Here is a 57,671-nt window from a genome sequence, read left to right as displayed (position 1 = left end):
TGCTCACGCAGCCCACTCCTTTTTACCACTACGACCTTGATCTGCTGGACCAGACGCTGGCCGCCCTGCAACAGGCAGCACGCCCGCGGGATTTTCAGGTACACTACGCGCTGAAAGCCAACGCCAATCTGCCCATTCTGACCCGCATCAAGGGCCATGGCCTGGGGGCCGACTGCGTAAGCGGCGGCGAAGTGCAGCGCGCCCTAGACGCTGGCTTTGCGCCGGGCCACGTGGTGTTTGCGGGCGTGGGCAAATCCGATGCGGAAATCAACCTGGCGCTGGCGGCTGACATCTGGTGCTTCAACGCCGAATCGGTAGAGGAACTGACGGTGCTTGATGGACTGGCCGCGGCGCAGGGTCGCACCGCCCGAGTAGCCCTGCGCGTGAACCCCAACGTAGACGCCCATACGCACCCGCACATCACCACGGGCCTCCAAGCCAACAAGTTCGGCATTGGGCTCCCCGAGTTGCCCGCCGTGGTAGCCCAGCTAGCCGCGCTACCGAATCTGGAGCTGGTAGGCCTGCACGCGCACATTGGCTCTCAGATTACGGACTTGTCGGTGTTTGCGGAGCTGAGCCACAAGCTCAACGAGTTGCAAAACTGGCTTGCCGACCAGGGCCACGCGCTTCCTCACCTCAACGTGGGCGGCGGCCTTGGCATCAACTACGAGCAGCCCGACGAGCAGCTCATTCCCGATTTTGAAGGCTATTTCGCCATGTTTGAGCAGCACCTACTTCGGCGGCCGGGCCAGCAGGTGCACGTAGAGCTAGGCCGCGCCGTGGTAGCGCAATGTGGCTCGCTCTTGAGCCGGGTGCTGTACGTGAAAAACAGCCAGCAAACCCAATTCGCCATTCTCGACGCGGGCATGACGGAGCTACTTCGTCCCGCCCTCTACGGCAGCTACCACCACATCCAGAATCTTAGCAACCCAACCGTCGAAACCCAGCTTTATGATGTAGTCGGGCCCATTTGCGAGTCGTCGGATACGTTCAGGAAAGGTGTGCCGCTGCCCGAAACCCGCCGCGGCGACTTAGTGGCCATTCGCTCGGCCGGAGCCTACGGCGAGGTGATGTCGTCTAGCTACAACCTACGGGAGAAGGCGGCCGCCGTGTATGTTCCTTGAGTGGGCTAGTGGTCTTGAACGTCCTGTTGCTGCGTAAGCACCCAGCTGTTATACAGTTGTACAACTTCCGGCAGGTCGTGTGCCTTGACATGGCCCGAGCGTAAGGCGGCGGCCAAGGTGGAATTGTCGGCAAAAAAGTCGGCGCTCATCTTGGGGAAGTCCCACCAAAACGTATTTTCCAAGGATTGTCCAGCACGTCCTATCAGATATATGCGGCATCTGCTCTTAGTGTTGGTACCTAACCCAACATTTGCTGAAAGCTCGTACTGCTCGTATAGATTAACGGTTCCAGTCTGAATCTGGCGTATCAACCGAATTATTTTGTCGGCAGTATAAGCCCCTGGGAACTGGTGAGCAACGCAGCGTACGGGCTGACCTTTATTAAAATACCCATACGCCCATAGTTGGGGAGGCCGAAACTTTTGCCGCTGCTTTTCCTGCGGTAGCCCAAACCGCACCCTAGTTTGCTGCTGCAGCATTAACGGCTCCTCCCGGTAGATGGTACCAACTAGACTATCGCCTTTAGCCGTGACGATATAGCCAGGTACGGCACGTTGCGCTATGCTAACCCCTGGCAGCGCACATAGCAACAAAGCCAGTAGACGCATCATGGGAATACATTACGTGACTCATAGATCTACGTCAGTACGTTTTGAACGTCATAACTAGGTAGTAGCAAGAATGGTTAGGCGAGGCTTTTTGCCTAGGGTGTAAGCTCGCCGCTCCGTCCGCTAGTCAACGCCGCCTTCTGTTGACCGGACGAGCGGCGGAAAACGACCTACTCAGGTTCTACTTCGACGCAAGTATGCTTCCGGTTGCGCGCCAGACAGCACGTAAAAAGCCCGCATCGATGAAGACGATGCGGGCTTTTTATAATTTGGTTTCCGCTGTGAGGCTAGGGAAGCGGATTGGGGTTTGAATCGTTATAAGAAGTAGGCAGGTCCGCGTAGTTGCGCAGGAAATCATCTGGCCGCGGGGTGGCATCGGTGGTGCCCGTAGAAACCACCCGGAACCGGTGTACCCGGCCTGAACGGTCTTGCGACAAGCGGTTGATGTAGTTGTACAAGCCCGCAGGAGTGTCGATGGGTGGTTGAGCGAATGAATTGTAGTGTAGAGCAATACCATCACTCTTGACCATCACCTCTTTCACATAGGTGGAGCAGTTCCGTTTAAATATATCGTAGGGATTTTGGTTTTGAACCGTGGCTTGCACCTGACCTTTAGCGTAGTCCAGCATCTTAAGGGCTGCGCTGTTGCTGATATCAATGTAATTCACCTTCAAATTCCAACGTGGCGAGCCTAGTTCTCCGCTCTGCTTTAGAATACGCACTAGGCTAGGGCCATCAAGCCGACCGTTCGACATCTTACTGACATTGATAAGATTACGAAGAATGATAGCTTTCCCTTGGCCGCTGTGCTGCGTGTAACGAGCATAGTGCTCCCCGTTGTACGACCACACAAGCACGGCTGCTGAGTGGCCGTAATTAAGCGGATTTCCCGTATCGAATAGATCGGGCCAGGTAAATACAATGATGGCGCTTTTACCGTCGCGGGCGTCTGCAACGCGGCCAGCGGTGTTGTCTTTTCCGCTTCCAGTATCCGTATTTCCAGCGTCTATCGGTTGCAGCTGGCTAGTCGTAGTCGTTTCTTCGGCTTGGCTAGCGACGGTTTCCGCTTCCTTTTTATCACAAGAAGAGGCTGCAAACATAGTGGCCAGAGCCAGCATGCTCGCTAATCTTTGAAGGGTCTTCATAAGATGGAATTTTTAGAAGATGAAAAGATGGGTCACAAGCACCGCGGTGTGCTGCTCAAAATTACGTTTCATGCTTAGGGCAGTAGCGAAGCACGAGGTAGACACCGCGTGGACCCTGAGTGGACATAAAGTAGACATCCTTGGTAATAGTCAAGTGCTTTGTCAAATCAGCCAAGTTCAATGGCCTCAATACCCTGGTTTATCGGCCAAAGCAAGAATTGACAGCCCTATCTCTGCTCTTGCTAATAGTATGCGGCAGCCACACATTTTCGGCTTCAAACTCAACCAAGCACGCTGGCAGCAGTTAAGTAGAAAGTATCACTAGTCTGCTCCATGAAAATCCTGCTCACCGGCGCCAACGGCTACATCGGCCAGCGGCTGCTCCCGTTGCTGGTAGAGGCCGGCCACCACGTCACCTGCCTCGTGCGCGACCCGCGCCGCTTCGAGCTGCCCGAGAGCTTGCTCAACCGCGTAACCGTGGTGCGGGGCGACCTGCTTAAGCCGGAGTCGTTGCGAGAACTGCCCACCGACCTTGATGCGGCCTACTACTTGGTGCATTCCATGAGTGGCGACAGCAAGGATTTTTTTCGGCTGGAGCAGCAGTCGGCGCACAATTTCAGCCGCTACCTCGATACCACCACGGCCCGGCAGCTCATCTATCTTTCCGGCATCGCCAACGACCGGGCCTTGAGCGTGCATCTTCGCTCGCGCAAGGGTGTAGAAAAGGTACTGCGCAAAGGCCAAGCGGCGCTTACGGTGTTGCGAGCCAGCATTATTATTGGCTCGGGCTCGGCCTCGTTTGAGATTATCCGGGACCTGGTAGAAAAGCTGCCCGTGATGGTAACGCCGCGCTGGCTGAACTCGCGCTGCCAGCCCATCGGTATCCGCGACGTGATGCACTACCTCACCGCCGTCTTGGGCAACGAAGCTTGCCTGGGTCGCTCCTTCGATATTGGGGGCCCCGATGTGCTGACGTACCGCGAGATGCTGCTGGAACTGGCCGCGGCGCGTGGCTACCGACGTTACATTGTTACCGTGCCGGTGCTCACGCCGCGGCTCTCGTCGTGGTGGCTGTTTCTAGTCACGCGCACTACGTTTTCCTTAGCCCAAAGCTTGGTCGAGAGCTTGCGCAACGACACCGTGGCCGACCCCGAACGCAGTATTGCGGCCGTGATATCGCACGAGTGCATGTCTTACCGGGCGGCCGTGCAGTTGGCTTTCCAGCGCATCGAGCAGAACGAGGTAGTGAGTAGCTGGAGCGACGCACTAAGCAGCGGCGTGATGCCCCGCAACTACATGGACCACATTCAGATTCCGCAGCACGGCCTGCTTACCGACCGCCAGACGCTGCGCTTCAGCCGCGACCCGCAGCAGGTGCTGCAAAATATCTGGAGCATTGGCGGCGAGCGGGGCTGGTACAAGGTAGACTGGCTCTGGCGCGTACGCGGCCTCATGGACAAAGTGGTAGGCGGCGTAGGTCTGCGCCGGGGCCGCCGCTCTCCCACCCAGCTACGCGCCGGCGACCCGCTCGACTTCTGGCGCGTGCTCGTAGCCGACCGCGCCAGCCGCCGCCTATTGCTTTACGCCGAAATGAAACTCCCCGGCGAAGCCTGGCTCCAGTTTCGCATCCTGCCCAACGACGATGGCACGCACACCTTGGAGCAACTGGCTTCTTTCCGGCCCCGTGGTTTGGCCGGGCGCTTATACTGGTATTCGTTGGTGCCGTTTCATTTCGTCATCTTCAAAGGCATGATCGAAAACATCGTGCATTACGACACTGCCGCTCCGCGACTAGCGAACCTCTCACAAGCCCATTAGCGCCGGTGACTAAACACGCAAGAAACTAGCTTCCACTTAGGCCTACGGTGATAAAGGCTTCGCAACAGAAAGGGGCACCAGCGTCCGCTGATGCCCCTTTCTGTATGCTACTCGAATACTACCCAGCTTCGCTAGGAGTAACAGTGCTTAGATAGAATTCAAGAACGTGAGCAATGCCTCTCGGTCGTTGCTACTCAGCTCGCGGAATTTCTTTCTAGACTCTCTGGCTTCACCATCGTGCCACATAATGGCTTCTGTCACGTTGCGGGCCCGGCCGTCGTGAAGCAAGTTGGTGTGTCCGTTTACTGCTTGCTGGAGGCTCAAGCCCCAGAGGGGAGCCGTGCGCCACTCGCTGCCAATGGCCCGGTAGTCGGGGCGGCCATCAGCCAATCCGGGGCCCATATCGTGCAGGAGTAAGTCGGTGAAGGGAGCGATGATCTGGTTGGATACCTCCGGCCGGCCAGGCAGGCTACCGGTCCGCATCACGGGCACGTGGCAGCTATTGCACTCTGCTTTCACGAAGAGAGAAGCGCCTAGCTGAGCCTGTGGGCTGGAATTGTTACGGAAGGCGGGTACGCCCATCGTCTGGGTGAAAACCGTCAACTCTCTCAGTTCCTGCTCACTCATGTTCAACGGCCCCGTTATCTGGGTCTCGCCTGGCTCGATGGGGAATACCGGCGTAGTAATGCCCATGTCGCCATTGGAGGCGCCGGCGTTCTGCTGGCGCAGGCTCGGCTGGTTGGCTTTCCAGCCAAAACGGCCCATGCGCCACATGCCCATCTCGGCATCCCATACCCGGTTCGTCCGGCCCGAAACCCCATTCTTGGTGTTGTTGCGGGCGAAGGCCTCAATGGTTTCTTCGGGTACGGCCTCTAGCAAGCCAAGGCCAGTCACCTGCGAGCCCGTGCGCGGCGATACCAACGTGTTGGAAGGCAAGTCCCGAGTGGTTTTCACGAATGTGTAAGTGGGCTTGCGCAGGCTGTAAGGGGTGCCGTCTTTAAGAGTTCCGCTTTCCTCGGTGTATGTCACCTTGAAATTGCCTTCGTCGCTGGCGCCACGCGTTTCGTCCTGGGCATCCACTCCGGGCACTACTTTCAGCGGCTGAATCTGGTCGCCAAAGCCGGGTACCGGCACCGGGGCCTCTCCCACTGGCCCTGGCAGACTCACGCGGAACAACAGCTGGGGAGTCAGAATACCCGTTGTGGCGTTTATACGCGGCGCAGCGGCCCGGCCACCGCCTATGTGGCAGCTTTCGCATCGGACATTGTTCCACAGCGGAGCCACTTCCTGTAGAGCAAACGTACGCTGGAACACGGCTTTGCCCGCAATGTGCTCGGTCAGGGCCGCGCCGCTCAGGTTGGCTGCTGGCTGAATGAGAGCTAAATTGCTGAAATCCTGGGTTGTGGTTGCGCCACCGGCCGCCGTGAAGTTGGCAAATGCTTGGGCCCAATCAATTTCGTCGGCATCGCCTTCCTTGTCTTGTTTGCCATCGGCGGTGCTAGCTGCTGTGTCGGTTCGGGGAGCTTCGAGTTCTGTATCGCAGGAAGACACAAAGCCTGCGAGTACAAAGCAAGCAGCCAGCTTGCCAAGGGTAAAGGTTTTTTTCATACGTGAGAGTCTAGGCTTTAGCCAGGTGTAGGGAGAGATCTTAACGGGGAGTAGAAAATTTTATGAATATTAATATATGATAGTTCTCGCCACAAGCTCAACCATAATGTTAATATGTATAATGTCGTGCTTAAGTTATACTTATTTAGCTTCATTTGTATAATACACGCCTATTAGTCAACCACATAACAATTAATAAGTAAACATTAGCGCTTGTAAAATAATCTTTCTAAAATTTTAGGAATATTTATATAAGTCTTTTGCTCAACTATAGTGGTAGCTAGCTTTACTATACTTCGTGGGAGCAGCGGCCTTAGCGGGGGCGGCAACCGCGTGGCACCGCTTTGTTTGCTAACGTATCTTGGCAGCATCAGCCAGTCTTATGGCGGCAGAATTCAACTCTCGCTCCATCTCAATGAAAGCACTCTTACTCTCCGCGCTACTCAGCGGCCTAGCATTGTTGCCAGCCTACGCGCAAACCTTCCAATGGAACCAACAGGCAGGCGGCACAGCTGCCGACGAAGGCCGTGGTGTAGCCGTCGATGCGCAGGGCAACGCCTATGTGGCGGGTTTGTTTCGGGGCACGGCCACCTTTGGGCCAGTTGGCATGGGCCAGGTTACGCTCAGCAGCACGCCACCCGCTTCGGGCACCTTGCCTTCTGCCGATGTATTTCTGGCTAAGTATGCTCCCTCGGGCGCCCTGCTGTGGGCTCGGCGCGGCGGTGGCGCCGGCAACGAGGAAGCTGGTGGCGTAGCCCTCGATCCGCAGGGCGGAGCTTACGTCATTGGTTCTTTTTCAGGTACTGCCACCTTCGAAACGGGCGGACCAAGCACTATGCCGGTGCTCACGAGTGCTGGTGCCGACGATATTTTCTTGGTGAAGTACGACCTTGCCGGCAGCCTGCTGTGGAGTTTGCGCATTGGCAGTGCCAGCACGTCGGCCGAAAGCGGCTATGCCGTGGCTACCGACTCGGTGGGCAACGCCTATATCACCGGCGAGTTTCGGGATACACCTACTATTGGCGGCGGTACGGCCACTATTACCAGCGCCGGCAACACCGATGTATTCATTGCCAAGTACAGCTCAGCTGGCGCCTTGCTATGGGCTCGCCGTGGTGGAGCAGCGGAGTCCGATGCGGGCCGGGCTATTGCAGTGGACCGAACCGGCGCGTGCATTGTGACTGGCTCGTTTCGGGAGGTGGCTACGTTTGAGGGCGCTGCGGGCAGCCAGCCCCTCACTATCCGGGCCGGCTCTACCTCAGCCGACGTGTTTGTGGTGAAATACGATGCCAACGGCACGCCGCTCTGGGGCCGCGTTGGTTACGGGCCCGGCTTAAAAATTGGGCGCGGCATCTGCACCGACCAGCGCAAGGACATCTACCTGATGACCTACTTCAACGACGCCCTAACGCTCACTAGCACGCCTACCGACTCTGTGCAGTTAACGACGAGTACCAACAACCGCGATGTGGTAGTAGTGAAGTACTCAGCCCAGGGCACCATTCAGTGGACGCGGCCAGCGGGTGGTCCGGGACTCGACACTGGCATCAACATCGCGGCCGACAACCAGAACAACGTGTACGCGCTCAGCTATTTTCAGCAAACCATCAGCTTCCCGGCTGGCATTCCGGGCGGGATGGCTCAAACGGCAACGTCGGCCGGCTCTTCTGATGCGGTAGTGGCATCTTACTCGGCGGCTGGGGCCTTGCGCTGGGTGCGGCGCATGGGAGGTCCTGGCGAGGACCTAGGATATAGTGTAGCACCCGACAACGCCGGCAACCTGCTCCTGACGGGCTATTTCATAGGTGGGCCTTTCACTGCCAATGGTAGCTTACCGCTGTTTACGCAGCCCAGTACCGTTCGCGACATTTTCGTGGCCCGGCTCCAAAACATCATCACCAGCACCAGTAGCGCCCGGCTAGCCGCCGACCTGAGTGCCTGGCCCAACCCCACCACCGATGTGCTCCAACTGCGTCTGGCTTCGCGCCGGCCGGCCACTGCTACCTTGCTCGATGCCCTGGGCCGGACGTTGCGCACGGTACCGCTCACTTCCGAAGGAAGCACCCAACGCGCCGAAGTGCACCTGACCAACCAGCCAGCCGGGCTCTACCTGGTACGCATCGATAGCGAAGGGGCTTCTGCCACGGTGCGCGTGACCAAACAGTAACTTGCTTGTCTCACTGGCGGAGTGAATTGCTGCACTGTGATGCAGGAGCTATTTCTTCTGGCCCGTCGCTGGCTTGGTTGGCGGCAGGCCGTATTTTGCGCCTATCTTTCCTATCTCTCGCCCACTCTTCTTCCGCTTCTTAGTTATGCGTAAACTCTACACCCTGCTGCTGGCTCTGCTGCTGCCTCTATGTGCGGCCCGTGCCAACAACCTCTCGATTTCCAACGTCCGGGTGGTACCCAACGCCACTGGCGGCACGGCCGACATTGTTTTCGACCTTCAGTGGGACAACTCTTGGCGCGATGGCACCAACTGGGATGCCGCCTGGGTGTTTGTGAAGTACCGGGCCGTGGGTTCCAACAACGGCTGGAGCCATGCTACTCTAGGCTTCAACCGTCCCCAAACGCCTGCCAATGCCGCCTGGAGCGACACCAGCGACGGCACGGGCGTGCTGCTGCACCGGGCCAGCACGGGCAGCGGAACGTTTACGATTACGGGGGCCCGCATCACGTGGTATGCTTCCAACCAAGGCATCTCCCTGAATGCTGGCACCAACTATGAGGTGAAGGTTTTCGGGACGGAGATGGTTTATATTCCCGAAGGCGCCTTCAACCTGAATACTGCCAGCCAAGCTGCTTTAGCCAACGAATTTCAGAGCGTGAATGGCTCTCTGAGTCAGATTACCAGTGAGGCCGCGCTGCCAGCCGGGGCCGTTCGGTGGGTGAACGAAACTGGCGGCGGGGGCAGCGGCAACGAAGTGACAGTGGGCGGCACGTCTTACGCCGGCTCGGCGGCGCTGCCTGTCACGTATCCCAAAGGCTTCGGGGCGCACTATTGCATGAAATACGAAGTGAGCCAGGGCCAGTACACCGACTTTCTGAACTGCCTCTCCCGCGCCCAGCAAAACCAGCGCGTAGCCACCAATATCACCGGCGACAGTCCGGCCAGCAGCAACGTATACGTGATGGCTAATGTGGCTACTGCGGCCGCGGCTGAGCGCAACACTATTACGTGCCCAACCAGCGGCATGGGCACCACGCAGCCCGTGGTGTTCAGCTGCGCCCGCCCCGACCGCGCCGCCAACTCCCTGATCTGGGCCGATGGGGCAGCCTATCTTGATTGGGCTGGCCTTGCTCCTATGACGGAATTGCAGTACGAGAAAATCTGCCGGGGTCCAGAAGCCGCTACGCCGGGCGAGTATGCCTGGGGAACCACGCGCATCACGGCGGCGCGCAATATTGTGGGAACTGAAGACGGCACGGAAACCACCGATGCTACAGCCAACTGCGTGTTCAGCAATGTTGCGTTTACGGGTGGTGATGGTGGTACGGGCCCCTTGCGTTGCGGCGTATTTGCGCGGGCCAACACCACCCGCGAGCAAAGCGGCGCCACCTACTACGGCGTGATGGAGATGAGCGCCAACTGCTGGGAGCGCTGCGTGACCATAGCCGCCCAAGATGGCGGGCAGAACACCAACATCGACCAGTTCAACGGCCGCCCCGGCGACGGTGCGTTAGCGGCCAACGGCGACCATAACCAAGTGGGCTGGCCCAACAGCACCGACGTGCTAGGCTCCAACTTCCGGGGCGGCAACTGGAGCCGGCCCGATACCTGGGCCGCCGTGTCCGATCGGCTTTATGGGGGCAACGCCATCAGTAGCCGGACGGGCCACCGCTCCATTCGGGGAGTGCGTACTTTTGGTGCCCTGGGAACTCCAAGCGCCCCTACTGGCTCGGGCACGGGCTTCAGCAACACGAAGTTCTGGGGTGGCGCCTACGATGGCTACGCCAGCTCGACGCCAGTACGGGTGCTGGCCGTGCGCAATGCCTGCGCTAGCTGCGCCCAGGCAACTGCCACCGTGCTGCCCCAACCTGTGAGTGAAGCGGCCGTGCTACGCCTGAGCGGCCGTCCGGCCCTGCTCGACGCCACCCTCACCCTACGCGACGCGCTAGGGCGCCAAGTGCGCCAGTTCAAGCATCTGCGGGGGCTGGAACTGCCCTTTAGCCGCGCCGGCCTGGTACCGGGTATATATTTCTACGAAGTCCAGCAAGCCGGCGAAATGGTAGTCAACCCTGGCCGGGTGGTGGTGGAGTAATCCGCTTCCAAGAAGTGCAGGCACGAGCCGGCGGAGCAGCAACCAGCTGGCTCTGCCGGCTCGTAGCATTTAGCCCAACCGCCGCCACAGCCACAACAAGCCGCTGAACAGCAGGCTTAGCAACAGCATGGAGACTATAGGCGCATAGAACCGAAAGCCCGGCCGCTCCACCCGAATGTCGCCGGGCAACCGGCCGAACCAACTGAACCAGGAGCCGCCACCAAGCCAAAGCAACAGGCCTAGTATCGCCAGCGCCAATCCAAGCAGTACCAGAAGCTTACCAAGTTGAGGAGTCATAGTAGATGTAGTTACAAGCTACTCTTCTTCGTACGTGCCTCATGGCAGCATGGCAACAACAGTTGAGCATCAATTAAATACTGCTGAAGAGTTTCAGCAGCGAGTGTGGCATTGCACGGCAACTCACCGGGCGCTACCCCTGCCCAAACACCGGCTCTACTCGTCCTTCTGGGGTCACTTGCAATGCCGCTTCGTACCGCGCGCCGGTCCGCGACGACACGAAACCGCGGATAACGCCCGTTTTGCCTTTGCGCAGCAGTTGGTTCATCTGGGCGTCGGTTAGGGTTTTGCCGCCCCATTCGAAAGGCACCCGGAACTGGCAGTCTTCGCGGAAGCGGGAGCAGCCCCAGGCCGTTTTACCGCGTAGCATCTGGCCCAGCCGGCACACTGGGCACGGAATCTGGCCGGGGTCGGAGGGCGTGGTCGGCTTACTTTCGGCGGCCCGGGCCAGTTCCAGGGTGCGCTGCGGCGTGAGGAGAATGGCGGCGTCGAATTTCTCGCCAGCATCCGTCAGGAAGCCTTTCATGACCTGAGTGCGGCCTTTTTTCAGCAAATCACCTACTTGCTTGTCAGTAAGCTTTTTGCCTTCGAATTCTGTGGGCAGCCGGAACTGGCAGTTCTCGCGGAACCGGGAGCAGCCAAAAGCCGACTTGCCGCGCAGTACGTGGCCCCCACCGCACACCGGGCACGGCCCAAGCGCCCCTGGCACGGCGGGCGTGGCGGCTACTTTTGGCGTACTGGCTTTGGTAGCGGCGCTGGCTTTCTGGCCCGTAAGGTCGGCCAGTTCGGGCTTGAAGACGCTGATGCCGCGGCCGGAGCCATCCTGCTTCACTTCTTGCACCATTTCCTGCACCAGGCCTTTCAACTCGCCCAGAAACTGATCGGCGGCGAGCTGCCCGCCTTCAATCTGGCGTAGTTTCCGCTCCCACTGCCCGGTTAGCTCCGCCGATTTGAGCGTGGGGTTGCGGATGAGGCCAATCAGCTCTACACCGGTGGCGGTGGGTACTATCTTCTTTTTGTCGCGCCGGATGTAGCCGCGCTTGAACAGCGTTTCGATGATGGCGGCGCGCGTGGAAGGCCGCCCAATGCCATTTTCCTTCATGGCCTGGCGCAGTTCCTCGTCATCGACGTTGCGGCCGGCAGTTTCCATGCCCCGCAGCAGCATGGCCTCCGAGTACTCGCGCGGCGGCTGGGTCATCTTGGCGTCGAGCCGGGGCTTGTGCGGGCCGCTTTCATCCTTCACGAAGGCTGGCAGCACAGTGTTTACCACGTCATCATCCTCGGTGTTTGTGGCTCGTTTTTCGTTGTTCGCTGGAGTCTGCGTGGCAGGGTCGCCGTACACGACGCGCCAACCGGGATTGAGGATTTGGCGGCCCCGCACGCGGAAGACACGGCCGGCGGCTTCGGCCGTTACGGTCGTATTCGAGACTTCGCAGTCGGGATAGAAGGCGGCCAGAAAGCGGCGCACGATGATGTCGTACACGCTTTGCTCGTAGTTGCCTAGCCCGCTGGACGTGGCGCCGGTCGGGATGATGGCGTGGTGGTCGGTGACTTTATTGTTGTTGAAAACCTTGGTGCTCTTGCGAATCTTGGCCGCTAGCAGCGGCGCCGTGAGGCCCGCGTAAGCCGTTAATCCTTGCAGAATGCCGGGAATCTTCGGGTACTGGTCGTCGGGCAAAAAGGTAGTGTCGACGCGCGGATAGCTCACCACTTTCTTCTCGTAGAGGCTCTGCACGGTTTTGAGCGTGTCTTCGGCGGAGAGGCCGAGCTGGTTGTTGCACTGCACCTGCAAGGAGGTCAGGTCGAACAGCGCGGGCGGCGTTTCGAGGCCCTTCTTGATTTCGACGTTGGTGACCGTGAGCAGCACGTCTTTCACGGCGGCCATTGCGGCGTCGGCTTCTTCCTGCGTTACAAAGTAGCCACGGGCTTTGAGGCGGGCTTTTTCGTCGGGCTCATCATCGTCGGCCTTGTCTTTTTTGGGCGGGGCCACGTGACTGAACATGGTGCCGCGGTATTCGGTGCGCAGCACCCAGTACGGCTCGGGCCGGAAGTTCTGAATTTCGTGGTACCGATCAACGAGCAGGGCCAAAGTCGGCGTCTGCACCCGCCCAATGCTAAGCACCTGGCGCTGGCCGGGCGCGTACTTGAGCGTGAACAAGCGCGTAGCATTCAAGCCCAGCAGCCAGTCGCCCACGGCGCGGCTTTTGCCGGCCTGGTAGAGCGAATCGAATTCCGCGCCGTCGCGCAGGTTCTGAAAACCCTGCCGAATGGCCTCCTCGGTGAGCGAAGAAATCCAGAGGCGCTTGAAAGGCTTGCGGTACTTGGCTTCCAGCAGCACCCAGCGCTGAATCACCTCCCCTTCCTGCCCAGCGTCGCCGCAGTTTATCACTTCCTCGGCGGTGGCGAGCAGGTTTTTGATGACGTTGAATTGCCGCACCACGCCATCGTCGCGGCGCATGAGCTTGATGCCGAAGTTGTCAGGCAGCATGGGCAGGTCGTGGATGCTCCAGCGTTTCCACTCGGGGCGGTAGTCTTCGGGCTCACGCAGCTGGCAGAAGTGCCCAAACGTCCAGGTTACTTGGTAGCCGTTGCCCTCAAAATAGCCATCCATTTTACGGTTGGCGCCCAGCACCTGGGCTATTTCGCGGGCCACGCTGGGCTTTTCGGCAATGCAGACTTTCAAAACGACTGATTCTCGCTGATGGGAAGGATGACGCTGACGAGTTGGCCAGCGAGGAATCAACAAAGATAACGGCGGAAAAGGTCGCCCGTAGCGGACCGAGCGCAACCTTGAACAGAGTCTCATCAACGAACCAGCACGCCCCGCAAGGAGTTGTGCTGGTTTGCTGCTTCACGAGTAAAACGCAGTTGATAGGCGCCACTTGCTAAAGCCTTCAAGGCCAGCCTATTCGTAGCTGCTAGGTAGTGGTTTTCTTACTCGATGGCGAGGCGGAGCAGGTAGTTGCCGCACGCGGACGTTTCGGGAAACAATGGTAGCCTGTTCTATGTCTTGCCTCGATAACGGCCTGGCGCTTCCTCAAGCACGTGGAACTACAATGGATAAGCGGTGACTGAGGTGCTGCTGCTCCTCGCAGCAGTCTAGATTCAAAAAGAGAAAAACACAAGCGCAACACTTCCTGCTGAACGATATGAATACAAAAATGCTCAAACGCAGCAGTAAAGCCGAAAAGTTGGTTAAAACATACGTTAGAAGCATATTCTAAGTGAATGCCCAAAATATGCACTCCAAAAATTCACAATTGATAAGGTTAACTTGAGCCCTTTCTATACTTTTAAATTGGAAAGTAAGCATTAGAGTACAATTTGTAGAAAAAGTGTTTCTACCTGCCACGTTTCATCTTGCCTCTCGTTTCTTCACACCATTTCACCTGTCATAGTTTATGAAGTACAATTCTTTACTCGCTCTCTTTTTGACATTGTTCTTGGCGTCCGAGGTGGCACAGAGCCAAAACGTAGCCTTTCCTGCCGGTTCGGGCGTCGTAAACGTGAAAGCTGCCCCGTACAACGCCGTAGGCAACGGCGTAGCCGATGACACGCAGGCGTTGCAACGTGCCATCACCGAAAATTTGGGCCGTACCATCTACCTGCCGGCCGGCACGTATTTGGTGAGCAACCGACTGGAGGCTAAGAGCACAGACGGCAAATGGAACTGCGGCCTGCGGCTGCAAGGGCAAGGCCAGAACGGCACGACCATCAAACTCAAGGACAACGCAGCTGGTTACGGTACGGCCGGCACGCCCAAAGCTGTGGTGTACACGGCTTCTTCCTTGTTTGTGGAGCAACCCTACGGTGGCGGTAAAGATTACCCCGGCTTGGGCGAGGGCAATGAGGCTTTCAGCAACTACGTCCAGAACTTGACCATTGATACGGGCACTGGTAACGCTGGCGCCGTGGGCCTCGACTATCTGGCCAACAACGTGGGGGCCGTGCGCAACGTCACCATCAAGGGCAGCGGCGTGACGGGCCTGAGTTTGCTGCGCAAGTGGCCCGGTCCCTGCCTAGTCAAAAACGTTACGATTCAAGGCTTTGAATACGGCATTCAAGCCGACCACTTCCAATACAGCATTACGCTGGAGCACCTCACGCTCAGCGGCCAAACCCGGGGCGGCATTCGCAACCTCGATAACTCCCTCTTCATCCGGGACCTGCGCAGCACCAATACGGTGCCGGCTTTGCTCAACGACGGCAGCAACAACTGCTTCGTGGTGCTGATTGATGGCACGTTGCAAGGAGGCGCGGCGGGCGTCAGTGCCATCACCAACACGGGCAAGCTGCTGGTGCGCAACGTGACCAGCACTGGGTACCGCTCGGCTATCACCAACGGGGGTACCATGGTGACGGGCACTACCATGAGCGAATACAGCAGCGAGCCCGCACGCACGCTGTTTACGGGGGGCTCTGGCAAGTCGCTGAACCTGCCGGTGCAGGAAACACCCGAGTTCGACGAAACTAATCTGGCCAACTGGGCCAACGTGGTAGACTTCGGCGCCAACCTTGGTTTCGATAACTGGAACGACGACTTCGACGCCGTGCAGGCCGCCCTCAACTCGGGCAAGTCGGTGGTCTACCTGCCCGCCGGACGCTGCTTTATTTCGAATACGCTGGTTGTGCCACCCACCGTGCGTAAGATCATCGGCTTCGGCACCACGCTCGCTCCTACCTGGCAGGCTTTCCCCGACGCTAACAACCCCAAGGCCATGTTCCGGGTGCAGGGTGCTGCGGCCAACGCCGTCATCTTCGAAGGCTTTAGCATTGACAAGCTGCACTCGGGCTCACCGCAGCCGGGCCTGGTGGGCTGGGAAAATGCTTCTACGCGGGCCTTGTTGCTCAAAGACATCGGCGTGGGCGAAAGCAAGTACGCCTACCGCAGCCTCCCGAATGCCGGCCCGTTGTTCCTGGAAAATACGGTGGCCGGGCAGTGGTACTTTGGCGCAGGCCAGCAAGTGTGGGCCCGCCAGTACAACGCTGAAGGCGGAGCGCAGAAAATCATCAACGACGGCGCCCAACTCTGGATTCTGGGCCTCAAAACCGAAGGCGGCAACACGGTAATCGAAACCCGCGCCAACGGTAAAACTGAGCTGCTCGGCGGGTTGCTCTACCCTGCCAGCAACGTAAACGGCGCCGACGTGGCCTTCACGGCGGCAAACGCCGAGATGTCGCTCAGCTTTGCTACGGTGGCGTATTCCAACGACGCCGACTATACAACGCACATTCGTGAAACGCGCACGGGCCCCGCCCAAAGCCTAGGGCGCGGCCAACTCACCGGGCGCGGCCTCGGCGTGGTAGTGCCACTCTACAGCAGCGGTGCGGCAGCTCCGCTGGCCAACGCGAATCCGCAACAGGACGCCCAAGCCTGGGACGTGTACCCCAACCCGGCCACTGGCGAGGTGCAGGTGCGCGGCACGGGCCCACTCACGGAAATAACGCTCTGCAACAGCCTGGGCCAAGTGGTACGCCGCTTCGCCCCCACTACTACCGGCCGCCTGAGCCTGCGCGGACTTTCGGCGGGTGTGTACCTGCTCCGCGCCGTGCGCGAGGACCAACCAATCAGTCGCACACTCATCATTCAGTAGATTTTAGCCCCTTTCCCTCACCTAACCACCGTATTATGTATTTACTGAAACTCTTAAAGTCTCCGGTTCATTCGCAGCCCGGTTGCTTAGCGCCGGCTTCTGGCCACCGAACATTGACTACTCTCTCTACTCTCTGGGCTGCCCTACTGCTGTTGTGCTGGCTACCGGCCCTGCCTAGCTGGGCTCAGACGGTAGTGTTTCCGGCTGGTTCGGGCGTCGTTGACGTAAAAGCCCGTTACGGGGCCAAAGGCGACGGTGTAACCGACGATACGCAAGCCTTGCAGCGCGCCATCAGCGACAACCTGGGACGCACGATTTACTTGCCGGCTGGCACGTATTTGGTGAGCAACCGCCTAGAGGCCAAAAGCAACGATGGCAAGTGGAACCGGGGCCTGAAGCTCATAGGCCAGAGCCAGGCAAGCACCATCATCAAACTTCGCGACGGCGCGAGCGGCTATGGCGCGGCGGCCACGCCCAAAGCACTGGTATACACGGCCTCGTCGCTGTACGTGGAGCAGCCTTACGGCGGGGGCCGCGACTACCCTGGCTTAGGTGAAGGCAACGAAGCGTTTGACAATTACATTCAGCACCTAACCATTGACACGGGCACGGGTAACAGCGGCGCCATTGGCCTCGACTACCTGGCCAACAACACCGGGGCCGTGCGCAACGTGACCATCAAGGGTAGCGGCGTAACGGGCCTGAGTTTGCTGCGCAAATGGCCCGGCCCGTGCCTGGTGAAGAACGTCACGATTCAAGGCTTCGAGTACGGCATCCAGGCCGACCATTTCCAGTACAGCATTACGCTGGAGCACCTCACGCTCAGCGGCCAAACCCGGGCTGGCATCAATAACATTGCCAACGCCCTGTTCATTCGCGACCTACGCAGCACCAACTCGGTGCCTGCCGTGCTCAACACTATGAACACCCACGGTTTGGTGACTCTCTTGGATGCCAACCTCCAAGGGGGTAACGGTGGTGTCAGCGCCATTGAGAACAAAGGCCATCTTTTCGCTCGCAACATCACTACCAGCGGCTACCGCTCGGCCATTGCCCACAACGACGCCGTGGTGCCCGGCAGCACCGCAGCGGAATACACTTCGGAAGCAGTGAAAACTACCTTCGCTGGCTCCGGTAAGTCGCTCAACCTACCCGTACAGGAAACACCCGAGTACGATGAAGCCGACCTCGCCAACTGGGCCAACGTGCTCGATTACGGCGCTAACAGCGACTTCGACAACTGGAACGACGACTACGACGCCATCCAGCGAGCAGTTAACTCAGGCAAGTCGGTCGTTTACTTACCGGCTGGTCGCTACTTCGTATCGGGCACCATCGTGGTGCCTCCCACAGTGCGTAAGATTATTGGCTTCGGCCCGACGCTAGCGCCCACCTGGGCGGCCTTCCCGGATGCTAGTAATCCACGGGCCATGTTCCGGGTAGAAGGCAACTCCGCTAACCCCATCATTTTCGAGGGCTTATTCATCGATAAGCTACATTCCGGCTCTCCACAGCCGGGTCTTATCGGATGGGAAAATGCCACCTCCCGGCCTATGGTGCTGAAAGATCTGGGAATAGGTGAAAACAAATATGCTTACCGCAGCTTGTCCGGCGCCGGGCCGCTATTCGTCGAGAACGTGGCGGCCAGCCCGTGGTACTTTGGGCCGGGGCAGCAAGTGTGGGCTCGCCAGTTCAACACAGAAGGCGGCACTACGCGTATCACCAATGATGGGGGGCAGCTCTGGATTCTGGGTCTTAAAACCGAAGGCGGCGCCACGGTCATCGACAGTAAAAACAACGCTCGTACCGAGCTGCTCGGCGGCCTGCTCTACCCATCGGGCCCGGTCAACGGCGCCGACGTAGCCTTTCGCTCCTCCGATTCGCAGATCTCGCTCATCTTCGCCACCACGGCTTACAGCGACGCCGCCGACTACCAAACATTGGTGAGTGAAACGCGCGGCGGCACAACGCAAAACCTGGGTCGGAACCAAGTGACGGGCCGCGGCATCGGCCGCGTAGTCCCGCTTTATTCGAGCGGCAGCGGCACTGGCCCCGCCAACCTGCGCACCCCGGAAAATCCGTCGGGCGTGGTGGCGGGGCTGGACTACCGCTACTTCCAGGGCGCGTGGGAGCGGCTGCCCGACTTCAACGTGCTCACGCCGGCCAAGACGGGTACTGTCGGGGGCTTTGATTTCGCCCCGCGCACGCAAAACGACGACTTTGGCTTCCGCTACACTGGCTACGTAGACGTGCCCGCCGACGGCGAGTACACCTTCTCCACGTCTTCCGACGACGGCTCGCGCCTGTATATCGGCGAACAGCTTGTGGTCGACAACGACGGTCTGCACGGCATGGAAGAGCGCTCGGGCACTATTGGCCTCAAAAAAGGCAAGCACGCTCTTACCGTTACCTTCTTCGAGCGCGGCGGCGGCGAAGGACTGGTGGTATCCTACGCTGGTCCGGGCCTGGGCAAGCAAGCCATTCCGGCCTCGGCGCTGTTCCGCACTGGCGCCACTACCGGCGCATCTGCTGGTCCGGTGGCCGACGGCCTTTACACACTCGAACCCAAGTGCGCACCCGGTACGCGCCTCGACGTGAGCGGGGCGAATACGGCCAACGGTACCAACGTAGCTATCTGGACCGAGAACGGCAACAACGCCCAGAAGTGGAACGTGGTGCGCCAGCCCGACGGCTCCTACCGCCTCAGCTCCGCGCTGGACGGCAACAAGGTGCTCGACGTGAACGGCGTGAGCAAGGACAACGGCGCCAACGTGCACCTCTGGGACTGGGTAGGCCAGGCCAACCAGCGCTGGAATATCACCGACGCGGGCAACGGTTACTACGAGTTGGAGCCGGCGCACGCCCCGGGCCAGCGCCTGGACGTGAGCGGCTCCAGCAGCCAGGCCGGCGCCAACGTGCATAGCTGGCAGAGCTTCCACAACGACGCCCAGAAATGGCTGTTCCGAACGGCAACTGCTAACCGCAGCGCCAACCCAACAGCTAGTCAGACGGCCGCAGCTACGCCGCTGGCCAGCACCAACTCGGCCCTGGCTAAGCCCGCGTCCGTATTCCCCAACCCCCTCACAGAAGGTATTGGTACGATCCGCTACGAGCTGAGCAGCGACCAACCGGTCGGCTATGCTGTGTACGACGTGACAGGCCGGGTAGTGAAGGTGTCGGACTATAAGAAGAAGCCCGCTGGGGTACACCAGCAGGAACTGAATTTGAGCGGCCTCGCCCCGGGTCAGTACATCGTGCACCTGACGGTGGGTAGCAAGACCACCAACCACCGAGTAGTGCGCTAACCGCGCTGTGGTAGATCAGCTTTCTTGAGGTTGCAACCCTCAAGTCCGCAAGAGGCTCGGCGGCTTACTCTCTGTAGTATGGCCGCCGAGCTTTTTTGGGCCTACATAGCCGCAACCAGCACCTCAGCGGTTGCCCCACCAGCGGCTGTTATGCCGAATCCCTTGCTTGACGTACTTTCCTCCATGTACCGCTTTTATCCTTACTCATGCCCCCATCTTCTACCCTTTTGCGCTCCTGGCTGCTGGTTATCTTACTGACGGTCTTGCGGCCTGCTCTGCCTAGCTCGGCGCAGACGCTGCCGCTGCCCGACTCTCTTTCGCCGTACAACGTGAAGGCGAACTACGGAGCCAGAGGCGACGGCGTGACCGACGACACCAACGCCATCCAGGCCGCACTCGACGCCGACCGCCCCGATCCGAACGGCGACTACTACGGGCTGCCCAAGTTTATCTACTTCCCGCCTGGCACCTACCTCATCAGCCGTACCCTATCTTGGCACGGCTCGACGATGACGTTGCAAGGCAGCGGGCAGGGCGCTACCGTTATCAAGCTGCGGAACAACGCGACGGGTTTCGACAGCACCGACCCGAACGCGGCCAAACCCATGATTCAGTCGCCGGCGGGCAACATGAGCTTCCACCAGAACGTGCGGGACCTGACCCTGGACGCCGGCGCGGGCAACCCTGGGGCCATCGGCCTCGACTACGTGGCCAACAACATGGGAACCGTGCGCAACGTGCGCATCCGCAGCGCGGACGGCCGGGGCCATGCCGGCTTGTCGATGCGGCGCTACGGCCCCGGCCCGTGCCTGATCAAAAACCTGGAGGTCATTGGCTTCGACTACGGCATTCGCGTCGAGCACCCCGAGTACGGCCCCACCTTTGAAAACATCATGCTCTCGGGCCAACGCGTGGCCGGCGTCGAGAACAAGGCTAACGTGCTCAACATCCGGCGGCTGACCAGTACCAATACAGTCCCGGCCGTGCGCAACACCCACGGCCTAGGCCACATCGTGCTGCTCGACAGCCGCCTGGAAGGTGGCACCAGTGCAGTTAGCGCTATCGAGAACCTGCAAGGCCAGCTCTTCGCTCGCAACGTCACCACGGTCGGTTACCGGTCGGCCATCCAAAACGGCACTACGGTGGTGCCCGGCCAGCAGGTGACTGAATATGTAAGCACTCCGGAGGGCATCCAGCAGCTGTTCGACAGCCCCAAGAAATCGTTGAACCTGCTCATTGAGGAAACGCCGGACTTTGAGGAGCCCAACCTAGCCAAATGGTCGCGCGTGGACTACCCCGTGGCCTGGCCCGGCGACATCCGCAACTGGGTTAGCAACTTCGAAGCCGCCCAAACCAACGGCAAAACCGTGCTCTACTTCTCGGCCGGCCAGCTCCGGGCCTACGGCACGCCCGTCTTCAAGGTGCCGGCCACCGTGCGCCGCGTCCGCGGCTTCGGCACGGCTATGACCGGCGCCAACGGCGCGTCGGACCTGACCTTAGAGGTCGAAGGTGGCAGCGAGCCGCTGATTATTGACGGCTTCAATTACGGGGTGAAGATTGTGCACAAGTCGCCGCGGCCGGTGGTCCTGAAGCACGGCGACTACCGCTACGTGGCCGAGCCCGGCGCGGGCAAGGTCTTCTTCGAGGATGTATACCTGCACGAGTTGCAACTCCTGCCCGGCCAGCAAGCCTGGGCCCGGCAGTTCAACACCGAAGGCGACCAACTACACATCACCAACAACGGCGGCCGCCTGTGGGTGCTCGGCGTCAAGACGGAAGGCAAGGGCACCGTCATCAAGACGACCAGCAACGGGTTTACCGAGCTGCTGGGGGGCTTGCTCTACCCAGCCACCAGCGGCCTGACGAACGAAAAGCCAGCCTTTATCAACGAAGAGGCCAACGTCTCACTCATCTACGCCACCAGCAACTACAGCGGCCCCACCGGCAACTACCCCGTGCACGTGCGCGAAACCCGCGGCGGTGTAACGCGCAATCTGGAATTGCCGGCCCTCACCCGCTTTATGCCCCTATATGTGGGCTACCGCCAGAGCAGCGGCCCCCTGGCCAGCACGGCTTCGGCCCTGGCCAAGCCCACTACCGTATTCCCCAACCCGCTAACAGCGGGCATCGGCACCATCCGTTGCGAGCTGAGCAGCGACCAGCCGGTCGGCTACACTGTGTACGACCTACTGGGCCGGGTAGTGAAGGTGGCGGACTGCAAAAAGAGGCCCGCTGGGGTGCATCAGCAGGAAATCAACCTGAGCGGCCTCGCTCCCGGCCAATACGTGCTGCGGCTGACTGTCGGTGCTACCATCACTACGCATCTGATACAGCGCTAACGGCGTCCCGGCTGCGGGCTAGTTTCCCGGCACCTCGTTCGAGCCGCTGGTTTGCCCCTTCTACCGGCAAGCCAGCGGCTTCTACGCCCGGAAGAAGCTTTGTATTCCCGCAAATAGCCACGGTACGCGCGTACTGAAAGCATTTCGGGACCGAGAAGCCCATAGTACGCACGTACCACAAGCATTTCGATACGTGGAAGCCCGTAGTACGCGCGTACCATAGGCATTTTGATACGTGGAAGCCCGTGGTACGCGCGTACCACGGGCATTTCGGGACGTGGAAGGCCATCGTACGCGCGTACCATGAGCATTTTAACGCGGAAAAGCCCGTGGTACGCGCGTACCACGGGCTTTTCAGTGCCAAAGGCGAGACCAGCAGATTATTCGTCGGTTTGCGCTGGCGAACAGCCGGTGAGTTATTGCCCCAGCAGAGGCTTGGGAGTCTTAGTTCCTGACTTTGCTACCAAGGCCCGGCTCAAGTCAAAAAACGCGGCGACGCGCTGGGGCTGCTCGTAGTGGGTGAGCAGCAGGGAGGCGTAGGCGCGGAAGAGCTGCTGGCAGGTGGCTTCGCGGCCGTCGTGGAGGTCGTCGCGCTGGGTGCCGGAGGCGGCGGTGGTGCCGGCGGCGAGTTGCAGCGCCTTATCGAGGGCGGCGTGCAGGGTACGGCCTTCGCGCCGAACGGCTGCCGGGATGGCGTCTTCCCGGGCGTCGAGGGCATCGAGAAAGGCTTTGAAGGCCGGGAGCACCTCCGTTTGAGAGCGGGTGGTAAGCCAGGCGCGGCCTTTGGGGAAGATGGCCAGCAGGTCCGCCGAGCCAGCGTCGTAGGTCGGGATGACGTTCTTGCGCTCCACCCGCTTCACGTAGGTTTTGAAGTCGAGCAGGGCCTGCGCGACGGTGGCGGTGGCCTCTTTGCCTCCGCCGGAAAGCTGCCCGGCGTGGTTGCTGGTGTAGGCGCTGAGGTCCGCCGCCAGGTCGGTGATGAGGCTGGCGTAGGTGGTAGCGGCTTCGGGGCTTTGGCGCAGGGCCTGAAGCGTGAAAGCCGCCATGTCGCCGAAGTCGGCGCGGTTGAGGCGCAGGTTGAGAAAGAAATTGTCGAACCGGGATTTGTACTTGGCCATTGGGTTGAACAAAGTAGAAAAGTGAATACAGCCGCCGCGCGTTTCGCGGTAGCTGAGCAATATAGAATATTGTTGATAAAAGCGAAGTGCCCCAGTTAGTGACAACGAAAGAACCAGACAGCTCCTTCCGTACCAAGGACGGTTGTGGTGCTTTCTGCTACTTGCTGCGGCATGGCGCGGCTACCAGAATACCGGTCCGAGGGTATAGGCCACTGCATAGCTATATTCCGACCAAGCTTGGCAGAAGCTGGGGCCCTAAGGAGGCATGCCAGCACTCGAAACGTTGCTAGCTTTGTAAGCTGACCAGCAGCGGCTACTCTTGGCTCGCCGCTCGCCTTCATCCTACAAGTACACCTCTATGATAGACAAGCTTGCCTGGATACACATCGAGAATGGCGCCATCCTGACGGCCCGCAGCCATAACCGCGCCCTCTACTACATGCCGGGCGGCAAGCGGGAAGCCGGCGAAACCGACCACGAAGCTCTGCGGCGCGAAATCAGCGAGGAGTTGAGCGTGGAACTGCTGCCAGAAACTGTGCAGTTCATGGGCGAGTTTGTGGCCCAAGCCGACGGTAAGCCGGAAGGCACGCAGGTACTGATGCGCTGCTACTCGGCCGATTATAGCGGCAGCTTAGCCCCAGCAGCGGAAATCGCAGAAATGCGCTGGCTCACCTACGCCGACCGGTCCCAAGTGTCGGCCGTGGCCCAACTCATCTTCGACGCGCTGCACCAACAAAGGCTGTTGAAGTAGCATTTGGCTCCGGTTAGGTTCCTAGGGTCTGTGAAAGGGCGTCATGCTTGATCTAGCGTCCGCTTGTCGAAGCATCTCTACCGTGTCGTAGAACGACCACAACGAAACACGCGAGATGCTTCGACTCCGCTCAGCATGACAACCGGGTTTTTTACTGTCCACACCACCTAACCAGCACCTAGCGTAAAAGCTTTCTATTGCCCGCTAGTTGCCTTCTTCGGCACCATGCGCACCGTGGCTACGCACCGAAACCCCAGCCAGCTCTGCGGCCCCTGGTACGGCTGCCGCGACTCCAGCGTGAGCCCCCGCACGGAAGTCTTGAACGAGCCGCCTTTCGCAACGCCCTTGGTAGCCGTCATTTCGGCCACGTTGCCGATGATCTGCTGCATACCGAAGCCGTTGGGCGGGCCAGCACTGATGGGTTGCAGTGGAAACTTCTCCTTGGCCGGCGCGCAATAAAACACCTGGTTGCTACCGGCCAAGTAATAGTTTTCACGCAGGTTGAATGGCAACTCGTAGGCCAGTTCCTCGGCCGGGTGCGGCAGGCGCTGCGCATCGAGGCAGGCAGTGAGGTCTTCGGCGTCGCTTAGCTTCTGGCCTTTGGGTTTGCGCGCGGGGCGAGTCTGCACCACCTCGAACGGGCGCGGCCCAGCGGGCAGATTGCCCGCGGCGGCCTGCTGCCACTCGGCTTCGGTGGGCAGGCGGTATTCCACGGTCACGTCGTAGTCGCGCAGTTCCGGGTGCTGCTTGCGAAACTCCGCGCCCCGGAAGTAGCTGCGGTTCACGGCGGCACTGCGCCAGCGGCAATACGCCAGTGCCTGCTCGTAGCGGATGCCCGTGGCGGGATAATACCGGTAGCCCGGCGCCCGGAAATAGGACTGCGGCGCCTCATCCGGCACCGGCACGGGCTGCCACACGGTGGAATCGGGTAGTTGGGCGCGGTATAACGTTTGGGCCGAGTCGCGCCGGATGAAGTGCAGGTATTCCAGCCAGTGAATGTTGGCTACTTCCGCCTCGTCCACGAAAAGGTTCTCCGCCACGCGCACCGTGCCGGGCGGCGCGGGCAGGGCCGGAGGTCCAGCTGCGGGACCTTTTTTCTGGGCCAATGAAGCTATGGGCAGCAGCCATATCACCCAAATTAGCAGTGCTTCTCCTCTCGCTATTCGCATACGTTGTTTCTCTGATTTCCCGCCAAGATTGAGGCATGTAGCGCGAAGCTCCAGCTTCGCGCATCGTCCGCGCCGTACTAACGATTGTCGTTCAATTTCAGCAACGATACGCGAAGCCGGAGCTTCGCGCTACTCATCTCTTCGATCAAATAAACCTGTTTTTGATGGTTGCCATGAAGGCCTCGCGGTACTTGGCGCTGATGGGAATACGCACTGGGGGCAGTAGAATGTGGTTCTCCTCGATGTTGTGAATAGCGTCTACGTTAACGATGTAGGACAGATGCACCCGCTGAAAACAAGCCGGCAGCAGGGCTTCCATCTCCTGCATCCGCTTATACACAATGATTTTCTCCGTGTCCGTCACCAGCACCACGTACGATTTGAGGCCCTCCACATAACGGATACTGTCGTAGCGCACCCGCACGATTTGCTTGCCGGATTTGATGAAGAAATAGTCGGCTTCTGCCTCTACTGGGGCGGCGCGGGCGGGCAGCGCCGCGGGGTGTAGGGCATCGGCGGCTTTGCCTACGGCTTGCAGAAAGCGCGGGAGCGTAATGGGTTTGAGCAGGTAGTCGACGGCAGCCGTTTCGTAGCTCTGCACGGCGTATTCGGAGTAGGCCGTGGTGAAGATGATTCGCTGCTCGCCGCGCACGGTGTGGGCCAGCTCCATGCCACTCATGCCGGGCAAGTTGATGTCGAGAAAGACCAGCTCCACGTGCCGCCCCTGAATCCAGGCCAGGGCCTCGCCCGCGTCGTAGCAGGCGTGCGCCAGCCGCAGGTAAGGCACCTGCGCCACGTAAGCCGTGAGCAGCTTCACAGCATTCGGCTCATCATCGACGATCAAGCAGTTGATTAGGCGAGGTGACAAGTGGTTAGGTGGTTTGAGGTGATTAGGTGACGAAGTAAGGTGGCTTAACAACTTACTCATTTGGTAGATCCTAGAGCCGCTGCGTAGCCCAGGGCTTCAGCCCTGGGACCCTGGGTCAGGTATTTAAAGGGGAATTTTGAGGCGGGCTACGAATTGGTTTTGCTCGGGCTGGGCGCTTAGCTCGAAGCGGGTGCCGTAGAGCAGGCGCAGCCGCTCGCGCAGGTTGCGCAGGCCGAAGCCGCCTTCGGTTTGGGTGGCTAATGGCACGGGTGGGAGTGTATTTACAGTTTCAAATGTGAGCCAGCCATCCACGTGAGTGAGGTGCAGCGTGGCCGAGTTGTGCACTTGGCGCTTGTCGAAGCTGTGTTTGAACAGGTTTTCTACCAGCGGAATGAGCAGCATGGGCGGCACGGGCACATCGGTAGTTACGGCCACTGTTAGGTCCACGCGCAGCTCGTGGCGGAAGCGGATTTCTTCCAGGGCAATGTAGTTGCGCAGAAAGGCTACCTCGGCGCTGAGTGGTACTTGTTCCTGGCGGCTCAGGTCCAGGAAATAGCGCATGAGGGCCGCTAGTTTCTCTACCAAGCTAGCCGTGCGCGGCGCTTCCAGGTAGGCTTCGTAGTAGATGTTGTTGAGCGTGTTGAACAGAAAGTGCGGCTGCACCTGGGCCTTGAGCAGGTTCATTTCGGCCTGTAGCTGCTTGTTTTCCAACTCCTCTTTCTGCTGCTGCAATACCAAACTGCGCAACGCCGCCCGCGCCAGCAGCCCAAATCCAAACGCGAAGCCCAGCGTCACGGCCACGTAGCCGATGTGCCCCCGGTCGCCGCTCAGGAAACTGCGGTGTGCCAGCGGGAAACTGGGCCGTACCACATCCGCCTCCACCCACGTCCGCCCCGCCCCCAGAAGCAGCAAGCACACCACGACTATGGCCCCGAATACTGGCCCCGAAACCCGCCGGTACAGCCACGGATGCAGGCCATAAGAGTAGCCGTAAATGGTAATCCCGTACGAGATAAAGGCCACCAGCGTGAAGGCAAACACGTAGCCCAGGTGGTCGATGCGCTGGGCCAAGTAGCCCACCACCATGCCATAAGCCAGCAGCCAGGCCGCCACCTGAAACAGCACGAAATTCAACCGCTTTGTCATGAGCCGACGGAGATTAATAGGTTCGGCAACCGTGCGCTTCAGTTACCGATGGCAAAGCTGGAGTTTACGCGCCACATCTCCCACATTCTTCAACCACTAGCCGGTTTTCTTCAACGCCTGGGCTCATAGGCGCTCAGGCAAGGGTTTAAAACCTAGCTGAACTGGTTGAATACCCATGGCAATAGCTGAGGCGCAACTTCTCTTTGGGCCACCCTCCGTCTAAGTAGGAGGCGCCCTTATGCGACGATTAGTCTTTGCTTTTCTAGTGCTGCTGAGCGCCCTGCCAGCCCGTAGTCAGGTGTTTATGCCGCCCGCCGAGAAGCGGCGCGTAGCCGCTACCCGCACCGAAGCTCCTGTAGTTATCGACGGGCAGCTCTCGGAAGCGGCCTGGAGCACTGCGGCCCCGGCCAGCCGCTTCGTGCAGCGCGACCCTAACCAAGGCGCGCCGGCAAACTTCGACACCGAAGTGCGTCTGCTCTACGATGCCCGCAACCTCTACCTGGCCGCCGTGTGCCGCGACACCATTGGCCGGCGCAACCTCCGGGCCCCGGACATGCGCCGCGACTTCACCCTGCTCGACCACGACTACCTGCTCCTGCTCATCGATGGCTTCCGCGACGAGCGCAACGCAATGGCATTTGCCATCAATCCCTACGGTGCCCAGCGCGACGTGTTGGTGTTCGATGACAAGCTGGCCGATGTGGAGTGGGACGGATTGTGGCAGGTGCGCACCCAGCGCAGCGACTCGGGCTGGGTGGCCGAAGTCGCCATTCCCTGGAAAACCCTGCGCTACGCCGCCAAGCCCGCCGACGGCGAATACACCTGGGGCCTGAACATGGGGCGGCTGCGGCGCGCTTCGTTCGAAAGCTCTTCCTGGGCGCCGGTGCCCCGGGCCCTCACTCCTGCCCGCATGGATTACGCTGGCCTGATTACCGGCCTCACTCCCCCACCGCCCGGCCTCAACGTGCGCGTGCAGCCCTACGCCCTGGTAGCCGCCGAGCAACGCGCCGACGGTTCCCGGCGCACCCGCTTGAAGACGGGCGGCGAGGCAAAGTGGGCTCTCACGCCCAAAACGGTGCTGGACCTGACCGTCAACACGGATTTTGCCCAGGCCGACGTGGACCGCAAAGTCAACAATCTGTCCCGCTTCTCGGTGTTCTTCCCCGAGCGACGCCAGTTCTTTCTGGAGAATGCCAGCCTGTTTTCACCGGGCCTGCTGCCCAAAGGTGGGAGCTTGCGCATTCTGCCTTTTTTCAGCCGGGCTATCGGCCTCAACAATGGTCAACCCCTGCCGCTAGACGGCGGCTTGCGGCTGGTGCACCGCTCCACGGAAAGCAACTTCGGGGGCTTGGCCGTGCGCCAGCGCGCCGCCAATGGTCAGCCGGCCAATATGTACTACGCTGGCCGCTACTCCCACAATATTGGGCGGCAGCACAACGTGGGCGGGCTCCTGACGGTGCGCCAACACATGGCGGGTACGGAGAGTGGCACGCCAGCCTACACCGCCGTAACCGGCGCCGCCGACGGCTTCTTTCGGCTGGGTGCCAAAACCTCGCTGAGCACCATGGCCTCCTTCACGGGCGGCTCCAAAGCCGGGCTCCAGGGTCTGGCGGCTTACTCCGAGTTGCGCTACGAAGCCAACAACTTAGCGGTGTGGTGGTCGGAGGCGGTAATTACCAAGCGGTACTCGCCGGAAATGGGTTTCATATCGCGCCGGGACGTCGTTTCTACCACTCCGGGCTTCTACCTCATTCAGCGCGGCAAGTCCTGGATGCCCCGCTGGCTGCGCAGCTTCGAACCCGGTATTCACAACGAATACTACCACCAGGCCTCGACGGGGCGCTTGCTGGAAAGTAGCAACCGTTTCTTTCTGTTCGATGGCATTTTGGAACGCGGGGGCGACCTGCGCTTCTACGTCAACCGCGTGTACCAGGCCCTCGACGAGCCATTTGAGCCCGTTGGCATCCGCATCGCGCCGGGTCGGTACACCTACTATACGCACAACTTGGTGGCGAACAGCGACGCCTCGCGCCGGCTCTCCTACCAGGCCCAGCTGACCACCGGCGGCTACTACAACGGCCGGCTGCATTCCCTCGCCCTGACCAGCAAATGGGCTCCGAGCCCGCACTTCTTCCTGCTGCCCTCCTACTCGCTGGATGCCTTTCGGCGGGTGGGCACCGAGCAGGTTTCGCGGCGCGTGGCGCTGTACGGCCTGGAAAGTCGGGTGGCTCTCAACCCGCGCGTGCAGCTCTCGGGCTTCTACCAGCGCAACAGCCGCGACGACAGCGAGAACCTCAACCTGCGCTTCGCCTGGGAATACCAGCCCTTGTCCTTCCTCTTCCTCGTGTTCAACCAGCAAGACTACGCCGGCCCCACCGTGAGGGAGCAAGTCACGGAGCGTGGCCTGATTGGCAAAGTCTCCTTTCTCAAACAGTTTTAACCCGCTGCCATGCGCTTCTTCTCCCTCTGCTTTGGCCTACTGCTGGCGCTGCTACCGGCCGCCCCGCTCCGCGCCCAGCAACCAGTTCCGCCCGCCGACGAATACCTGATTCGAGCCGCCGTCACCATCTACGTCGCCGCCTGGACGGCGGCTGATACCAGCAAAATGGTTTCCATTCTGTTGCCCGGCAGCCGCTTTACGCAGGTGACGCCCGGCCAAACCCGGCAGCTCAACCGCCGGGAATATCTGCGCGAACTTCAGCCGCTGGTGAGCCGCCTTACCGTGGACCAGGTGGTGCAGATTTTCTGTACCGACAACATTGCCAGCGCCGTGCTGCAAGTGGACAGTGGCCCGCTTCGCTACACAAGCTTGCTGCATTTGCGCAAGCAAAACGGCCGTTGGCTTATCGCGGAAGTTGTAACCGAGCGGGAGATTCTGCCGGAACAGCCCCGTAGCCTGCGCCAAGACAAATACACCCATTGATATCAACAGCCCACTTTTCCCTGACTTTTTACCAACTCTCGCTACCATGTTTCTTGCTCGTTCCCTGGCTGCGGCCACTACGCTTTTTATCGCGCTAACCTCTGCCGCGCACGCTCAGGCGTCCGCACCTGCCGCCAACGAAGAGGCTGCCATTCGGGCTGTTGTCAACACCTATTTCGACGGGTGGGCCATTGGTGATACGGCCAAGGTTTCGTCGGCTATGCACGCCTCCTGTCATTTGAAACTCGTCAACAAAGGCGAGTTCGTGGACCTCAACAAGCGCGCCTACCTCGGCGGCTTCAAGCCTAAGCCCAAGGGCGACACCCAAGGCCGCATCCTGACCATGCACCAAACCGGCCACGCGGCCAGTGTAGCCGCGCAAATCACCAGCGGCCCCAACCGATTCACCGACTACTTTAATCTACTCAAAATCAACGGCCGCTGGTACATCACCGACAAAGTATCCATCCGGCAAGATCTGTGATTCGGTTATCGGTACTATCTGTCCTACTGACGCCAAGAAGCATCGGAGTTGTTTCGTTGCAATGGAGCTATTCGCTTCCCTGGCGAGACACCCCGCTCTATTCGCCGATGCTTCCTGGCGTCCGGGCAGTATAACAACTGGGCAGTGCGGAGCGGCTTGGTATAACAGCGGCAACTTCCAACAATATTTCTTGTCTGTTCGGCTTACTTCCACGCTTTTGGTTTCAGTCGAATAAAGCTCGGCTACGTACTTCAGGCGTCAGAACTTTCTCTCCGGGCCGTGTATGTGGTGGATTTTTTCGTTGCTGGCCGCGTTATCGGCAGCCATAGTCATTACGCTCTCCAAGGTGGGCGTGAAGAACATAGAATCAAGCGTGGCTTTTGCCATCCAGTCGGTGCTGATTGTGGCGGTGGCGTGGAGCGTGGTGGCCTGGCAGGGCCACTTGCCCCAGGTAGCAGAAATTGACCGGCGCACGTGGCTGTTTCTCATTGCGGCCGGCATCATCACCTGCCTTTCGTCGCTGTTTTCCTTTCAGGCCCTCAAGCTCGGTCAAGCTTCCCGCACTTCGTCGTTCGACAAAATCTCGCTGGTGTTTTCCATCCTGCTGGCCGTTGTTTTCCTCAAGGAGAAAGTCACCTGGCAAGTAATTCTGGGCGCGGCTATGATGGCCGGCGGCGCCCTACTCATCGCCTTTACCCGCCCCGCGGAGTAAAGCAAATGTTGCTTGCGAAGCCGCTGTCATTGCGAGCAGCGCGAAGCAATCCTTCCTGTAAAAGCTGTGAACCTAATAAACCGACAAGCTCATAGCAGTGGTCTGCTCACTTAGACGCACAAGTGGCGCGAGGAATCGGGGTTGTTCCGTGGTCAGCACCCAGCTTCCTCGCGCTACTCGGCATGACACTCATACACGGCTTGAGAACCATCTCAACAGCAAGGGGGTATCTTACAAGTGACGTTTTGAGCAGGTGGAGGAAGGATTGCTTCGTGCTGCTCGCAATGACACTCTTTGCTGTGGCGCTATTCCACTACCAGCACCACTTTCCCCGCGCCGCTTTCCTTTTCACTGTACCGATGCGCTTCGGTGATGTCCCGGAGAGGGAAGGTTTTGGCGATGATGGGCCGAATGGTGCCCGCTTGCAGCCAAGCCGAAAGCAACGCCAAATCGGGGCCGCTTTGCCGGGTCATGAACATGTGCTGGCTTTTATCGGACAGCGCCGCTACTACGGTGCCCACCACTAAGCCGACCGGATCGGGGGTGGTGCTCACGTAGCGGCCGTTGCGACGCAGGGCGGCTTTGCTGGCTAGGAAGCTGCTCTTGCCGGCCGCGTCGAAGATGATGTCGTAGCGGCTGCGCTCCTGCGTGAAGTCGTGTTCTTCGCGGCTCAGTACCCGGTCGGCGCCGAGGGTGCGCACCAGCTCCACGTTGGCCGGGCCACACACGCCGGTCACTTCGCCGGCTCCCAGCGCGTGGGCCAGTTGCACGGCAAATGAGCCGACCCCGCCGGAAGCGCCGTTCACCAGCACCCGGTCGCCGGAAAGCAGCTGGCCGTGGGTCTGTAAGCCTTGCAGAGCGGTGAGGGCCGCCAGCGGTACGGCCGCCGCCTGCTCGAAATTCAGGAGTTCGGGGATGAAAGCGGCGTTGGCTTCGGTCAGCAGCGCGTACTCGGCGTTGGCTCCGCCTACGCCGTCGCTAGGCATGCCGTACACCCGGTCGCCGACGCGGAAGCGCGTCACGTTATCGCCGATGGCGGCTACTTCGCCGGCCACGTCGCGGCCCGGAATCTTGGGGAATTTCTGGCCCGTGAGCAGCTTCAAGTCGCCGCGGCGCACTTTCCAGTCCACGGGGTTGATGCTGCTGGCCCGCACGCGCACTAAAATCTGGTGGGCGCCGGGCGTGGGAGTGGGCTGCTCGCCGTAGCGAAGCACATCGGCGGAGCCGTACTGGTTGAAATAAGCCGCTTGCATAGACAAATGGAATGTTGAGGTTACCGAAAGCCTACGCAAGAAGGCGGCTGGCAGGTTCGGGCGTAGCTGATGTGCTGGCTTCTGCGTATGTTGGTAGCGGATATTCCCTTGCCCCTTTGCCGCGCCCCCGTGACGCCGACTTTGCAACCCGACCTGTGGGAAAAAATCCGCCGCTTCGAGCTGGACGACCCAGCCGTGGCCTTTTCCTTCACCGACCGCCTGGCCCGCGAGAACGGCTGGCCGCTGGAATACGCGCTGCGGGCGGGGCTGGAATACAAGAAGTTCATGTTTCTGCTCTGCCTGACGGAGCACCCGCTCACGCCCTCCGACCAAGTAGACCAGGTCTGGCACCTGCACTTGCTCTACACCCGCTCCTACTGGCTGGATTTCTGCCGCCAAGTGCTAGGCCGCGACATTCACCACGGCCCCACTAAAGGTGGCGAAGCCGAGCGGGGCAAATTCAACGACTGGTACGGCCGCACCAAAACGCTCTATCAAGAAGTGTTTGGCGCCGCGCCGCCCCCGGATATTTGGCCCGACAACGAGACGCGGTTTCGGGACGTGAACTTTCGCCGCGTCAACCTGAGTGCTTTCTGGCTGCTTCCCAAACTTCGATTTCGTCGCAAAACATGACCAGCCTCCTTTCGTACTCGCCCGCCGAGCTGCTCCTGGTGCTCCACGAGCGCCACTCGCCCGGCCTGCGCCAACTGCTGCGCGTCACGTTCCTGGATTTGCTGCGCCAGCAAGTGCTGGTCGTGGTGGAGGAACAGATGCCGCAAAGCTCCCTCAAAGACCCCGACCAGCGGCCACAGTACGTGGCAGGTGGCCCGGCGCTACAGACGCACGTAGAGCTACCGCACGAGAAGCCATTACTTGATGCCTTCCGGCCCGATGGGCAGCTGCGCGTTTCGTTCTGGCTGTACGTGCGCATGATTTTCAAGAAGGCCGGCACCGCCTCGGCTTATTACCGACTTATTGAAGCCAATGAGCGGACCGCGCAGCTATTTTCCCGGCACTGGTTCCGACGCCTTATAGGCTCTCGGGCGCTGACTTGGGAAGGCGCGCAACGAGGCCAAGAAATCCAGAACGAGTTAGACCGCCTCAACACCGACTTCTTAACCCGCATGGGCCGCAACCCGGCCGAGGCGCACCAGTTCGCGTTACAGCTCGGCGCTGCCGTGTTCCTACTGCCGGCCTTTACTTCCGAAGTAGCGCAGCACTTGGAGCAAAAGTTGCAACGCATTCCCGACCCTTACCACACCACCAACAGCGACCGTGGCGGCGACGGTGGCAGCGCCGGTAGTGACAGCGACTCTACCTGGCTCACGCACGGCGACACATTCAACAGCCACAGCACCAGCCACGGCCACCACAGTGACAGCAGCGACGGTTCGAGCGGCGGCGATGCCGACGGAGGTAATGACTCCGGCTGCGGCGGCGACTCGGGTTGCGGTGGCGACTCCGGTTGTTCCGGCTGCGGTGGTTGCGGTGGCGGCGACTAAGCCGACCAGCCTAAAGGCACAAAAAACCGCCGGGCCTTGAGCTGCAGCGGTTTTTTGTGCCTTTAGGCTGGTCGGCTAATGCCCGATTTTGCCTAGGTGGTATTCATTGGTTTTTGGCGTGGCTTACGCTTCAGTACCGTAGATATTTTCGAAGTCTTCCAGCGGTTGGGTTTCCACTTTCAGATCGTGGAGAATGCCTTCACTTAGGTCGTACACCAATCCGTGCAGTTGGGGCGGGTTGGGCTGCCGCATGGCGTTCTGGATGATGTTGGTTTTAGCCAGATTGCGCACTTGCTCAATCACGTTCAGCTCCACGAGGCGGCGCAGGCGTTGCTCCTTATCCTCGATGGCGCTCAGCTCGTCGTCGTAGAGGCGCACCACGTCGCGGATGTTGGTGAGCCAGTTGTCGATAAGACCATGTTGCTTGTTGGAAGCCGCCGCCGCTACGCCGCCGCAGCCATAGTGGCCCACCACCAGTATCACCTCCACTTTCAACACCTCCACGGCGTACTGCACCACCGACAGCAAATTGAGGTCGGTGTTTACTACTTGGTTGGCGATGTTGCGGTGCGTGAACATCTCGCCCGGCTCGGTGCCAGTGATGGCGCTGCCCGGCACGCGCGAATCAGAACAGCCGATGTACAAGTACCGTGGTTTCTGTTCGCGGGCTAAGCGTTTGAAAAACTCGGGGTCTTCGGCCGTTTTAGCTTCCACCCACCGGCGGTTGCCTTCTAGAATGTGCTCCATGAAGAGTTAATTGGTTTGATGCGGAATGACTGCTAATTAAAGATTTGATGCTTAACAAGCCTTTTGGCAGTCATTTGGTTATTCGGTTCATCAGCTGGTCTGTACTTCTGCCTCCGAAATTATGTGCGGCATTGTTGGCGGTTAAGCATCCCTGCTTACGATGAAGAGAAGATAGGAGCGCCCACAATCTGCCGGTCAGGAAGCCGCTTAGCGTCGCAGCTATAATGGTCGGCCAGGCACTAGTGGCCCATTACGTCCACTTGCGGAATGCCCCGTAGCTCCAGCCGCAGCCCCCGCTCTTCAGCCGACTGGCGGAAGTTCTCAATAGCTTCGAGCACGTCGTAATCTATCATCTCCGACTCCGTACCGTCGAGGATAACATGGCTACCCGGACCAAACTGCTCCAGCATCCGCACGATGCTGGCCTTATTGAGGAAGGAAACGTGCTCACTCAACTTCAGATGATACACACCCGCGGCTTGCAGCTCGGGGGTTTGGCGCAGAAAATAAGCCGATTCGTAGTGGGTTTTCAGGATGTAGAAGATGCCCACCACAAGCCCAATGGTAACGCCCTTGAGCAAGTCGGTGAGCAGCACGGCTACTATCGTAACGATGAAAGGCAGGAACTGCTGCCAGCCTAGTTTCCACTGGGTGCGGTAGAGAGCGGGCTTGGTGAGTTTGTAGCCCACCAGCAGCAACACCGCCGCCAGTGCCGACAGCGGAATCCGATTCAGGATGGATTCCAGAAACAGCAAGCTAATAAGCAGCAGCAGCCCGTGGAAAAAGGTTGACATGCGAGTTTGGCCGCCCGCGTTGATGTTGGCGGAGCTACGCACGATAACGGCCGTCATGGGCAAACCGCCGAGCAGGCCGCTCACCATATTGCCCGCACCTTGCGCCATCAGTTCCCGGTTGGTGGGCGTGGTGCGTTTGTGCGGGTCGAGCTTGTCCACGGCTTCCACGCTCAGCAGGCTTTCCAGCGAGGCCACAATGGCAATGGTGAAGGCCACGGTGTAGGTAGAGACTCTGCTGAACGCCGCCCAGTCGGGGTGGGTGAATACGCCGATAAAATCAGTGAAAGAGGTGATGTTGGGCAGTTGCACCAGGTGTTCGGGGCGCACGCGCAGCACCGGAATAGAAACGTTGAACAAAGCACTCAGGCCAATGGAAAGCACTACCACCACCAGCGCCCCGGGCACCAAAGCCAGCACGGCAAAGCGTTTCGCCAGTACTTTTTCCCAGAGCAGCAGCACGCCCAGCGAGACCATCCCAATGAGCGTAGAGCCCCAGCCGAAGGAGCGCAGCGCACCGGCTACTGCTGAGAACGTGTTCTGCCCATCGAACTGCAAGAAGGTCATGTCCTCGAAGTAATCCGTATCGGCACCGAGCAAGTGAGGAATCTGCTTTAGAATCAGGATTAGGCCGATGGCGGCCAGCATGCCCCGAATAACGGAGGTGGGGAAGTACAGCCCGATAATGCCGGCCCGCAGCAGCCCCATCACAATTTGTAGGGCGCCCGCAACGACGGTGGCAGCCAGAAAGGCTTCGAAGGAGCCCAGCGTTTGCAGAGCCGACAACACAATGGCAGTAAGACCAGCGGCGGGCCCACTCACGCTCAGTTGCGAGCCGCTCAGCCAGGATACCAGCACGCCCCCCACAACGCCGGTAATAATACCGGCCAGCAGCGGCGCGCCCGAAGCCAGCGAAATGCCCAGGCAAAGTGGCAGCGCGACTAGAAATACAACCAGACCTGCGGGCAAGTCTTTGCCCAGCGAGCTAAAGGGCCCTCCGGTAAAAGCAGGAGCAACAGAAGCCGTCTTTTGAGTAGAGGGCGAAGCTATTTTTGGCATCAGGCAGACAAGTGAAATAACTCAGCTAGCAGGGCGCAGATAGGCACGACTAGGTGATTAGCATACAAGTCTACGAGGCAGTAATTAAGACTCGGTTAAAAGGAAGTTAAAAGGGAATTAAATAAAGAAAAGCCTTCAGACACAACCTATATAGCTCAAATTTGGGCTTTCCGCCAGCCAGCAAAAGATATTCGCTTGATTGAGCCGCTCTGGCAATTGGGCGAGTCATTAATATGGAAGCGGCGGCAGATTAAAGTTGCACTAACCGTGCCCGGTGGCTCCTATCAGAATTAATACCACCTGACGCTACCCCAGCGCCGGCCATTCCAGCCACACCTGGGTGCCTTGGCCTAGCTCACTTTCCACCCGCACAGTCCCGCTATGCAGCGCCATGATTTTAGAGGTGAGCGGCAGCCCAATGCCGTGGCCGGGTACCGTTCGAATAGCCTCGGCCCGGAAGAAGGGCACGAATACCTGCTGACGGTCGGCCTCGCTCATGCCCACGCCTTGGTCGCGCACTTCCAGCACCACCCGCGAGGCCGTGGTAGTAAGGCTAGCGACGATGGGCGCGGTGGAATCTTTGGAGAATTTACAGGCATTTTCCAGCACGTTTAGCAGGGCCGAAAGCAGCAGCGCTTCGTTGCCACGAACAGCAAAAGGCTGGTGTACCACGCTGGGCACATCACCAAACTCCAAATCGACGCGGCAGGTGGGGTTGCGGCGCTGCACCTCCTCGTGGGCCTGAAGCAGCAGCTCGTCGAGACGGAGTACGGTGAGCGGTACTTGAGAAGGGTCGTCGGAGGCGCGGGCTATTTGGAGCAGACCGTTGGTGAGGTCCTTAAGCAGGCGGGCGGCGTCGAGGGTGCTTTGCAGCACCCGTCGGTACTCCTGCGGGCTGCGCTCCTGCTGCAACAAGGCTACTTCTAACTCCCCAATGAGCACCGTAAGCGGCGTGCGTAGCTCGTGCGAGGCGTCGCGCACGAAGGTGCGTTGGCCGGCGAAGGCAGTTTCGAGCCGGTCGAGGAGTTGGTTGAAGCGTTGGGCCAGGTGGGCTATTTCGTCGTAGCCATCGGCCTGCGAGAGGCGCTGGTGCAGGTCCGAGACGGTGATGCTGTCTACCTCGCGCACTATTTTCTGCAGGGGCCGCAACGCCAGCCCCGCGAAAAACCAGCCCCCAATGCTCACGATGATGAAGGAAGCCAGCAAGCCCCCGGCCAGGATGTTGCGTAGGCTGTGCAGTTTGTCGCGGCTGTCCGTATCCAAGGACGAGGCCACCACCACGAAGTCGCCCCGGTCTACGTCGCGATAAAGCAGCCCCACTGTCTGCCGGAAGTGTTGGCGCAGCTGCACCTGGCGGCCTTCCTGGCGCACGGCGACCAGCAATTCTTTAGGCACGGGCACCTCAGAAGGCTGGCCTTCCTGAAACACTACGCGGTTGGCGGCATCATAGACCCGCACTTCTTCTTCGGGGAGCGTGCGGTAGAACTGGCGTAAATAGCGCCGGTACGAGGCTCGGCTTTCCTCGTTGGCGCGGCCAGTGCCATCAAGGTATACGTGGGCCACGATGCGCGCCCGCGCAAACAGGTTTTCCGTGAACGACTCCTGCCGGGCCTGGAAGGTGAAGAAGTAAATCACCAACGAAAACAGCAGCAGCGTAAAGGCCAGAATAGCCGCAAACTGCAACGCAAGCCGAAGGCGAATGGTCATGTTGATGATGTGCTGATTAGGTGATGTGCTGATGTGCTGATTCTTTGATGTGCTGATGGGTTAATATGATGATTGATCTTTGAGGATAGGTGTTCTGGGGTTGGTTCTTTGATTGTGAGCTTTTAAAGTTGGGGGTGTTGGCTCTTCGTGGAGGAGATTATGCTGGAGAGGACTTTGCGGATGCTCAGGAGGCGGGTTTGTAGGTCGGTGGTGGCGGGGTAGGATTTGCCGTGTTGGCAGAGTAGCAGCCAATAGTCGGTTTCTTCGGCTTCCTTGGCGGCTACCTTGAGCTTATGAACAAAGTCGGCGCGGCTTTCGGCGCTTTGCGCCTCTCGCACACTAGCTCCAATAGACGTGCCGCTCTTCATCAATTGATTGGCTATCACATAGCGCCGGGTTGCCTCCAGCTCCTCCGTGTACTCCACTATCAGCAACGCAAACTCCAGCGTCAGCCGCACAATCAAATTATCCTCAAGCGGCTTTCCCATACGAATAGTGAATTCAATAAATCAACGAAAATAAAACCTTCCCCTTCCTCAAACGCAGAAAGAACAATCATCAATTCATCATTCGATCCATCACGCAAACCCATACAGCGCCAACGGCGCACCCGAAAAGAACAACAATCAGCACATCAGCACATCAAAAAATCAGCACATCAACCTACTCTTCCTTCATCACGTAGCCCATGCCCACGAGCGTGTGAATGAGCTTGGGGCTGAAGTCTTTGTCGATTTTCTTGCGCAGAAAGTTGATGTACACGTCGATGACGTTGGAGCCGGTGTCGAAGCTGGTTTCCCAGACGTGCTCCAGAATATCGACGCGGGAAATGACGCGGCCTTTGTGGCGGAGCAGGTATTCGAGCAAGGAAAACTCGCGGGCCGTAAGCTGAATGGGCTGCCCGGCGCGCTGCACCAGCTTGCTGCTAGGGTCGAGGGTGAGGTCGGCGAGTTGCAGAACGGGGCTGGAAGCGGCGGCTTCGGGGCGGCGGCGCACCAAGGCCCGCAACCGCGCCAGCAGCTCCTGAAACGCAAACGGCTTAACCAGATAATCGTCGGCACCGGCGTCGAGGCCGCGGATTTTGTCGTCGGTTTCGCCCAGCGCCGTCAGCATCAGAATGGGCACGGCGGGGTTGTGGGCGCGCACCTGCCGGCACACTTCCAGCCCGCTCAGGCCGGGCAGTAGGTTGTCGAGAATGATGAGGTCGTGCTGCCCGGCCAGGGCCATTCGCAGGCCGGTGGGCCCGTCGGTGGCTACTTCTACGATGTGCTGTTGCTCGGTCAGGCCTTTGTGCAGAAACGCAGCCACTTTGGGCTCATCTTCGACCAGCAGAATTTTCATGTGGCAGCGAATTAGAAACAAAAAAACAAGGCTACCTAAGCAGCAAACGCGCCGAAGGTACTGGGTTTCCGCCGGGCTGACAGTGCTTGCTTTCTCGCAAACCGCCTGTCCAACTCTGTTCACGTGGTTTTCCTCATCACCCTGACAGTCGTTTTCAATCATGGTGTAGCGCATCAAGCCAATAACGAGGCATTTGGGTTAGTCTCCTGCGTGGACCCTCAGATTCCGCACGCTGCTCGGAATGACATCGGTGCATCAGCCACAGATTCACCGTGAATATCCGACGCCTCACGTGAGTTTGTCCCCACTTCACCTTTCTTTTCTGGCGCCCAATAGCCCGTAGCGCGTGCTTCGCGGAGAATTTCTACTCTGCCTGGCTATGTTTTACCTCGTCCGCCTATTGTGCCGTCCGGCGGTTGTGCTGCTTGCCGCCCTGAGTGTTGCCAGCTCCGAAGCCGCCGCCCAGAGTTCCTTGCTTGCCACGCCTTCATCATCGGTGCTTGATGGCTATGTGGCGCAAGGCCTGCAAAGCAACCTGGCCCTGCAACAGCGCCGCGCCAGCCGCGACAAAGCCGAAGCCGCTTTGCGCATCGCACGGGCCCTCTTCTACCCCACCCTCGACTTCAACGCCCGCTACAGCGTGGCCGACGGGGGCCGCAACATCGAAGTGCCCGTCGGCGACCTGCTCAACAGCACCTACGCCACGCTCAACCAGCTAACCAACTCCGAAAACTTTCCGCAGCTTCAGAACCAGAGCACGCCTTTTCTGCGGCCGCACGAACACGAAACCAAGCTGCGCCTCTCGGTGCCGGTGTACCAGCCGGCGTTGCGCTTCAACCACGCCATCAGCCGTGAGCAGGCGCAAGTGGAAGCCCTGGACGTGCAGCGCTACCGCCGCGAGTTGGTGAAGGAAATCAAGGTTGCGTACTTCAACTACCTGGCTGCCCAGCGCGTGATTGCGCTGTATGAGCGAACCCAAAAGCTAGTGGAGCGCAACAAGCGCGTGAATGAGAAGCTGGTGGAAAACCAGCGGGCCACTCCCGACGTGCTGTACCGCTCCCGCGCTGAAGTAAGCGCCGTGCAGCAGCAGTTGGCGGAGGCCCGCAAAAACGAGCAGGTAGCCCGCGCCTACTTCAACTTCCTGCTCAACCAGCCCCAGGAGCAGCCCATCCAGGCCCTGCCCGACTCGGTGCTGAGTTTGCCGGAACCGCTGCCGCTCACGGCCCTGAACGAAGCCGCTGGGGCGGGCCGCGAAGAGGTGCAGCAGCAACAAAAGGCCGTGGACATTGCGCAGCTTGGTTTGGACCTGGCTCGCTCCCGCTACCAGCCTACCGTATCGGGCCTCGTGGACCACGGCTACCAGGGCCCGACCTACGATTTCAGCAGCGGCGACGGTAACCGATTTACGCAGGCCTCGCTGGTGCTGAACTGGACCTTGTTTGGGGGCCTGCAAAACCGCGCCCAAACCGACCGGGCCCGCGCCGAGCAGCGCCAGCAAGCCGCGCGGCTGCAAGAAGTTCAGTCGCAGATTGGCCTGGAAGTACGGCAGGATTATTACGAGCTGCTAGCCGCCCGGGCCCAGGTAGAAGCTGCTGAAGACCGGCTACGTAGCGCCAACCAAGCTTTTCGGCTGGTGAGCCGCCAGTACGAGGAAGGTCTCACGCCGCTGGTGCAGTTCATCGACGCGCGCACCACCTTCACCAACGCCGAGCTGAACGTCATCCTCACCAAGTACGCCTACCTCAGCCAGCTCGCCAACACCGAGCGCAGCGCCGCCACCTATCCGCTAGAATGACCTCATCCGGCCCTCTCCTATGGAGAATCGAGCCTAATGTCAGCATCCATCTTGGCTTCAGTTCTAAACCGACTTTTTTAACCAACCCGGCACCTCCCACTTTGGTCGTCAGGCTCCCCCTCTCTGAAGGAGAGGGGGCTGGGGGGTGAGGTTCCACACGCTTATGCCACGCTACATCCTACTCCTGCTGCCCGTCGCGGCCACTGTGCTCAGTCTGAGCGGCTGCGGGGCCAAAGCCAAAGAAACCAATGCTGCTGCTACGGCGGCAGCCAGCGCGGACCTCATTCCGGTGCAAACCGTGCCGCTTACGGCCCGGCCGCTGGTGGAAGGCATCCGGGCCAGTGGCCGCCTCACTTCCGCCACCGAGCTGCGTTTGGGCTTCAAGGTGGGCGGTGTGGTAGCGGCCCTCACAGCGAAGGAAGGCGACGTGGTGCGGCGCGGACAGGTGTTGGCCCGCCTCAATCAGGCCGAAATTGAAGCCCAGGTAGCCCAGGCCCGCCAAAGCTACGACCGGGCCCAGCGCGACCTCCAGCGCAGCCAGAATCTGTACCGCGACTCCGTAACCACGCTGGAGCAGGTGCAAAATGCCCGCACCGGCGCCGAAACCAGCCGCGCGGCCCTGCGCATCGCCGAATTCAACCAACAATACGCCACTATTGTGGCGCCGGTGAGTGGCCGCGTGCTGCAACGCACAGCCGAACCCGGCGAGCTGGTCGCGGCTAACGTGCCCATCTTCGTGCTCAGCTCCGCCGACGCCGCCTGGGTGGTGCGCGTGGGCCTAACCGACCGCGATGTGGTGCGCGTGCATTCCGGCGACGCCGCGCAGGTCCACCTCGACGCCTATCCAGAACGGGATTTTGCGGGCCGCATCACGCGCATCGCGCAAACCAGCGACCCGGCAAGCGGCACTTATGAGGTAGAAATTACGGTGCAGCCAGCCGGACAGCGGCTCGTTTCGGGCTTGGTAGGACAGGTGGATATCACGCCCCGGAACGCGGCCGCAGTGCCCACTGTGCCGGTGGAGGCGCTGGTGAGCGCCGACGGGGAGCGCGGCTATATCTACACGCTGAGCGGCCGCGGACCGGGGGTGCAGCGGCACGCCGTGCGGGTACTGCGTCTGCTAGCGGGAGGGCAGGCGGCCATTCGGGCCGACGACCTGACGCTGGGCACGCCCATCATCAGCAAAGGCGCTGCCTACCTCACGTCCACTTCGCGGGTGACGATAACGGCGCGCTAACGCTTTTTCTCACGATAATCTACCAATACCGTGCGTATAGCCGCTTTTTCCGTCAAGAACTACCAGTTTATGCTGGTGGTGTTTCTACTGGCGCTGGGCCTGGGCCTGAACGCGCTGCTGACCATGCCCCGCGCTGAGGACCCCTCCACTAGCTCGCCCACTTTCTCGGTGATTGCGGTGTACCCCGGCACCAACCCCACCGACATGGAGGACCTGGTGGTGAAGCCGTTGGAAGAAAGCCTCAACGCCCTCGACAACGTCAAGAAAATCGTGACCACGATAGACGACGGGCTGGCTGTGCTGCGCATCGAATTCGTGTACAGCGAAGACGTGGACGACAAATACGCCGAGGTGCTACGCGAAATCAGCAACCTACGCCCCCAGCTGCCCGCCGACCTGGCCAGCCTGGAAGTGCAGAAGTTCACGCCTTCTGATGTGAATGTGCTGCAAGTGGCGCTGCTTTCCGAAACGCTGCCGTACAGCGCCTTGCAGCAACAGGCCGAGGAACTGCAGGACCGGTTGCAAAAGATCAAGGCCATCAAGAAGGTGGAAACCTGGGCCTACCCGCAGCGGCAGGTGCGCGTGAGCCTCAACTTGGAGAAAATGGCTCGCTTGGGGTTGGGGCTGAACCGTGTACTAGGCGCCATCCAGAGCGAAAACGTGAACATTCCGGGCGGCAGCATCGAGGCCGGCGACAAGAAGTTCAACATCAAAACCAGTGGCCGCTATGCCGATCTGAGCGAAATTCAGAATACGGTGGTGCAGGCCACGCCGCAGAGCGTGGTCTACCTCAAGGACGTGGCCGATGTCAGCTTCAACTACGAAGAGGAAAACTACCTGGGCCGGCTCAATGGCAAGCGGGCCGTATTCGTGACGGCGGCCCTCAAGGACAAGCAGAACATCATTGCCGTGCGCGACAAGATGACGCCCATCCTGGCGCAGTTTCAGAAAGATCTGCCGAAAGACATTACCTACGTCAAGAGCTTCGACCAGGCCGACAACGTGGGCAAGCGCCTTTCGGGCTTCTCGCGCGACTTCGCCATTGCCATTTTCCTGGTGCTACTCACGCTGCTGCCGCTGGGCTGGCGGGCCTCGGTGGTGGTCATGATTTCGATTCCGCTGTGCCTGGCCATTGGGCTGGCGCTTCTGAGTTTGCTGGGCTTCACTATCAACCAGCTCAGCATTGTGGGGCTGGTGGTGGCACTGGGCCTGCTCGTGGATGACAGCATTGTGGTGGTGGAAAACATTGAACGGTACTTGCGCGAGGGCTACGGCCGGGTGGAAGCCGCCATCAAAGCCACCGAGCAAATCAGCCTAGCGGTGGTGGGCTGCACGGCAGTGCTCATTTTCGCCTTCCTGCCACTGGTATTTCTACCTGAAGGCGCCGGCGACTTCATCCGCTCCTTGCCCATGGCCGTGATTACCACGGTGCTGGCTTCGCTGTTCGTGGCGCTGACCATCGTGCCGTTTCTATCGAGCCGGCTTTTATCGGCGCACGAGCACGCGGAGGGCAACTTTTTCCTGCGCGGACTGAACCGGCTGCTCACTGTTACTTACAAGCCCCTGCTCGACCGCGCCTTGCACCGGCCCTACGTGGCGCTGGCCATTGCGGCGGCCATTTTCGCGGGTTCCTTGGCCTTGATCCCGCGGGTGGGATTCAGCGTGTTTCCGCGCTCCGAGAAGCCGATGTTCCTCGTCAATATTGAAACGCCGTTGGGCACCAGTCTCTACGAAACCAACCGCGTGGCGCAGTTCGTGGAAGCGGAGCTGGCGAAACACGAGCACATCCGCAACTACGCTACTAACGTGGGCCGTGGCAACCCGCGCATCTACTACAACGTGGTGCAGCGCAACAACGCCGCCAACTATGCCGAGGTGTTCGTGCAGACGCAGCCGCTCGAAGTCAAGGAGATAGAAACCCTGGTTTCCGAGCTGCGGAGCAAGTTTACAGGCGTGCCGGGCGCCAAAATCGAGGTGAAGCAGTTCGAGCAGGGTCCGCCGGTGGAGGCGCCCATCGCCATCCGCGTCTTCGGCGACAACCTCGACTCGTTGCGTAACCTGGCCTTCCGAGTAGAGGCGTTGCTGGCCCGCACCGAAGGCACGGTGTACGTCAACAACCCGCTCACCACGCTCGGCACCAACCTCAAAGTCACTGTCAACAAGGACAAAGCGGGCCTGCTGGGCATCCCCACCAGCGAAATAGACCGCACCGTGCGCCTGGGCGTGGCGGGCCTCAACGTGGGCACGTTCCAGATTGACGGCGACGACAACGACTACAACATCAACGTGAGCCTCCCGCGCGGGCAGCGCCAAACCCTGGCGGCTTTCGACAGACTCTACGTGACCAGCAACACCGGCACGCTCGTGCCCCTGCGCCAGCTCGCCGACGTGCGTTTCGAAGCCAGCCCCACCAGCGTGCGGCACTACGACAAAGACCGTTTCGTGACCGTGACGGCCTTCGTGAAGCCGGGCTTCCTGACCAACAACGTGTACGAGAAGGTGATTCAGCAGCTTGACGCATTCAAGTTTCCGGCTGGTTACCGCTACGTAGCGGCGGGCGAGAAAGAAGCCGCGCAGGACTCGTTTGGCGGGCTGGGCACCATCATTATCATCACCGTTTTCGGCATCATGGCGGTGCTCATTCTGGAGTTTCGCACCTTCAAAAGCACGCTCATTGTGCTGTCGGTGATTCCGCTGGGCGTAATTGGAGCGGTGCTGGCGCTGCTCTTTACCGGCAATTCCTTTTCGTTCGTGGCCATCATCGGACTCATTGCCTTGATTGGGATTGAGGTGAAGAACTCTATTCTGCTGGTTGATTTCACGAACCAGCTGCGCGTGCAGGGTATGCCGCTGGAACAGGCCATTGAGGAAGCGGGACAGGTGCGCTTCATCCCGATTCTGCTCACCACGCTCACGGCCATCGGCGGGCTGCTGCCGCTGGTGCTCGAAAACAATCCGCTCTACTCGCCGCTGGCCTGGGTGCTCATCGGCGGCCTGATTTCGTCGTTGCTGCTTACCCGCATTGTGACGCCGGTGCTCTACAAGCTGCTGCCGCCCGCGCTGCCGGAGCTGCAAGAAGCGGCGGTGGCAGCCGAAAAAGCCGTGTTGGTGTAACATTGCTATCCAGAAACCCAGTTGCCCGTGGCACGGACTTCAGTCCGTAGCTCCCTTTACCCAGTCTACGTTGCGGTAAAGCAGGCCTGCTACCTACTCAAACCGTGCTGGTGGTTGGGCTACGGACTGAAGTCCGTGCCACTGCACTGCCCTTCTGTTCCAACCCTGAGACACCACAGCTTCAACGAATGAAATCCATAATGCTGCTCCTGGCCCCGCTCCTACTGGCCGCTACTTTTTCCCTCGCCCCTACGCCGCCCGCCGCTGAGGCCATCACGGGCAAGTGGCTCACGACGGACAAGCAAGGCACCATCCAGATCTACCAGCAGCAGAACCGCTTTTACGGCAAAATAATCGGTCCTCAGCAAGACCAGCTCGACACCAAAAATCCCGATGAGAAGCTGCGCCGCCGGCGTATCCTCGGGGCCGTCATCCTCCAGAATTTCCGCTTCGACGGCAAAGGCGCCTGGGAAGATGGCACCGTGTACGACCCCAACAACGGCAAAACCTACTCCTGCACCATGAAACTGCGCAACGCCAACACCCTGGAAGTCCGCGGCTACATCGGCGTCTCGCTGCTGGGCCGCACCGAAGTCTGGACCCGCGTGCCGTAAGCTTACTTGATCGAGGACCATTCTGCTTTGGCAGCCTGGAACTGGCCTTTTTTGCCGCTCGATCGGCTGGTGTCAGCTAGTGGGTTTTACGTGCTGTATTCCCACGGCCGACAGCTGATTTTTCATCTCTAGTTTTCTTTTACAATGGATATACTTCTTCAGTGGCAAGTGGAACGCCTGCTGCACAAAAAGTACCTTTTGGCTCCGCTCCGCCTTCAGGCCCGGCTCATCGAAGATTCGGGCCTGGAGCCGCGCGAATTGCTGGAGTTGGCAGTGGACTTGGAGCAGCGTTTTCAGGTAGCTATTTCCGATGCGCAAATCGAAAGCCTGCGCACCGTGCCCGCCCAGGCAGCCTGATTTCGACCCCAACACATTAACTTGTTGCTCTGAGTAGTAGGTCATAAGCAACAGGTTGTTGAACAAAGAGCAAATTCTTGTAGAGCAACATATTAGTGTCCTGCTGCCAACTACTCACTGCCTACTTATCTTGACTAACTATGGAAGCCACTGCCCCTCTCCTGCCTGACGCCGAAGTGCCCGTCTTTACGGCTCCCGAAGCTTGCCGTATCGCGCCACGAGCCCTGCTCCGTTTCGCGCGTTGGGAACTGAGCGAACCACAAGTGCGCGTGGGTGGCATTTTGCTGGTGGCGATGGTCATTCCGCTGTTGCGCGGAGAGAGTATTTGGCAGGAGTTTGCTTTTAGTCTGTTCTGCACCACTTGCTGCTGGGAAGGCAACCGCCTGATATTCTTCGCCCTGCGTCGCCGCTACCCCGATTTTGAATCGACGGCTACGCGGGTGATTAGCCAGGTGCTTTTTAGCTTGGTCTACACGCTGGCAGTGAACGTGTTATTTGCAACTATCAAGAGCGAACTATGGTCGGAACGCACTTTCGGGCAGGTGTATAGCAGTTGCTTGGTTTGCTCCCTCACCGCCACGATGGTCGTGATGGCCATTTATGAAAGCGCGTACTTTTTTGCCGAGTGGAAACGCTACTACCTGCGGGCCGCCTGGCTGGAAAAAGAGCGGGCTGTAAGTCAGTTGGCCGCCCTCAAGCAACAAGTCGATCCGCATTTCCTCTTCAACGGCCTCAACACGCTGGCCGCCCTCGTCGGCGACAATGCGCCGGCCCAGGAATTCATCGACGAAATGGCCAGCGTGTACCGCTACGTACTTTCCCGCAAAGATCAGCCAACGGTGACGGTAGCCGAGGAAATGGCCTTCGTGGAGTCGTACGTGTACCTCAATAAGATTCGCCACGAAGGTGCGGTGCGCGTCAGCTACCACTTGCCGCCCGCCGTATTGCAGCGCCATGTGCCGCCGCTGTCCATTCAGATGCTGGTTGAAAACGCCATCAAACACAACGCCGCCAGCACCCGCCACCCGCTGCATATCGAGCTGCGCGAAGAAGCTGGTTACGTGCGCGTCATCAACAACGTGCAGCCTAAAACCAAGCTCGCCAAAGGAGAAAAACTAGGCCTGCGCAACTTGCAGGAACAGTTTCAGCTGCTCGCCGGCCTCGATGTGCTGGTACAACACGGCGCCGCCCGTTTCGAAGTCAAACTTCCGCTGCTGACTGCCCATGAACTGCGTCATCATTGAGGACGAAGCCCCGGCGGCCCAGCGCCTCACCCAACTACTGGCTCAGCACCCTAATGTGCAGGTGCAAACGCGACTGGCTAGCGTAGAAGAAGCCGTGGAATGGTTCGCTCAAAACCCTGCCCCCGACCTTATTTTCGCTGATATTCAGCTTGCCGATGGCCTGAGCTTCGAGATTTTCGATGCTGTAGCCGTGCGCAGTCCCATCATCTTCACGACCAGCTACGACGAATACGCCCTGCAAGCATTTTCTCTGCACAGCGTCGACTATTTGCTCAAGCCCATCAACGCAACCCACCTGAGCCGGGCCCTGAGCAAGTACGAGTTTTGGCAGCAACAGTCGTCGGCCCGGCAGCAAGCTCTGAGCGACGCGCAGCTTGTGCAGATGCAGCAGTTGCTTGATGCCCTGCCGCTCAACCCGCCGCGCTTCCGGCAGCGCTTTCTCGTGAGCACCGGCGAGCAGCTGCTGCCCGTGCCCGTAGCCGAAGTGGCTTACTTCTTCACCACTCACGAAGTAGTGTACCTCGTACGCCGCGACGGCCGTCGCTTTGTAGTCGACTACAAGCTCGACCAATTGGAAAAGCTCCTCGACCCGGCCGCTTTCTTCCGCGTCAACCGCCAGTACCTGGTGCCCGTGTCGTCGGTGGATAAAATTTACACCTACCTCGGCGGCAAGCTCAAGCTAGAACTGCGCCCCACTGCGCCCGATGAGGTACTAGTGAGTCGTGAGCGAGCCCCGGTGCTGAAGCGCTGGCTGGAATAAGGCTGCTCCGCTCCCGTTGTGGGCTGGTTCGCACTTTATTTGATAAAGTCAGTCACCGAAAGAGAGGAAAATGCTAAAACAGTCTATATTCGTAAGTACTTACACAAGCACTTAATTCACTACTACCAATGAGCTTTTTCGAAGAAATGGGTTCCGTGGTGCTCGGCAGCCGGCTACGCCGCCTCAGCGAGCAAATGACAGCACAAGCAGCAGAGGTATATGCTCTCTACCACGTTGCGTTTGAACCACGCTGGTTTCCCGTGTTTTATACGGTTGCCACTCAGCCGGGGCAGAATGTCGGGGAAATTGCCGAACGTATTGGACACACGCACGCCGCTGTCAGCCAGGTCCTTAAGGAGCTAACCAAACACGAGCTAGTAAGCATCCAACGCGGCGAAACCGACTCGCGCCGCAGCATCGTGACCCTCACTGAAAAAGGCCTTGAGCTATGGCCCGCACTACCACCACAAACCGCCGACGTGCGCCAAGCCACGGAGGAGCTGTTGGCCGAAACCCGACACAATCTGTGGCTGGCCATCGAAGAAATGGAATACGCCCTGTCGCGCGGTAGCTTGGCGAGCCGCGTGAAAGTTATTCGGGACCAGCGTATTGCGGCCGAGGTGCAGATTTTGGATTACACGCCCCAGCACCAGCCCGATTTCAAGCGCCTCAACGTGGAATGGATTGAGTTGCATTTCTACCTGGAAGAAACCGACCTCAAAGCCCTCGACCACCCCGACGAGTACATCATTGCTCGCGGAGGCCACATCCTACTCGCCGCCTACCAGGGACAAATAGTGGGCACGTGCGCCCTCATCAAGATGGAGGCCGACACGTACGAGCTGGCGAAAATGGCCGTGACGGGCAAGACCCAGGGTCTCGGTATTGGAAAGCGTTTGGGAGAAGCCGCTATTGCCAAGGCGAAAGCACTCGGCGCTAAACGGCTGTATCTGGAAAGCAACACCAAGCTGAAAACGGCCCTCAATCTTTACCACAAGCTGGGCTTCCGCAAAACTGTGGCCGGCCCACCCTCTCCCTACGAACGGAGCAACATTCAGATGGAGCTTATGCTTAGCTGAATAGCCCCATAGGTAACTTCGGTTAAGCGGCGCGCACTAGCGTTATAGCTGCTGCTGGCGTAGTTCTGCAAACGCGAGCAGTTCGTGCAGCGTGGTCTGAAATTCGGTCAGCCGCTCGGTGCCTAGCACTCTGCTGAAGGCTTGTTCCAGGTCGGTGAGCGTGGTGGCGAGGTAGCGCAGAAAGGCGTGGCCGCGCGCGGTGAGGAGGACCTGCTGGGCCCGGCTGTCGGCCGCGTCGGTGTGCAGCGATACGTAGCCGGCAGCGGCCACCTCCCGCACCATGCGGCTCATAGTTTGCTTGGTGAGTTGCGCCCGCTGGGCCAGCACGCTTGGGCGGGTTCCGTCCGCATCGAGGTGGCGCAGCAGCTGCACGTGGGCGCTTCGCACGTCCGGGAAACCGTCGGTGGCCCAGCGGTGCTCGCTCAAGGCGCTCAGCAGCCGGGATAAGCGATGAATCTGGCCGGCTAGGTTTTTCTGCTGAATGTGCTCGATAAGCTCGGGATGAGTAGCCATACGCCAAATTTAGTCAGCACTAGTTACTATTTAGTCAGCTATGCTTACTATTGCACTCCTCAACGCCTGTTGCATGCACCTCTCACCCGATGCGCTGCCCGTAGAAGCGCGCTACAGGCTGCTAACCGGAGCTGTCATTCCGCGGCCCATTGCCATGATTTCCACTCTCTCGGTGGAAGGCGTGCCGAATGTGGCGCCTTTTTCCTACTTCAACATCGTGGGCCACGCGTCCATGGCGCTGTCGTTTGCGGTGGCGGGGACCAAGCCGGGCGGCGCGCCCAAGGATACGCTACGCAATGCCCAACTACCGGCGCAGGGCGGGACCGGCGAATTCGTGGTGCATGTTGCCACGGAATCGTACGCCGCGGCCGTGGCCCAGTCGGCCATGCCGTTAGCCGCGGCCGACTCCGAATTTGACCTCACCGGCCTCACTCCCATCCCAAGCCATTCAGTACGACCACCGCGCATCCGGGAAGCGTCCATTGCTTTTGAGTGCCGGACGCTACAGGTGGTGGAGGTGGGCCGCTCCCGCCTGGTTATCGGGGAGGTAGTTTATCTGCATCTCGATGACGCTCTCGTTGACGATAATTTCCGCATCGACTTCACCAAGCTCCACGCCATTGGGCGGATGGCCGGCTCGCGCTACGCCCGCACCACCGACACCTTTCTTATCGAAGACGAAAAATTCTTCCCTGGCACTCGCTAACCTCTCTTATCATGGACCAAGAACTCATCGACCATCTGCTGCTGGCCGCTCGCAAGGAAGCTCAACGCCAAGGCTTGTTCGTCACGCTAACCATAGTAGACACCGGCGGGCACGTGCGGGCCGTGTTGCGCCAGGATGGATGCAGCTACTTCGCCCTCGAAAGCAGCCGGCAGAAAGCCGTAACGGCCTCGCAGCTGCGCATGCCCAGCCACGTGGTAGGCCAACTCGGGCAGCAGTTTCCCGCCCTGCAAGCTTCCTTCAGCAGCAACCGCGACATTTCCGGGCTGCCCGGCGGCTTTCCGATTCTGTGGCAGCAGATGGTGGTAGGCGGCTTGGGTGTAGCAGGCGGCAACTTTGAGCAGGACCAAGCCATTGGCGCCAGCGCAACGGCTAGTTTGCAAGCCTGGCAAGAAAGTCAGCCGCGGTAAAACACCGCTTCGGGTGCTTTACCGCGGCTGTTCCTTGCTTCCTGCTTTCTTCACGGCAGCAAGCAAATGCGCCGCGAGCTTGAGTGGCCTGGGCTTAGCTTAAGAAGCTGCTTAGCATCAGTCTGTGCGCAGGTTCTTGATGGGGTTGGCTGTGGCGGCTTTGATGGCTTGGTAGCTCACCGTTAGGAAAGCCACGGCGGCGGCCAGCGCGGCGGCTACCACGAAGGCCCACAGCGGAATGTCGATGCGGTAGGCGAAGTCTTGCAGCCAGCGGTGCATGGCCAGCCAAGCCGCCGGGAAGGCAATAACGGCCGCCACGACCACCAGCACCAGGAATTCTTTGGACAGTAGCCCCACGATGGTTGCCACGTTGGCGCCCAGCACTTTCCGAATGCCGATTTCCTTTTTGCGGCGCTCAGCAGCGTAAGTAGCCAGCCCGAACAAGCCCAGGCAGCCGACGAAAATGGCAATGCCCGTGAACGTGAAGAGCAGGGTTTGCAGCTTGTCCTCAGCCTTGTACATCTGGTCGAAGTTGTCGTCCAGGAACTTGTATTCGATGGGGCTTTCGGGGCTGAACTTGGTCCATACTTGCTTCACGCCATCCACGGAACTGCCAATGTTGTCGGCCTTGAGCTTCACGGCGACTTTCCAGTAGGCGTCGGGGAATATTTGGAGTACGGCAGGCTCCAGCTTGTCGTACAGGCTCTTGTAGTGAAAGTCCTTCACTACGCCGATGACCTTGCCCACTTTCAAGGAGTCGGGATTTTTGTCGCTCCACACTTGCCAGTGCATCGTTTTTCCTAAGGCTTGCTGCGGCGTGCCGAAGCCCAGTTCCTTCACTGCCGTTTCGTTGATGATGAAAGCCTGGTCTTTGTCGGTGCTCTGATCTTTGGAAAAGTCGCGGCCCGTCACTAGCTGCAAGCCCAGCGTTTTGATGTAGTCATAGTCTACCATGAGCTGCGTGACGCTGTAGTTCTTCTGCTCGCCGTTGGTGGGCACGATGATGCCATCGCCGGCTACCTGGTCGCCGGGGAAGCCGTAGCCGATGCTGGCCGACACCACGCCGGGCACCTGCTGCAGCTCGTTTTTGAAGGCCTCGTACTGCTTATTCATGGTCTCGCCGCGCATGGGGAAGAACATGATTTGGTCGCGGTTGAAGCCGAGCTCCTTGTTGTGTAGATAAGACACCTGCCGGAACACCACAAAGGCGCAGATGATCAGAAACACCGACAAGGCGAACTGCACCACAATCAGCCCGTGGCGCAGCCACTGCACCCGGCCAAACACGCCATCAGTCACCACGGCGCTTTTCAGCACTTTCACCGGCTGGAAGCTAGAGAGCACCAGCGCCGGGTAGAAGCCCGCCAGCAGGCCCACCACCACGGTCAGCACGGCCAGCAGGCCCAGCAGCGCGGGATTGCTGAGCAAGTCAAACGTCATGGTCTTGCCCGTAAACGCGTTCAGCGAGGGTAGCAGCAGGGCCGTAAGCATCGCCGCCAGCACCACGCTCACCAGCGTGAGCAGCACCGTCTCGCTCAGAAACTGTAGCATGAGCTGCTGTTGGCTGGCGCCAATGGTTTTGCGGATGCCCACTTCCTTGGCCCGCTGCATTGACTTGGCCGTGGCCAGGTTCACAAAGTTGAAGCCCGCAATCAGCAGGATAAATACGGCAATGACGCTCAGGGCCTTCACGTAGGTGATATTGCCCTTCACTGACGAATCGAATTTGAAGTTGGCCGAGTACAGGTGAATCTGGCGCAAGGGCTGCAAAAACGTCACTTCCTTAACCTGATCGTCCGGCGGCAAAATCGGGTTCACCTGCTGCTTAATGTAGCTCTGCAGCTTGGCCTGGACTTGGTTGGCGTCGGTGCCGGAGCGTAGTTTCACGTAGGTAAAAAACTGGTGCCAGCCCCATTTTTTCATGCGCTCCTTCGGAATTCCCGCCGCCGACATTGGTAGGATGTAGTTGATTTTGAGGTGGAACTTCGACAAGCCGTTGCGCAGCACGCCCTTTACCAGGAAGGTGGATTTATCCACCTTAATCTCCTTGCCCACCGGATTCTGGTTGCCGAAAAAATTGGTGGCCACTTCTTCGGCCAGCACAATGGACATGGGCGCGTCCAGAGCGTGGTCGGCCGAGCCGTATTTGAAAGGCAACTCGAAAATCCTGAAAAAGGTGGAGTCGGCGATGACGCTGTTGTCGACGTAGATTTTCTTCTCGCCCACTTCCAGCAAATTCACGGCCGACTGCATCAGAATCCGCATCGTTTGCTCGACTTCGGGGAAGTCCTGCTTCAGCGCGGTGGCGTACATGGGCGGCACTGGCGCGGCGGTTTCGCCCTTGATATGGTCCGCGTACAGGCGGTAAATCCGGTCGCCGTTGAGCACGAACTTGTCGAACTGCAGCTCATCGTACACGAAGAGGCCAATGAGCAGGCAGGCCGTTAGGCCGAGGGCCAGGCCGGCAATGTTGATAAGGGAAAAGCCTTTGTGCCGAACGAGGTTCCGGTAGGCAACGAGGAAGTAGTTTTTAAGCATGGTCAGTTCCAGCAGGGTTTGCTTGTGACAGGCGGACGGGGTGAGATGAATAGCGGGCCACCCGCTACTCATCTCGTAAGCAAAGGGTGGGGTTTACCCGGGCGGCTTTCAGCGCTTGGGTACTGATGGTGAGCCACGCCACCGACACGGCTAGCACGCCGGCACCCAGGAAATACCAGTATTCGAGGGCTATGCGATACTCAAAGCCCTCCAGCCACTGCTGCACCACCAGGTAGCTGAGAGGCAAGGCCAGCAGAATGGCCACGCCCACGAGCTTGGTTAAGTCGCTGGACAGCAGGCAGACAATGCTTAGCTCGCTGGCCCCAAGCACCTTCCGAATCCCGATTTCCTTGCGCCTTTTCTCGGCCGTGAAGGCGGTGAGGCCAAACAAGCCCAAGCAGGAAATGAGAATGGCCAGGCCCGCGAAGTAGTTGGCTAGCACGCTCACGCGCTGTTCGGCGGCGTACTGCGCCTGGTAGTCCTCGTCGAGAAAGTGGTAGGTCAGCTTCTGCCCCGGGTTGAACGCGGCGTAGAGCTGCCGGAGCTGGGCTATGGTTTCCTGCTCCCGGCTCGGGGCCAGCCGAACAAGGATGGTAGTGGTCGCCTTGGGCTCCAACCGAAAAATGAGGGGCTTCACTTTCTCGTGCAACGACTGGAAGTGAAAGTTCTTCGCCACGCCTACAACCCGCCATTTGCCGAGCAGCTGGCCCACCGGGTTTTCCAGACCCAGGCTGGCTACAAGGGCCTCGTTCACGATAATCTGAACGCTGTCGGTGCGGAATTGCGGCGAAAAGCTGCGGCCGTCTTTCAACTCAATGCCCAGCGTTTCGAGCAGGTCGAAGCTCACGCCCATGTGGTGGACGGGAATCTTCCGGCCTTGCCACTCCATCGGGATTCCCGCGCCGTCGTACGTGCCTATAAACGAGCCCAACATGCCGGAGGCGTTCACTATGCCCGGCAGCCGCTTTAGCTCGGCTAGAAAAGCCTCAGGCTGTTGGGCCGCTTTGCTCCCCGCTTCGAAGGCGACGACGCCGGTGCGGTCGTAGCCCAGGTCCTTACTTTGCACGAAGGCTAGCTGCCGCTGGATGACGAAGACGCAGACGGTGAACAGCACAGAGAGCATGAACTGGAAAACGACCAAGCCCTTACGCGTCCACAAGTCGGCAACTGAACCGGTGAGCCGGCCCTTGAGCACCTCCACCGGCCGTAGTCCCGAGAGGTAGAAAGCTGGGTAGCTGCCCGCCAGCAGCCCCGTCAGTAGGGTAATGCCGAGCGCCGAAACCACCAAATGCGGCCTGAAGGTCAGGGTGAGTTGCTTGCCAGTAATGCTATTGAACTGCGGCAGCAGCAGTTCAACCAGAGCCAGCGCAATGAGTAGCGCGATGAAACTCATGAGCACCGATTCGGTCAGGTAGTGCGCAACCAGCGAAAAGCGGCCGGCGCCCAGCGTTTTCTTCACTCCGATTTCCTTCAGCCGGCGCGAGGCCTTGGCCGTGGCTAGGTTCATGAAATTGATGCAGGCAATGACCAGAATAAACACCGCAATGGCCGAAAACAGCTTCACATACTCAATCCGACCACCCGACGGCACGCCGTTGCTGTACTCGCCGTGGAGGTACTTGTCGGCGTAGGGCTGCACGAGTAGGGTCCGTTCCTTGTTCGTGGTCAGCTTGCGCTGAAGCAGACCCGAAATCTTGGTTTGAAATTGCGCTTCGTCGGCGCCCTCGTGCAGCACCACGAAGGTGTTGAAAGGCCCATCCTGGGCCCAGTCAATCGACTCGCCCATTTTCATGATGCCCTTGAAGGCATCGAAGTTGAGCACGCAGTCAAACTGGTCGGTAGAATTAGCCGGAATGGGGCCGAACACACCCGTTACGATGACGGTTTGCTTGAGGTCAGCCAGTTGCCATTCTAGCGTTTTGCCCACGGCATTGGCCGCCGTGCCGAACAGCGCCACGGCCATTTGCTGCGAGAGCACAGCGGCGGTTTTGTTGGCCAGCACCCGGCTGACGTCACCCTGTTGCAGGTTGTAGGAGAAGATGTGGAAGAAGTCTTTGCCGGCAAATTTTGCTTCGGCCCGCACGGTTTTTCCCTTTGCCACCAGCGTGAGCCCGGGAAAGAAATTAGGTGGGGTGGCCACGGCCGCGTACTGGATTTCGGGCATTTCCTCGGCCAGCGCCTCGGCCAGTAGCGGCGCCGTGCCAGAGGTGTTGACGCCCTCCGCAGTGCGCTGGTTCTCCAGCACCTGAAACAGCCGCCTGGTATTCGCGTGGTAGCGGTCGAAGCTCCATTCATCGTGCACCCACAAGTAAATAGTGAGCGCCCCCGCCAAGCCCACCGACAAGCCAACGAGGTTGATGAGAAAGGTCGTTTTGAACCGCCTGAAATTTCGGTAAATCAGAAGTAGGGAGTGCTGAAACATACCAGTAGCAGAATAAGAATGAGCAGCTGATTGAGCTAAGAATGGCCAGGAGCAAAGCCTAGTGAGCCCTTACACACGAACGTTTTCGAGCACCACTTCCCCGTCGAGCAGCCGGATGACGCGGTGGGCGTAGCGGGCGTCGTGCTCGGAGTGGGTTACCATCACGATGGTGGTGCCGGCTTCGTTCAGCTCCGTGAGCAGCTCCATCACCTCGTTGCCATTGCTGGAGTCGAGGTTGCCGGTGGGTTCGTCGGCCAGGATCAGACTTGGGCTGTTCACTACGGCGCGGGCTATGGCCACGCGCTGCTGCTGCCCGCCCGAAAGCTGCTGCGGAAAGTGGTTGCGGCGGTGCATGATCTGCATCTTCTCCAGCACCCGATCCACTTTCTGTTTGCGCTCCGCGGCGCCCACGCCCAGGTAAATCAGCGGCAATTCCACGTTCTCGGCCACCGTCAGCTCATCAATCAGGTTGAAGCTCTGGAACACGAAACCAATGTGCTTTTTGCGCAGCTCTGCCCGCCGCCGCTCCGTGGATTGCGCCACTTCGGTGCCCGCAAACTGGAAGCTGCCGCCGTCCGGCTCGTCGAGCAGACCAATGATGTTGAGTAGCGTGGACTTGCCGCAGCCCGACGGCCCCATAATGGCCACAAACTCGCCATCGTTTACATCGAAGGAAACTTTGTTCAGGGCTTTGGTCTGCACATCTTCCGTACGGTAGATTTTTTCGAGATTGGCGAGCTTGAGCATGGCAGTAAGATTATTGCAGGTTGGAAGAGGAAAGTTGATTGCGGACCAAGCCTAAAGCGGGTCCGGGAAGAGGAAAAGGCCGTGATGCTCTATCTGGCATCCGCTTGCCGACTTGCAGGAGGGCCGAAGCTCCACACCCCTGCCGGCCGCTCGATACTGTGTCATTCACTCACCAGGCATCTGCTCACGCACGGCGGAGATGTTTGGCAAACGGACCCCAGATAGAGTGCACGGTTTACATCAAAGAGTTCTTCGCTAGGGAGGCTACTGCTGCTTCTCTTGCAGCACCAGCTCGCCCATGTTTTCGTAGCCTTCGTAGCTGGAGGTCACTACTTTGTCGCCGGGCTTGAGGCCAGCTAGCACTTCGTAGTACTCGGGGTTCTGGCGGCCCAGGCGGATATCGATTTTGTAGGCCTTGCTGCCGTTTTCGCTGACTTTGAAAATCC

General features: G+C 59.5%; 45 protein-coding genes (2 of these 45 cut by a window edge). 25 read left to right on the top strand and 20 right to left on the bottom strand.

All coding sequences use genetic code 11. The annotated features are described in order from the left end of the window. On the top strand, positions 1–1,124 hold the 3' portion of the coding sequence (gene lysA, locus ACYSMN_RS17695; RefSeq protein WP_488925246.1) for a diaminopimelate decarboxylase. It extends 25 nt beyond the left edge of the window; only the last 1,124 of its 1,149 coding nucleotides appear in the window; the start codon falls outside the window, past its left edge; it ends in the stop codon at positions 1,122–1,124. Between the two features lie 5 nt (positions 1,125–1,129). On the opposite strand, the gene ACYSMN_RS17690 is transcribed toward lysA, so the two are convergent. Both ACYSMN_RS17690 and ACYSMN_RS17685 read right to left on the bottom strand, forming a co-directional pair. Beyond that, positions 1,130–1,735 carry a hypothetical protein gene (locus ACYSMN_RS17690; protein ID WP_488925245.1) on the bottom strand — a complete coding sequence of 202 codons (606 nt, stop codon included), beginning with the start codon at positions 1,733–1,735 and terminating at the stop codon, positions 1,130–1,132. 284 nt (positions 1,736–2,019) lie between these two features. Next, positions 2,020–2,877, bottom strand: coding sequence for a hypothetical protein (locus ACYSMN_RS17685; protein ID WP_488925244.1), 858 nt, complete (start codon positions 2,875–2,877; stop codon positions 2,020–2,022). 333 nt (positions 2,878–3,210) lie between these two features. Here ACYSMN_RS17685 and ACYSMN_RS17680 point away from each other — a divergent pair, with 333 nt between their 5' ends. After that, the gene (locus ACYSMN_RS17680; protein ID WP_488925243.1) at positions 3,211–4,695 is read left to right on the top strand and encodes an SDR family oxidoreductase; all 1,485 of its coding nucleotides are present in this window, start codon (positions 3,211–3,213) and stop codon (positions 4,693–4,695) included. 147 nt (positions 4,696–4,842) lie between these two features. On the opposite strand, the gene ACYSMN_RS17675 is transcribed toward ACYSMN_RS17680, so the two are convergent. Next, positions 4,843–6,303: a di-heme oxidoreductase family protein gene (locus ACYSMN_RS17675; protein ID WP_488925242.1), complete on the bottom strand. Its 1,461-nt coding sequence runs from the start codon at positions 6,301–6,303 to the stop codon at positions 4,843–4,845. A gap of 415 nt (positions 6,304–6,718) precedes the next feature. Between ACYSMN_RS17675 and ACYSMN_RS17670 the strand changes: the two genes are divergently transcribed. Next, positions 6,719–8,470 carry an SBBP repeat-containing protein gene (locus tag ACYSMN_RS17670; RefSeq protein WP_488925241.1) on the top strand — a complete coding sequence of 584 codons (1,752 nt, stop codon included), beginning with the start codon at positions 6,719–6,721 and terminating at the stop codon, positions 8,468–8,470. 145 nt (positions 8,471–8,615) lie between these two features. Then, complete coding sequence (locus ACYSMN_RS17665) at positions 8,616–10,565, top strand: hypothetical protein (RefSeq protein WP_488925240.1); 1,950 nt, start codon at positions 8,616–8,618, stop codon at positions 10,563–10,565. Between the two features lie 69 nt (positions 10,566–10,634). Here the strand turns inward: ACYSMN_RS17665 and ACYSMN_RS17660 are convergent, their stop codons facing one another. Then, on the bottom strand, positions 10,635–10,862 hold the full coding sequence (locus tag ACYSMN_RS17660; RefSeq protein WP_488925239.1) for a DUF2905 domain-containing protein: 228 nt from the start codon (positions 10,860–10,862) through the stop codon (positions 10,635–10,637). Positions 10,863–10,995: 133 nt separating this feature from the next. Next, entirely contained in the window at positions 10,996–13,545 is a 2,550-nt protein-coding gene (locus ACYSMN_RS17655) for a type IA DNA topoisomerase (protein ID WP_488925238.1), read from the bottom strand. Positions 13,546–14,263: 718 nt separating this feature from the next. Between ACYSMN_RS17655 and ACYSMN_RS17650 the strand changes: the two genes are divergently transcribed. From ACYSMN_RS17650 to ACYSMN_RS17640, 3 genes are all read left to right on the top strand, one after another. Then, entirely contained in the window at positions 14,264–16,456 is a 2,193-nt protein-coding gene (locus ACYSMN_RS17650; protein ID WP_488925237.1) for a glycosyl hydrolase family 28-related protein, read from the top strand. Between the two features lie 113 nt (positions 16,457–16,569). After that, positions 16,570–19,761, top strand: coding sequence for an RICIN domain-containing protein (locus ACYSMN_RS17645; protein ID WP_488925236.1), 3,192 nt, complete (start codon positions 16,570–16,572; stop codon positions 19,759–19,761). Positions 19,762–19,967: 206 nt separating this feature from the next. Further along, positions 19,968–22,100, top strand: a complete 2,133-nt coding sequence (locus ACYSMN_RS17640) for a glycosyl hydrolase family 28-related protein (protein WP_488925235.1) — start codon at positions 19,968–19,970, stop codon at positions 22,098–22,100. 416 nt (positions 22,101–22,516) lie between these two features. On the opposite strand, the gene ACYSMN_RS17635 is transcribed toward ACYSMN_RS17640, so the two are convergent. After that, positions 22,517–23,218, bottom strand: coding sequence for a hypothetical protein (locus ACYSMN_RS17635; RefSeq protein WP_488925234.1), 702 nt, complete (start codon positions 23,216–23,218; stop codon positions 22,517–22,519). 358 nt (positions 23,219–23,576) lie between these two features. Here ACYSMN_RS17635 and ACYSMN_RS17630 point away from each other — a divergent pair, with 358 nt between their 5' ends. After that, entirely contained in the window at positions 23,577–23,969 is a 393-nt protein-coding gene (locus tag ACYSMN_RS17630) for an NUDIX hydrolase (RefSeq protein WP_488925233.1), read from the top strand. A gap of 194 nt (positions 23,970–24,163) precedes the next feature. Here ACYSMN_RS17630 and ACYSMN_RS17625 read toward each other — a convergent pair whose 3' ends face one another. The 3 genes from ACYSMN_RS17625 to ACYSMN_RS17615 all read right to left on the bottom strand — a co-directional run bounded on the left by ACYSMN_RS17625 (position 24,164) and on the right by ACYSMN_RS17615 (position 27,152). Further along, positions 24,164–25,075 carry a formylglycine-generating enzyme family protein gene (locus tag ACYSMN_RS17625; RefSeq protein ID WP_488925232.1) on the bottom strand — a complete coding sequence of 304 codons (912 nt, stop codon included), beginning with the start codon at positions 25,073–25,075 and terminating at the stop codon, positions 24,164–24,166. Positions 25,076–25,283: 208 nt separating this feature from the next. After that, positions 25,284–26,006, bottom strand: a complete 723-nt coding sequence (locus ACYSMN_RS17620) for a LytR/AlgR family response regulator transcription factor (protein WP_488925231.1) — start codon at positions 26,004–26,006, stop codon at positions 25,284–25,286. A 123-nt stretch (positions 26,007–26,129) separates the two neighbouring features. Then, positions 26,130–27,152, bottom strand: coding sequence for a sensor histidine kinase (locus ACYSMN_RS17615; protein WP_488925230.1), 1,023 nt, complete (start codon positions 27,150–27,152; stop codon positions 26,130–26,132). A 238-nt stretch (positions 27,153–27,390) separates the two neighbouring features. Here ACYSMN_RS17615 and ACYSMN_RS17610 point away from each other — a divergent pair, with 238 nt between their 5' ends. The 4 genes from ACYSMN_RS17610 (at position 27,391) to ACYSMN_RS17595 (ending at position 31,271) form a co-directional block, all read left to right on the top strand. Next, positions 27,391–29,592: a carbohydrate binding family 9 domain-containing protein gene (locus tag ACYSMN_RS17610; RefSeq protein WP_488925229.1), complete on the top strand. Its 2,202-nt coding sequence runs from the start codon at positions 27,391–27,393 to the stop codon at positions 29,590–29,592. Positions 29,593–29,601: 9 nt separating this feature from the next. Then, positions 29,602–30,075 (top strand): nuclear transport factor 2 family protein, encoded by a 474-nt coding sequence (locus tag ACYSMN_RS17605; protein WP_488925228.1) that lies wholly within the window; start codon positions 29,602–29,604, stop codon positions 30,073–30,075. A gap of 46 nt (positions 30,076–30,121) precedes the next feature. After that, a complete protein-coding gene (locus ACYSMN_RS17600) occupies positions 30,122–30,559 on the top strand; it encodes a nuclear transport factor 2 family protein (RefSeq protein WP_488925227.1) in 438 nt (145 codons plus the stop codon). 283 nt (positions 30,560–30,842) lie between these two features. Further along, a complete protein-coding gene (locus tag ACYSMN_RS17595; RefSeq protein ID WP_488925226.1) occupies positions 30,843–31,271 on the top strand; it encodes an EamA family transporter in 429 nt (142 codons plus the stop codon). 305 nt (positions 31,272–31,576) lie between these two features. On the opposite strand, the gene ACYSMN_RS17590 is transcribed toward ACYSMN_RS17595, so the two are convergent. Further along, positions 31,577–32,524: an NAD(P)-dependent alcohol dehydrogenase gene (locus ACYSMN_RS17590; RefSeq protein ID WP_488925225.1), complete on the bottom strand. Its 948-nt coding sequence runs from the start codon at positions 32,522–32,524 to the stop codon at positions 31,577–31,579. Positions 32,525–32,653: 129 nt separating this feature from the next. Here ACYSMN_RS17590 and ACYSMN_RS17585 point away from each other — a divergent pair, with 129 nt between their 5' ends. Together ACYSMN_RS17585 and ACYSMN_RS17580 are read left to right on the top strand one after the other, a co-directional pair. Continuing rightward, entirely contained in the window at positions 32,654–33,157 is a 504-nt protein-coding gene (locus ACYSMN_RS17585; protein ID WP_488925224.1) for a glycine-rich domain-containing protein, read from the top strand. Further along, positions 33,154–34,026 carry a hypothetical protein gene (locus ACYSMN_RS17580; protein ID WP_488925223.1) on the top strand — a complete coding sequence of 291 codons (873 nt, stop codon included), beginning with the start codon at positions 33,154–33,156 and terminating at the stop codon, positions 34,024–34,026. The genes ACYSMN_RS17585 and ACYSMN_RS17580 overlap by 4 nt, the downstream gene beginning before the upstream one ends. Positions 34,027–34,149: 123 nt before the next feature. Here the strand turns inward: ACYSMN_RS17580 and ACYSMN_RS17575 are convergent, their stop codons facing one another. The 5 genes from ACYSMN_RS17575 to ACYSMN_RS17555 form a co-directional block, all read right to left on the bottom strand. Continuing rightward, positions 34,150–34,773: a carbonic anhydrase gene (locus ACYSMN_RS17575; protein ID WP_488925222.1), complete on the bottom strand. Its 624-nt coding sequence runs from the start codon at positions 34,771–34,773 to the stop codon at positions 34,150–34,152. A gap of 239 nt (positions 34,774–35,012) precedes the next feature. After that, a complete protein-coding gene (locus tag ACYSMN_RS17570; protein WP_488925221.1) occupies positions 35,013–36,623 on the bottom strand; it encodes a SulP family inorganic anion transporter in 1,611 nt (536 codons plus the stop codon). Between the two features lie 306 nt (positions 36,624–36,929). Next, on the bottom strand, positions 36,930–38,330 hold the full coding sequence (locus ACYSMN_RS17565) for a HAMP domain-containing sensor histidine kinase (RefSeq protein WP_488925220.1): 1,401 nt from the start codon (positions 38,328–38,330) through the stop codon (positions 36,930–36,932). A gap of 122 nt (positions 38,331–38,452) precedes the next feature. Next, complete coding sequence (locus ACYSMN_RS17560) at positions 38,453–38,818, bottom strand: four helix bundle protein (RefSeq protein ID WP_488925219.1); 366 nt, start codon at positions 38,816–38,818, stop codon at positions 38,453–38,455. A gap of 175 nt (positions 38,819–38,993) precedes the next feature. Next, a complete protein-coding gene (locus ACYSMN_RS17555) occupies positions 38,994–39,671 on the bottom strand; it encodes a response regulator (RefSeq protein WP_488925218.1) in 678 nt (225 codons plus the stop codon). Positions 39,672–40,050: 379 nt separating this feature from the next. On the opposite strand from ACYSMN_RS17555, the gene ACYSMN_RS17550 reads away from it, so the two are divergent. The 9 genes from ACYSMN_RS17550 (at position 40,051) to ACYSMN_RS17510 (ending at position 49,871) form a co-directional block, all read left to right on the top strand. Continuing rightward, a complete protein-coding gene (locus ACYSMN_RS17550) occupies positions 40,051–41,466 on the top strand; it encodes a TolC family protein (protein WP_488925217.1) in 1,416 nt (471 codons plus the stop codon). A gap of 163 nt (positions 41,467–41,629) precedes the next feature. Continuing rightward, the gene (locus tag ACYSMN_RS17545; RefSeq protein WP_488925216.1) at positions 41,630–42,703 is read left to right on the top strand and encodes an efflux RND transporter periplasmic adaptor subunit; all 1,074 of its coding nucleotides are present in this window, start codon (positions 41,630–41,632) and stop codon (positions 42,701–42,703) included. Between the two features lie 30 nt (positions 42,704–42,733). Then, positions 42,734–45,817, top strand: coding sequence for an efflux RND transporter permease subunit (locus ACYSMN_RS17540; protein ID WP_488925215.1), 3,084 nt, complete (start codon positions 42,734–42,736; stop codon positions 45,815–45,817). Positions 45,818–46,005: 188 nt separating this feature from the next. Continuing rightward, entirely contained in the window at positions 46,006–46,431 is a 426-nt protein-coding gene (locus ACYSMN_RS17535) for a DUF2147 domain-containing protein (RefSeq protein ID WP_488925214.1), read from the top strand. 6 nt (positions 46,432–46,437) lie between these two features. Continuing rightward, entirely contained in the window at positions 46,438–46,563 is a 126-nt protein-coding gene (locus ACYSMN_RS17530) for a DUF5360 family protein (RefSeq protein ID WP_488925213.1), read from the top strand. 12 nt (positions 46,564–46,575) lie between these two features. Further along, complete coding sequence (locus tag ACYSMN_RS17525; RefSeq protein WP_488925212.1) at positions 46,576–46,788, top strand: phosphopantetheine-binding protein; 213 nt, start codon at positions 46,576–46,578, stop codon at positions 46,786–46,788. Between the two features lie 140 nt (positions 46,789–46,928). Then, entirely contained in the window at positions 46,929–48,032 is a 1,104-nt protein-coding gene (locus tag ACYSMN_RS17520; RefSeq protein WP_488925211.1) for a sensor histidine kinase, read from the top strand. Continuing rightward, entirely contained in the window at positions 48,013–48,792 is a 780-nt protein-coding gene (locus ACYSMN_RS17515) for a LytR/AlgR family response regulator transcription factor (RefSeq protein WP_488925210.1), read from the top strand. Before ACYSMN_RS17520 ends, ACYSMN_RS17515 begins: the two co-directional genes overlap by 20 nt. A gap of 128 nt (positions 48,793–48,920) precedes the next feature. Beyond that, positions 48,921–49,871 carry a bifunctional helix-turn-helix transcriptional regulator/GNAT family N-acetyltransferase gene (locus tag ACYSMN_RS17510; RefSeq protein ID WP_488925209.1) on the top strand — a complete coding sequence of 317 codons (951 nt, stop codon included), beginning with the start codon at positions 48,921–48,923 and terminating at the stop codon, positions 49,869–49,871. Positions 49,872–49,913: 42 nt separating this feature from the next. Here ACYSMN_RS17510 and ACYSMN_RS17505 read toward each other — a convergent pair whose 3' ends face one another. Then, entirely contained in the window at positions 49,914–50,384 is a 471-nt protein-coding gene (locus ACYSMN_RS17505; RefSeq protein WP_488925208.1) for a MarR family winged helix-turn-helix transcriptional regulator, read from the bottom strand. 40 nt (positions 50,385–50,424) lie between these two features. On the opposite strand from ACYSMN_RS17505, the gene ACYSMN_RS17500 reads away from it, so the two are divergent. Next, positions 50,425–51,090 carry a flavin reductase family protein gene (locus ACYSMN_RS17500; protein ID WP_488925207.1) on the top strand — a complete coding sequence of 222 codons (666 nt, stop codon included), beginning with the start codon at positions 50,425–50,427 and terminating at the stop codon, positions 51,088–51,090. 11 nt (positions 51,091–51,101) lie between these two features. Further along, a complete protein-coding gene (locus ACYSMN_RS17495; protein ID WP_488925206.1) occupies positions 51,102–51,518 on the top strand; it encodes a GlcG/HbpS family heme-binding protein in 417 nt (138 codons plus the stop codon). Positions 51,519–51,635: 117 nt separating this feature from the next. Here the strand turns inward: ACYSMN_RS17495 and ACYSMN_RS17490 are convergent, their stop codons facing one another. From ACYSMN_RS17490 to ACYSMN_RS17475, 4 genes are all read right to left on the bottom strand, one after another. Continuing rightward, on the bottom strand, positions 51,636–54,056 hold the full coding sequence (locus ACYSMN_RS17490; RefSeq protein WP_488925205.1) for an ABC transporter permease: 2,421 nt from the start codon (positions 54,054–54,056) through the stop codon (positions 51,636–51,638). Positions 54,057–54,120: 64 nt separating this feature from the next. Beyond that, on the bottom strand, positions 54,121–56,478 hold the full coding sequence (locus ACYSMN_RS17485) for an ABC transporter permease (protein ID WP_488925204.1): 2,358 nt from the start codon (positions 56,476–56,478) through the stop codon (positions 54,121–54,123). A gap of 69 nt (positions 56,479–56,547) precedes the next feature. After that, a complete protein-coding gene (locus ACYSMN_RS17480; RefSeq protein ID WP_488925203.1) occupies positions 56,548–57,225 on the bottom strand; it encodes an ABC transporter ATP-binding protein in 678 nt (225 codons plus the stop codon). A gap of 264 nt (positions 57,226–57,489) precedes the next feature. Next, positions 57,490–57,671: the end of an efflux RND transporter periplasmic adaptor subunit gene (locus tag ACYSMN_RS17475; RefSeq protein ID WP_488925202.1), read on the bottom strand. Its footprint extends 1,078 nt past the window's final position; only the last 182 of its 1,260 coding nucleotides appear in the window; its start codon lies beyond the right edge, outside the window — the gene reads right to left on this strand; the stop codon is at positions 57,490–57,492.

It is taken from the genome of Hymenobacter sp. M1-2, assembly GCF_057808495.1.
The sequence above is the reverse complement of the archived record's forward strand: the minus strand, read 5'-3'. Positions and strand labels throughout refer to the sequence as shown.

Coding starts and splice junctions, on each gene's coding strand:
- ACYSMN_RS17690 (WP_488925245.1), bottom strand. CDS start 1,735: ATGATGCGTCTACTGGCTTTGTTGCTATGTGCGCTGCCAGGGGTTAGC.
- ACYSMN_RS17685 (WP_488925244.1), bottom strand. CDS start 2,877: ATGAAGACCCTTCAAAGATTAGCGAGCATGCTGGCTCTGGCCACTATG.
- ACYSMN_RS17680 (WP_488925243.1), top strand. CDS start 3,211: ATGAAAATCCTGCTCACCGGCGCCAACGGCTACATCGGCCAGCGGCTG.
- ACYSMN_RS17675 (WP_488925242.1), bottom strand. CDS start 6,303: ATGAAAAAAACCTTTACCCTTGGCAAGCTGGCTGCTTGCTTTGTACTC.
- ACYSMN_RS17670 (WP_488925241.1), top strand. CDS start 6,719: ATGAAAGCACTCTTACTCTCCGCGCTACTCAGCGGCCTAGCATTGTTG.
- ACYSMN_RS17665 (WP_488925240.1), top strand. CDS start 8,616: ATGCGTAAACTCTACACCCTGCTGCTGGCTCTGCTGCTGCCTCTATGT.
- ACYSMN_RS17660 (WP_488925239.1), bottom strand. CDS start 10,862: ATGACTCCTCAACTTGGTAAGCTTCTGGTACTGCTTGGATTGGCGCTG.
- ACYSMN_RS17650 (WP_488925237.1), top strand. CDS start 14,264: ATGAAGTACAATTCTTTACTCGCTCTCTTTTTGACATTGTTCTTGGCG.
- ACYSMN_RS17640 (WP_488925235.1), top strand. CDS start 19,968: ATGCCCCCATCTTCTACCCTTTTGCGCTCCTGGCTGCTGGTTATCTTA.
- ACYSMN_RS17635 (WP_488925234.1), bottom strand. CDS start 23,218: ATGGCCAAGTACAAATCCCGGTTCGACAATTTCTTTCTCAACCTGCGC.
- ACYSMN_RS17630 (WP_488925233.1), top strand. CDS start 23,577: ATGATAGACAAGCTTGCCTGGATACACATCGAGAATGGCGCCATCCTG.
- ACYSMN_RS17615 (WP_488925230.1), bottom strand. CDS start 27,152: ATGACAAAGCGGTTGAATTTCGTGCTGTTTCAGGTGGCGGCCTGGCTG.
- ACYSMN_RS17610 (WP_488925229.1), top strand. CDS start 27,391: ATGCGACGATTAGTCTTTGCTTTTCTAGTGCTGCTGAGCGCCCTGCCA.
- ACYSMN_RS17605 (WP_488925228.1), top strand. CDS start 29,602: ATGCGCTTCTTCTCCCTCTGCTTTGGCCTACTGCTGGCGCTGCTACCG.
- ACYSMN_RS17600 (WP_488925227.1), top strand. CDS start 30,122: ATGTTTCTTGCTCGTTCCCTGGCTGCGGCCACTACGCTTTTTATCGCG.
- ACYSMN_RS17595 (WP_488925226.1), top strand. CDS start 30,843: ATGTGGTGGATTTTTTCGTTGCTGGCCGCGTTATCGGCAGCCATAGTC.
- ACYSMN_RS17590 (WP_488925225.1), bottom strand. CDS start 32,524: ATGCAAGCGGCTTATTTCAACCAGTACGGCTCCGCCGATGTGCTTCGC.
- ACYSMN_RS17580 (WP_488925223.1), top strand. CDS start 33,154: ATGACCAGCCTCCTTTCGTACTCGCCCGCCGAGCTGCTCCTGGTGCTC.
- ACYSMN_RS17575 (WP_488925222.1), bottom strand. CDS start 34,773: ATGGAGCACATTCTAGAAGGCAACCGCCGGTGGGTGGAAGCTAAAACG.
- ACYSMN_RS17570 (WP_488925221.1), bottom strand. CDS start 36,623: ATGCCAAAAATAGCTTCGCCCTCTACTCAAAAGACGGCTTCTGTTGCT.
- ACYSMN_RS17565 (WP_488925220.1), bottom strand. CDS start 38,330: ATGACCATTCGCCTTCGGCTTGCGTTGCAGTTTGCGGCTATTCTGGCC.
- ACYSMN_RS17560 (WP_488925219.1), bottom strand. CDS start 38,818: ATGGGAAAGCCGCTTGAGGATAATTTGATTGTGCGGCTGACGCTGGAG.
- ACYSMN_RS17555 (WP_488925218.1), bottom strand. CDS start 39,671: ATGAAAATTCTGCTGGTCGAAGATGAGCCCAAAGTGGCTGCGTTTCTG.
- ACYSMN_RS17550 (WP_488925217.1), top strand. CDS start 40,051: ATGTTTTACCTCGTCCGCCTATTGTGCCGTCCGGCGGTTGTGCTGCTT.
- ACYSMN_RS17545 (WP_488925216.1), top strand. CDS start 41,630: ATGCCACGCTACATCCTACTCCTGCTGCCCGTCGCGGCCACTGTGCTC.
- ACYSMN_RS17535 (WP_488925214.1), top strand. CDS start 46,006: ATGAAATCCATAATGCTGCTCCTGGCCCCGCTCCTACTGGCCGCTACT.
- ACYSMN_RS17525 (WP_488925212.1), top strand. CDS start 46,576: ATGGATATACTTCTTCAGTGGCAAGTGGAACGCCTGCTGCACAAAAAG.
- ACYSMN_RS17520 (WP_488925211.1), top strand. CDS start 46,929: ATGGAAGCCACTGCCCCTCTCCTGCCTGACGCCGAAGTGCCCGTCTTT.
- ACYSMN_RS17515 (WP_488925210.1), top strand. CDS start 48,013: ATGAACTGCGTCATCATTGAGGACGAAGCCCCGGCGGCCCAGCGCCTC.
- ACYSMN_RS17510 (WP_488925209.1), top strand. CDS start 48,921: ATGAGCTTTTTCGAAGAAATGGGTTCCGTGGTGCTCGGCAGCCGGCTA.
- ACYSMN_RS17505 (WP_488925208.1), bottom strand. CDS start 50,384: ATGGCTACTCATCCCGAGCTTATCGAGCACATTCAGCAGAAAAACCTA.
- ACYSMN_RS17500 (WP_488925207.1), top strand. CDS start 50,425: ATGCTTACTATTGCACTCCTCAACGCCTGTTGCATGCACCTCTCACCC.
- ACYSMN_RS17495 (WP_488925206.1), top strand. CDS start 51,102: ATGGACCAAGAACTCATCGACCATCTGCTGCTGGCCGCTCGCAAGGAA.
- ACYSMN_RS17490 (WP_488925205.1), bottom strand. CDS start 54,056: ATGCTTAAAAACTACTTCCTCGTTGCCTACCGGAACCTCGTTCGGCAC.
- ACYSMN_RS17485 (WP_488925204.1), bottom strand. CDS start 56,478: ATGTTTCAGCACTCCCTACTTCTGATTTACCGAAATTTCAGGCGGTTC.
- ACYSMN_RS17480 (WP_488925203.1), bottom strand. CDS start 57,225: ATGCTCAAGCTCGCCAATCTCGAAAAAATCTACCGTACGGAAGATGTG.